This window comes from Campylobacter sp. BCW_6467 (assembly GCF_001762855.1).
In the GTDB taxonomy this organism is placed as follows: domain Bacteria; phylum Campylobacterota; class Campylobacteria; order Campylobacterales; family Campylobacteraceae; genus Campylobacter_D; species Campylobacter_D jejuni.
In genome coordinates, this window is the sequence record NZ_MJXP01000049.1 from 684 (window position 1) to 53,266 (window position 52,583).

At 29.7% G+C, this 52,583-nt stretch carries 56 protein-coding genes, 2 tRNA genes and 2 pseudogenes; 25 read left to right on the forward strand and 35 right to left on the reverse strand.

Annotated elements, in window-relative coordinates; translation table 11 throughout:
* Window positions 1–155 precede the first annotated feature (155 nt).
* The 4 genes from AJ888_RS07290 (at window position 156) to AJ888_RS07305 (ending at window position 3,206) form a co-directional block, all read left to right on the forward strand.
* Window positions 156–971, forward strand: coding sequence for a hypothetical protein (locus AJ888_RS07290; protein WP_002861583.1), 816 nt, complete (start codon window positions 156–158; stop codon window positions 969–971).
* Window positions 972–1,134: 163 nt separating this feature from the next.
* Window positions 1,135–2,397: a hypothetical protein gene (locus AJ888_RS07295; protein ID WP_002861584.1), complete on the forward strand. Its 1,263-nt coding sequence runs from the start codon at window positions 1,135–1,137 to the stop codon at window positions 2,395–2,397.
* Window positions 2,398–2,409: 12 nt separating this feature from the next.
* Window positions 2,410–2,622, forward strand: a complete 213-nt coding sequence (locus tag AJ888_RS07300; protein ID WP_002861585.1) for a hypothetical protein — start codon at window positions 2,410–2,412, stop codon at window positions 2,620–2,622.
* A 509-nt stretch (window positions 2,623–3,131) separates the two neighbouring features.
* Window positions 3,132–3,206 (forward strand) — tRNA-Gly (locus AJ888_RS07305).
* Between the two features lie 30 nt (window positions 3,207–3,236).
* Here AJ888_RS07305 and abc-f read toward each other — a convergent pair.
* From abc-f to pheS, 10 genes are all read right to left on the reverse strand, one after another.
* Entirely contained in the window at window positions 3,237–5,168 is a 1,932-nt protein-coding gene (gene abc-f, locus AJ888_RS07310; RefSeq protein ID WP_002861586.1) for a ribosomal protection-like ABC-F family protein, read from the reverse strand.
* 3 nt (window positions 5,169–5,171) lie between these two features.
* Window positions 5,172–6,461 carry a sensor histidine kinase gene (locus AJ888_RS07315; RefSeq protein WP_070296223.1) on the reverse strand — a complete coding sequence of 430 codons (1,290 nt, stop codon included), beginning with the start codon at window positions 6,459–6,461 and terminating at the stop codon, window positions 5,172–5,174.
* Window positions 6,455–7,117, reverse strand: a complete 663-nt coding sequence (locus tag AJ888_RS07320; RefSeq protein ID WP_044794298.1) for a response regulator transcription factor — start codon at window positions 7,115–7,117, stop codon at window positions 6,455–6,457. The genes AJ888_RS07315 and AJ888_RS07320 overlap by 7 nt, the downstream gene beginning before the upstream one ends.
* Window positions 7,104–8,687, reverse strand: a complete 1,584-nt coding sequence (serA, locus tag AJ888_RS07325; protein WP_044780500.1) for a phosphoglycerate dehydrogenase — start codon at window positions 8,685–8,687, stop codon at window positions 7,104–7,106. The genes AJ888_RS07320 and serA overlap by 14 nt, the downstream gene beginning before the upstream one ends.
* A complete protein-coding gene (locus tag AJ888_RS07330) occupies window positions 8,684–9,172 on the reverse strand; it encodes a hypothetical protein (RefSeq protein ID WP_002861590.1) in 489 nt (162 codons plus the stop codon). Before AJ888_RS07330 ends, serA begins: the two co-directional genes overlap by 4 nt.
* Complete coding sequence (locus AJ888_RS07335; RefSeq protein WP_002861591.1) at window positions 9,172–10,842, reverse strand: 30S ribosomal protein S1; 1,671 nt, start codon at window positions 10,840–10,842, stop codon at window positions 9,172–9,174. Before AJ888_RS07335 ends, AJ888_RS07330 begins: the two co-directional genes overlap by 1 nt.
* Window positions 10,843–10,974: 132 nt before the next feature.
* Entirely contained in the window at window positions 10,975–11,808 is an 834-nt protein-coding gene (locus AJ888_RS07340) for a 4-hydroxy-3-methylbut-2-enyl diphosphate reductase (RefSeq protein WP_002861592.1), read from the reverse strand.
* Entirely contained in the window at window positions 11,798–13,084 is a 1,287-nt protein-coding gene (aroA, locus tag AJ888_RS07345; RefSeq protein ID WP_002861593.1) for a 3-phosphoshikimate 1-carboxyvinyltransferase, read from the reverse strand. Before aroA ends, AJ888_RS07340 begins: the two co-directional genes overlap by 11 nt.
* Window positions 13,081–15,402 (reverse strand): phenylalanine--tRNA ligase subunit beta, encoded by a 2,322-nt coding sequence (gene pheT, locus AJ888_RS07350; RefSeq protein WP_002861594.1) that lies wholly within the window; start codon window positions 15,400–15,402, stop codon window positions 13,081–13,083. Before pheT ends, aroA begins: the two co-directional genes overlap by 4 nt.
* The gene (gene pheS / locus AJ888_RS07355; RefSeq protein ID WP_002861595.1) at window positions 15,399–16,391 is read right to left on the reverse strand and encodes a phenylalanine--tRNA ligase subunit alpha; all 993 of its coding nucleotides are present in this window, start codon (window positions 16,389–16,391) and stop codon (window positions 15,399–15,401) included. Before pheS ends, pheT begins: the two co-directional genes overlap by 4 nt.
* Window positions 16,392–16,514: 123 nt before the next feature.
* Between pheS and AJ888_RS07360 the strand changes: the two genes are divergently transcribed.
* The gene (locus tag AJ888_RS07360; RefSeq protein WP_002861596.1) at window positions 16,515–16,880 is read left to right on the forward strand and encodes a histidine triad nucleotide-binding protein; all 366 of its coding nucleotides are present in this window, start codon (window positions 16,515–16,517) and stop codon (window positions 16,878–16,880) included.
* Between the two features lie 29 nt (window positions 16,881–16,909).
* Here the strand turns inward: AJ888_RS07360 and AJ888_RS07365 are convergent, their stop codons facing one another.
* Both AJ888_RS07365 and AJ888_RS07370 read right to left on the reverse strand, forming a co-directional pair.
* A complete protein-coding gene (locus tag AJ888_RS07365) occupies window positions 16,910–17,479 on the reverse strand; it encodes a DJ-1 family glyoxalase III (RefSeq protein ID WP_002861597.1) in 570 nt (189 codons plus the stop codon).
* Window positions 17,472–17,651 (reverse strand): hypothetical protein, encoded by a 180-nt coding sequence (locus AJ888_RS07370; RefSeq protein WP_010891894.1) that lies wholly within the window; start codon window positions 17,649–17,651, stop codon window positions 17,472–17,474. Before AJ888_RS07370 ends, AJ888_RS07365 begins: the two co-directional genes overlap by 8 nt.
* Before the next feature lie 81 nt (window positions 17,652–17,732).
* On the opposite strand from AJ888_RS07370, the gene AJ888_RS07375 reads away from it, so the two are divergent.
* Window positions 17,733–18,476, forward strand: a complete 744-nt coding sequence (locus tag AJ888_RS07375; RefSeq protein WP_002861598.1) for an amino acid ABC transporter permease — start codon at window positions 17,733–17,735, stop codon at window positions 18,474–18,476.
* Window positions 18,469–19,200 carry an amino acid ABC transporter ATP-binding protein gene (locus AJ888_RS07380; RefSeq protein ID WP_002861599.1) on the forward strand — a complete coding sequence of 244 codons (732 nt, stop codon included), beginning with the start codon at window positions 18,469–18,471 and terminating at the stop codon, window positions 19,198–19,200. The genes AJ888_RS07375 and AJ888_RS07380 overlap by 8 nt, the downstream gene beginning before the upstream one ends.
* A 20-nt stretch (window positions 19,201–19,220) precedes the next feature.
* On the opposite strand, the gene AJ888_RS07385 is transcribed toward AJ888_RS07380, so the two are convergent.
* From AJ888_RS07385 to AJ888_RS07400, 4 genes are all read right to left on the reverse strand, one after another.
* A complete protein-coding gene (locus AJ888_RS07385; protein ID WP_002861600.1) occupies window positions 19,221–20,687 on the reverse strand; it encodes an alanine/glycine:cation symporter family protein in 1,467 nt (488 codons plus the stop codon).
* 103 nt (window positions 20,688–20,790) lie between these two features.
* The gene (locus tag AJ888_RS07390; protein ID WP_002861601.1) at window positions 20,791–21,258 is read right to left on the reverse strand and encodes a tRNA (cytidine(34)-2'-O)-methyltransferase; all 468 of its coding nucleotides are present in this window, start codon (window positions 21,256–21,258) and stop codon (window positions 20,791–20,793) included.
* Between the two features lie 2 nt (window positions 21,259–21,260).
* Window positions 21,261–22,247, reverse strand: a complete 987-nt coding sequence (locus AJ888_RS07395) for an alanine racemase (protein ID WP_002861602.1) — start codon at window positions 22,245–22,247, stop codon at window positions 21,261–21,263.
* Window positions 22,248–23,225, reverse strand: coding sequence for a murein L,D-transpeptidase family protein (locus AJ888_RS07400; protein WP_002861603.1), 978 nt, complete (start codon window positions 23,223–23,225; stop codon window positions 22,248–22,250).
* Window positions 23,226–23,381: 156 nt separating this feature from the next.
* On the opposite strand from AJ888_RS07400, the pseudogene AJ888_RS08970 reads away from it, so the two are divergent.
* The 4 genes and pseudogenes from AJ888_RS08970 to AJ888_RS07420 all read left to right on the forward strand — a co-directional run bounded on the left by AJ888_RS08970 (window position 23,382) and on the right by AJ888_RS07420 (window position 25,366).
* Window positions 23,382–23,848 (forward strand): annotated as a pseudogene (locus tag AJ888_RS08970) (hypothetical protein).
* 85 nt (window positions 23,849–23,933) lie between these two features.
* A complete protein-coding gene (locus tag AJ888_RS07410) occupies window positions 23,934–24,353 on the forward strand; it encodes a copper chaperone PCu(A)C (RefSeq protein WP_002861604.1) in 420 nt (139 codons plus the stop codon).
* Window positions 24,354–24,356: 3 nt separating this feature from the next.
* Window positions 24,357–24,809 carry a hypothetical protein gene (locus AJ888_RS07415; protein ID WP_002861605.1) on the forward strand — a complete coding sequence of 151 codons (453 nt, stop codon included), beginning with the start codon at window positions 24,357–24,359 and terminating at the stop codon, window positions 24,807–24,809.
* Complete coding sequence (locus AJ888_RS07420) at window positions 24,806–25,366, forward strand: SCO family protein (RefSeq protein ID WP_002861606.1); 561 nt, start codon at window positions 24,806–24,808, stop codon at window positions 25,364–25,366. The genes AJ888_RS07415 and AJ888_RS07420 overlap by 4 nt, the downstream gene beginning before the upstream one ends.
* 6 nt (window positions 25,367–25,372) lie before the next feature.
* On the opposite strand, the gene cysM is transcribed toward AJ888_RS07420, so the two are convergent.
* The 3 genes from cysM to ciaB form a co-directional block, all read right to left on the reverse strand.
* A complete protein-coding gene (gene cysM, locus AJ888_RS07425; RefSeq protein WP_002861607.1) occupies window positions 25,373–26,272 on the reverse strand; it encodes a cysteine synthase B in 900 nt (299 codons plus the stop codon).
* A 126-nt stretch (window positions 26,273–26,398) separates the two neighbouring features.
* On the reverse strand, window positions 26,399–26,695 hold the full coding sequence (locus AJ888_RS07430) for an HU family DNA-binding protein (protein WP_002861608.1): 297 nt from the start codon (window positions 26,693–26,695) through the stop codon (window positions 26,399–26,401).
* A 101-nt stretch (window positions 26,696–26,796) separates the two neighbouring features.
* On the reverse strand, window positions 26,797–28,629 hold the full coding sequence (gene ciaB, locus AJ888_RS07435) for an invasion protein CiaB (RefSeq protein ID WP_002861609.1): 1,833 nt from the start codon (window positions 28,627–28,629) through the stop codon (window positions 26,797–26,799).
* Window positions 28,630–28,690: 61 nt separating this feature from the next.
* Between ciaB and AJ888_RS07440 the strand changes: the two genes are divergently transcribed.
* Complete coding sequence (locus AJ888_RS07440; protein ID WP_002853544.1) at window positions 28,691–29,104, forward strand: acyl-CoA thioesterase; 414 nt, start codon at window positions 28,691–28,693, stop codon at window positions 29,102–29,104.
* Window positions 29,105–29,143: 39 nt separating this feature from the next.
* On the opposite strand, the gene kcuS is transcribed toward AJ888_RS07440, so the two are convergent.
* The 9 genes from kcuS to AJ888_RS07485 all read right to left on the reverse strand — a co-directional run bounded on the left by kcuS (window position 29,144) and on the right by AJ888_RS07485 (window position 37,083).
* On the reverse strand, window positions 29,144–29,341 hold the full coding sequence (kcuS, locus tag AJ888_RS07445) for a KCU-star family selenoprotein (protein ID WP_002867452.1): 198 nt from the start codon (window positions 29,339–29,341) through the stop codon (window positions 29,144–29,146).
* Window positions 29,322–31,433, reverse strand: a complete 2,112-nt coding sequence (locus AJ888_RS07450; protein WP_070296224.1) for a carbon starvation CstA family protein — start codon at window positions 31,431–31,433, stop codon at window positions 29,322–29,324. Before AJ888_RS07450 ends, kcuS begins: the two co-directional genes overlap by 20 nt.
* Window positions 31,434–31,598: 165 nt before the next feature.
* Entirely contained in the window at window positions 31,599–32,528 is a 930-nt protein-coding gene (locus AJ888_RS07455) for a ribose-phosphate pyrophosphokinase (protein ID WP_002861611.1), read from the reverse strand.
* A 107-nt stretch (window positions 32,529–32,635) separates the two neighbouring features.
* On the reverse strand, window positions 32,636–33,295 hold the full coding sequence (locus tag AJ888_RS07460) for an amino acid ABC transporter permease (RefSeq protein ID WP_002861613.1): 660 nt from the start codon (window positions 33,293–33,295) through the stop codon (window positions 32,636–32,638).
* A 10-nt stretch (window positions 33,296–33,305) separates the two neighbouring features.
* Window positions 33,306–34,058 (reverse strand): amino acid ABC transporter permease, encoded by a 753-nt coding sequence (locus AJ888_RS07465; protein WP_002853332.1) that lies wholly within the window; start codon window positions 34,056–34,058, stop codon window positions 33,306–33,308.
* Window position 34,059: 1 nt separating this feature from the next.
* On the reverse strand, window positions 34,060–34,839 hold the full coding sequence (peb1A, locus tag AJ888_RS07470) for a bifunctional adhesin/ABC transporter aspartate/glutamate-binding protein PEB1a (protein WP_002861614.1): 780 nt from the start codon (window positions 34,837–34,839) through the stop codon (window positions 34,060–34,062).
* Between the two features lie 21 nt (window positions 34,840–34,860).
* Entirely contained in the window at window positions 34,861–35,589 is a 729-nt protein-coding gene (locus AJ888_RS07475) for an amino acid ABC transporter ATP-binding protein (RefSeq protein WP_002853259.1), read from the reverse strand.
* Window positions 35,590–35,724: 135 nt separating this feature from the next.
* Complete coding sequence (locus tag AJ888_RS07480) at window positions 35,725–36,513, reverse strand: CheR family methyltransferase (RefSeq protein WP_002861615.1); 789 nt, start codon at window positions 36,511–36,513, stop codon at window positions 35,725–35,727.
* A gap of 15 nt (window positions 36,514–36,528) precedes the next feature.
* Window positions 36,529–37,083: a CheB methylesterase domain-containing protein gene (locus tag AJ888_RS07485; RefSeq protein ID WP_002861616.1), complete on the reverse strand. Its 555-nt coding sequence runs from the start codon at window positions 37,081–37,083 to the stop codon at window positions 36,529–36,531.
* A 163-nt stretch (window positions 37,084–37,246) separates the two neighbouring features.
* Here AJ888_RS07485 and rpiB point away from each other — a divergent pair, with 163 nt between their 5' ends.
* The 6 genes from rpiB to ychF are packed head-to-tail and all read left to right on the forward strand — an operon-like array spanning window position 37,247 to window position 41,724.
* Entirely contained in the window at window positions 37,247–37,684 is a 438-nt protein-coding gene (gene rpiB / locus AJ888_RS07490; protein ID WP_002861617.1) for a ribose 5-phosphate isomerase B, read from the forward strand.
* Complete coding sequence (locus tag AJ888_RS07495) at window positions 37,684–38,016, forward strand: membrane protein (protein ID WP_002853247.1); 333 nt, start codon at window positions 37,684–37,686, stop codon at window positions 38,014–38,016. The genes rpiB and AJ888_RS07495 overlap by 1 nt, the downstream gene beginning before the upstream one ends.
* The gene (gene apt / locus AJ888_RS07500; RefSeq protein ID WP_002861618.1) at window positions 38,013–38,561 is read left to right on the forward strand and encodes an adenine phosphoribosyltransferase; all 549 of its coding nucleotides are present in this window, start codon (window positions 38,013–38,015) and stop codon (window positions 38,559–38,561) included. Before AJ888_RS07495 ends, apt begins: the two co-directional genes overlap by 4 nt.
* 18 nt (window positions 38,562–38,579) lie before the next feature.
* Window positions 38,580–39,176 carry a DedA family protein gene (locus AJ888_RS07505; RefSeq protein WP_002861619.1) on the forward strand — a complete coding sequence of 199 codons (597 nt, stop codon included), beginning with the start codon at window positions 38,580–38,582 and terminating at the stop codon, window positions 39,174–39,176.
* Window positions 39,173–40,624 (forward strand): leucyl aminopeptidase, encoded by a 1,452-nt coding sequence (locus AJ888_RS07510; protein ID WP_002861620.1) that lies wholly within the window; start codon window positions 39,173–39,175, stop codon window positions 40,622–40,624. The genes AJ888_RS07505 and AJ888_RS07510 overlap by 4 nt, the downstream gene beginning before the upstream one ends.
* Window positions 40,621–41,724 carry a redox-regulated ATPase YchF gene (gene ychF / locus AJ888_RS07515; protein WP_002861621.1) on the forward strand — a complete coding sequence of 368 codons (1,104 nt, stop codon included), beginning with the start codon at window positions 40,621–40,623 and terminating at the stop codon, window positions 41,722–41,724. Before AJ888_RS07510 ends, ychF begins: the two co-directional genes overlap by 4 nt.
* Window positions 41,725–41,745: 21 nt before the next feature.
* Here ychF and argH read toward each other — a convergent pair whose 3' ends face one another.
* The 5 genes from argH to AJ888_RS07540 are packed head-to-tail and all read right to left on the reverse strand — an operon-like array spanning window position 41,746 to window position 49,244.
* A complete protein-coding gene (gene argH / locus AJ888_RS07520; RefSeq protein ID WP_002861622.1) occupies window positions 41,746–43,128 on the reverse strand; it encodes an argininosuccinate lyase in 1,383 nt (460 codons plus the stop codon).
* Window positions 43,129–43,137: 9 nt separating this feature from the next.
* A complete protein-coding gene (gene pckA / locus AJ888_RS07525) occupies window positions 43,138–44,712 on the reverse strand; it encodes a phosphoenolpyruvate carboxykinase (ATP) (RefSeq protein WP_002861623.1) in 1,575 nt (524 codons plus the stop codon).
* Between the two features lie 12 nt (window positions 44,713–44,724).
* Window positions 44,725–46,524, reverse strand: coding sequence for a biotin/lipoyl-containing protein (locus tag AJ888_RS07530; protein ID WP_002861624.1), 1,800 nt, complete (start codon window positions 46,522–46,524; stop codon window positions 44,725–44,727).
* A 32-nt stretch (window positions 46,525–46,556) separates the two neighbouring features.
* A complete protein-coding gene (locus AJ888_RS07535; RefSeq protein WP_002861625.1) occupies window positions 46,557–47,897 on the reverse strand; it encodes a sodium-dependent transporter in 1,341 nt (446 codons plus the stop codon).
* Window positions 47,898–47,909: 12 nt separating this feature from the next.
* Entirely contained in the window at window positions 47,910–49,244 is a 1,335-nt protein-coding gene (locus AJ888_RS07540; RefSeq protein ID WP_070296225.1) for a sodium-dependent transporter, read from the reverse strand.
* A 231-nt stretch (window positions 49,245–49,475) separates the two neighbouring features.
* Here AJ888_RS07540 and AJ888_RS07545 point away from each other — a divergent pair, with 231 nt between their 5' ends.
* From AJ888_RS07545 to AJ888_RS09525, 7 genes are all read left to right on the forward strand, one after another.
* Entirely contained in the window at window positions 49,476–49,814 is a 339-nt protein-coding gene (locus AJ888_RS07545; RefSeq protein WP_002861627.1) for a F0F1 ATP synthase subunit C, read from the forward strand.
* A 33-nt stretch (window positions 49,815–49,847) separates the two neighbouring features.
* Window positions 49,848–49,933, forward strand: a tRNA-Leu gene (locus AJ888_RS07550).
* Window positions 49,934–50,115: 182 nt separating this feature from the next.
* Window positions 50,116–50,331 (forward strand): Arm DNA-binding domain-containing protein, encoded by a 216-nt coding sequence (locus AJ888_RS08975; RefSeq protein ID WP_002881691.1) that lies wholly within the window; start codon window positions 50,116–50,118, stop codon window positions 50,329–50,331.
* Window positions 50,332–50,396: 65 nt separating this feature from the next.
* A complete protein-coding gene (locus tag AJ888_RS09655; RefSeq protein ID WP_374700110.1) occupies window positions 50,397–50,600 on the forward strand; it encodes a phage integrase central domain-containing protein in 204 nt (67 codons plus the stop codon).
* Window positions 50,601–50,717: 117 nt separating this feature from the next.
* Window positions 50,718–51,014, forward strand: a complete 297-nt coding sequence (locus tag AJ888_RS08980) for a tyrosine-type recombinase/integrase (protein ID WP_257841622.1) — start codon at window positions 50,718–50,720, stop codon at window positions 51,012–51,014.
* Between the two features lie 8 nt (window positions 51,015–51,022).
* Window positions 51,023–51,322 carry a tyrosine-type recombinase/integrase gene (locus tag AJ888_RS08985; RefSeq protein ID WP_002881695.1) on the forward strand — a complete coding sequence of 100 codons (300 nt, stop codon included), beginning with the start codon at window positions 51,023–51,025 and terminating at the stop codon, window positions 51,320–51,322.
* Window positions 51,323–51,479: 157 nt separating this feature from the next.
* Window positions 51,480–51,704, forward strand: coding sequence for a hypothetical protein (locus AJ888_RS09525; RefSeq protein ID WP_002861514.1), 225 nt, complete (start codon window positions 51,480–51,482; stop codon window positions 51,702–51,704).
* A 42-nt stretch (window positions 51,705–51,746) separates the two neighbouring features.
* On the opposite strand, the gene AJ888_RS07565 is transcribed toward AJ888_RS09525, so the two are convergent.
* Both AJ888_RS07565 and AJ888_RS09660 read right to left on the reverse strand, forming a co-directional pair.
* A complete protein-coding gene (locus AJ888_RS07565; protein WP_079744356.1) occupies window positions 51,747–52,346 on the reverse strand; it encodes a tyrosine-type recombinase/integrase in 600 nt (199 codons plus the stop codon).
* A gap of 55 nt (window positions 52,347–52,401) precedes the next feature.
* Window positions 52,402–52,583: pseudogene (locus AJ888_RS09660) on the reverse strand (hypothetical protein); the annotation flags it as partial.

Below are 52,583 nucleotides of genomic sequence, written 5' to 3' on the forward strand. Positions count from 1 at the left end.
AGGTAATCAAATCCTCCATCAAGTAGGCGATACTCAAATTGTTACTAAGGGAGATTGTGTTATAATTAAAGCAGGTGGAGTTGAAGTAGTGATAGATTCTAATGGACTTGTGGTTAGAGGTGGAGAGATTAAGGCAGAGTAATAAAGAATAAACAATGAAAAAACCTTTTTACAAACTTAAAAGATTTTATATACCTTGTATAATAATTATTATAATATTTGCCGTGCTTGCAAAATTACTTTATTCTCCTTTATATACGATTTATTGGGGAATGTATCATTATCCTAAAGTTCAACTAGAATTTAAAAACTTTGAAAAAATGACTTTAAATCCAAGCCCTAAGGATATGATTAAAATTGTAAATGATTACCAACCTAAGCTAGAAGATTTTAAAGATTTAAATGTAAAAATGCAAAAGGCTATTTTTGATTTTAAGGTGGCTAAATTATTTGGATTTGAGGATAGGTATTTTGAAGCTTTTATTAAAAGCTGTGCTGGTAACTTCTTTGTTTTACATGGTAAAGAACAAATTTATTTTAATTATCTTAATTTCATAAGCGGTATAAATTCAACTTCCAATGAAAAGCAAAAATATCTAAACTTAAGAGCATCAACTAGAGATTTAGAAAGACAAATTTTTGAAGAAAAACTTAAATTTATAAAACATTATGAAGAATTTTATGATTACTTAGAGGGTGTAGGTTATTTGGATAAGGGAACAGAATATATAGGTACGGCAATTTCTTTTAAAACATTGATTCAAAATGTATTTTTGTCTAATAATGCTCAATTATGCTCTTTTGAAGATAGAAACTTAATGTTTAAAAACATGAAAGAAAATTATGAAATATTTAAAAATTTAGATGTAAAAAATATAGATGATTTAAAGAGAAATATTTATAAAAAAATATTAATTGATATGGAAAATCTCCTAAATGAAACCCAAAAGGCTTTAGATGAATGCAAATAGAAAATGAAATGAAGAAATGTTTAAAAAATTGCACATATTATGGAAGTTGGAAATTTTTAAATCCCAAATTAGATCTCTTGCCAAGTCCTTTATACTATGTTCAGCCAAGTGAGTTAGATTCTAGGATTGTGGCATATTATTTCAGAAAGGAAATTAAATTATAATGACTCCACCACCTTTACCAGATGTAGAAAAACATAAAGATTTCTTACAAACCAGAAAAGAACCTTATGCTATTTATTTAGCCATAAATACAAACATAAAAAGTTATAATAATATTTGTCCTAGCGAGCAATATTTTTGGAAATTTAATGATATGAATGAGCTTGAATGCTATAATCCAAAATTTGGCATATATCTTGGTAAAATTGTTTTTGATAAAAAAGGCAACAAACTCATCCCAAAATACATAGCCACTAAATTTGAAAATTTAGAAGAAGAAGTTAAAAAGATAAAAAATCCCTTATGGCTTGCTAATAAAAATCCTAATTATATTAAACCTAAATTTTATGATGGTATGGATGGGGGTTATTATTTTGAAAGTCCAAATAATTTAGAGTATCAATGTAAAATAGAAAAAGACACTCAAATTTTAAGCCAAGAACAAATCATTTCCTATGTGAAAGAACTTTATAGTAAAAACACAATGATAATAAAAAATTATATTGATGCAATCAATAAAAACCATGGCATAAAACCTTTCGTATTTAGTGATGAAATTTATGATCAATTAGGAGAAGTTGGCATTCTTACAAAAGAACAAGCTAATAATTTTAAAGATAAAAGTTATATTAAAAAAAATCCAATATTGCTTGCTATGCTTGATTATTTAGCAAAACAAAATAAAAAAGATGAAGATTATTTAATCACTTTTGATGATGAGTATTTTTATGCTGATTTGGTTTGGAGTTTAAAAGATTTCTTATTAGAGCTTTCTTATGGTTTGTTTCAAGATGAAACCAAGCTTCTTTTTAATCCTGCAGCTTATATGGATGACACAAAAATAGATTATAAAAATTTAAACGAAGAAATAAATAAGCGTTATGAAAAAATATTGCTTGATATGGGATTTGAAGGAGAAAATGGTTATTTTAATGATTATTATGATTATGGCTTTGGCAATAATGGTATTTTTAAATTTAGCATATATGATTATTTTGCTTATGATGAAATAGGAGTGCGCCCAATTCAACAAAGCCCATATGTTCCTCCTAGAAGCCCTTTTTATAGCCCTAATTTTGTCTATTCTGATGGAAATTATCACGGAGATGCAAAGCTTATCCCTTCTGCTTTAGGAAAGTATTATTTTGAGCTTTCCTATCAGAAAGGAGTTTATATAGAACTTTTACGCCCTTATTATCCAAGCATAAAAGATTTACCAGAAGGTTGGGACAATAAAATGCTAGAAAAAGCTAATTTAAAATAAATATGAGCATCCATGAAAAAACCTTTTTACAAACTTAAAAGATTTTATATACCTTGTGGTGTGCTTATAGCTTTGATTATTTTTATAAGCTTAACTTATCATTTTTTACAACGCCCTTTAGAGCTTATTTTTTGGGATAGATATGATATATCGAAATTATCTATTAATAACAAAGAGAAAAATTTTAAAACAATGAAAACTGTAAATTACTCCTACTTTCGCTAACGCTTAGAAGTAGGAGATTCCTAACTAAAGCCAAGTATTCTTAGCTAGCTCGAAAGGCTTCTTGTTTATAGCTTACACCTAAATTTTCATATAAAATATTAAAACTTATACAAAAATCTTTCATAAATTGTTTCAGAAGTTAAAGAGTTTGTTTGGTATAATTGCATTAAGGGTTTTGCCACAAGGCTGCAACCCTGTGGCATAATCACACCCTAGAAAGGGGGTGAACTATATGACACGACTCATACTTATAATTATACTAATTTGTATAATTACTGTCAAGGCTTATTAGCCTTGCCCCTTTGGGGGTGAGTTTCCCCTTGTGGCTTACCAAACAAACTTTTAACTAAACTTCTCTTCTTCTATTGAATTTCTATATTTGAAAAATTTTATTTTTTAAAAAGTATATGTTAAAGTATATGTTATTTGTATTATTAATTTTTAAAGTATGTTATTTTAGGTATTTTAACTATAAATCACACTACGACCTCGGGCGCCACTTATTTTTTGCGGGAATAGCTCAGGGGTAGAGCACAACCTTGCCAAGGTTGGGGTCGCGAGTTCGAATCTCGTTTCCCGCTCCATAGAGTAAAAAAATATAAAATCTTTATTAATTATAAATTCTCACTTTTCTCTAATACTAAAAAATACTCATTTTCTAGAATTTCAAGTTCTTTTTGCATTACTTCAAGCTCTTGATAAAGCTTGTTAATACCTATTTCTTGATATACATTTGGATCGGATAAATCTTGATTTAATTTAGCTATCTTTTGCTCTAAAAAATCTATTTTTTCAGGATGGTTTTTTAATATCTCATTTTCTTTGTAGCTTAATTTTTTAGAGCTTTTTTCTTTTTGGTTATTATTTTGCTCTTGGGTTTGAAGCTCTAAAGCAAAATTATCCAATTCTTCAATTTCTTTTTCATTTTCAAGATATTCAGTATAAAGAGTGTGTAAAATATTTATATATCCATTTCCCTCAAAAGCATAAAGTTTTGTTGCGATTTTATCAACAAAATATCTATCGTGTGATACTAGCAAAATAGCTCCTTCAAAACTAAGTAAGTATTCTTCTAGTATATTAATCGTAGCTATATCAAGATCATTAGTTGGCTCATCTAAAATCAAAACATCATATTCTTTAGTAAAAAGCAAGGCTAAAGCAACGCGATTTTTCTCTCCGCCACTTAAAAGAGCTACGCTTTTATCTAAAAATTCCTTAGGAAATAAAAAATTTTTCAAATATCCATAAACATGCATATTTTTACCACGAACTTCAACCCTATCTCCTCCATTGGGACAAAAAATTTCAAGCAAGCTTTTATCAGAATTTACCAAGCTTCTAGCCTGATCAAAATATCCTATCTTAAGCTCTCCGCGTTTTATTTCACCGCTATCTTGTTTTATTTGCCCTATAAGAATTTTTAACAATGTCGATTTTCCACAACCATTTCTTCCTACGATAGCTATGCGTTCACCTTGTAAAACACGCGTTGAAAAATCTTTAAAAAGATTTTTATTGTTTATATTTTTGCTTATATTTTTAAGCTCAAAAAGCATTTTTTTACGATTGATCGTTTTTTCTCCATTAAAATTTAAAGCCGCTCTTGAAATTTCAAGTTTTAAGCGTTTGATTGCTCCGGGATTTTTTTTCGCTTCTTCACGCATTTTGAAAATACGTTCTTTTCGTCCTTCATTTCTTTTAAGTCTTGCTTTAACCCCTCTTCTAAGCCATTCTTCTTCACTTTTTAATTGCTTTAAAAGAGCTTCATGGCTCTTAGCAAGGCTTTGTAAAATTTGTGTTTTTTTCTCTAAATAGTTTGCATATCCGCCTTTAAAAATACTAAGTTTACCCTGCTCTATTTCTACACACTTGTGTGCTATAGCGTCAATAAAATATCTATCATGGGAAATAAAAATCACACACATCTTTGAATTTTTTAGCAATTCTTCCAAAAAGCTTGTCATATATACATCTAAATGATTAGTTGGTTCATCAAGCAATAAAATATCAGGATTTTTTAGTAAAAGTATGCAAAGTCCAACGCGGCGTATCTCTCCACCACTTAAAGTAGATATAATGCGACTTTCATACTCAAGCAAACTAAATTCTTTTAAAACGCGTATTATTTTAGATTCTATATTCCAAGCATCTTTACTATCAATCAAAGTCATAAGCGTATCTATTTTTTTAAGATGATCTTTATTACTAGGATCTTCTTCTAATTTTTTATGCAGTATTTCATATTCTTCTAAGGCATTGTAAATTTCTGCAAGCTCTTGCTTGATAGCTTCTTTTACACTTAAATTTGCATTAAAATCAACGGTTTGTGAAAGCATGGCTATGCTTTTTCCATTTTGTCTTATTACTCTACCGCTATCTAAAGGAAGTGTGCCTAAAAGCGTTTTTAAAAAAGTAGTTTTCCCTTCTCCATTTTTGCCTATAATGGCAATCTTTTCTCCCTCGTTTGCACTAAAATTTGCTTCATTTAAAACTATTTTGTCTCCAAATTTTTTTGAAGCTTCGATTAAATCTATAAGAGCCATTTTTTATCCTTGACTGAGTTTAAAGCTAAAACTAGAACCATAGCCTAAAGTGCTAGAAATTTCAAGATAACTTTTATGTATATTTAAAATTTTCTTTACTAAAAAAAGTCCCAAACCAAAAGAATTATCACTTTTTACATCAATTTTATAAAATTTTTTTGTAATCAGTTTTATTTTATCTTCTTCTATGCCTTTTCCAAAATCTTGGACTATTATCTTTTGATCTCTTGCTGTTAAAATGACTTCTTTTTGACTATATTTTAAAGCATTGGAAAGCAAATTTATAATCACTTGCTCGATTAAAAATTCATCAGCCTTAACTTTCGTGCTTTTACCTTGCAATACAACTCTTTCAAAGCCTGGGTTTTTAGTGATTTTTTCACATAGAGAAAAAAGATCAAATTCTTGCATTTGCAAGGCTTCACTATTAAGATTAAAAACAAAATTAAGCTTATGGGTCAAAGCATTAAGTTTAATGCTTTGGCGCGAAATTTTTTCTAGCAATTCCTTTTTTAATTTTTTATCTTCCAATTCCTCGTCTTTTAGCATCTCTAAGCTAAGATCAATCACGCTTAATGGATTTTTAAGCTCATGAGAAATAGCAGAAATCACGCTAGCAAGCTGAGTATTTTTTAAAGTAATTTTATCGCTTTGTTTTTTATTTTTTTGGGTATTCTTTAGAATTTTATCCTTAGTTTTTAAAAGCTTCTCATTTAGCAAATTAAATTCTTTAAACATTCCTTTTTCTAATATAACAACTTTATGATCCCCTATAGAATCCAAAAAATCCAAAATTTTATTAAAATTTTTCTCTATTTTTCTACCTAACAACAACATTAAAATAAAAACAAACAGCAAGCATACTCCAAAACCGATTGCTATTTTTGTCCAAAAAAGTTCTAAATCTAAAAAACGAGGATAAACAATAATAATATATTTATATCCTTTGTAAATAAAGCTTTTAGTGAGAATTTTTTTTGAATTGAAATTTAAAATTTCTCCTTCTTTAAGATTAGAAAAAAAATCAGGATTTTTTACAGAACTTATTTTCATATCATTGTTTAGGATAATAAAATCAGCCCTAGTATCTTTAGCAAAATCCTTGATATTAGCATCATTTAAATGCTCTAAGAGAGAAAACTTTAAAACATCATCAAGGCTTTTGATTTTTTGTTCATATTGTTTTATAAGCAAGAAATTAAGATAAGAATTAGTAAAAGTATAAAAAATAAACCCAAAAATCAAAGCCAATACAACAAAAAAAACTATAAAAATATTTTTAGTTTTTAGCATAATTTATAGCCAATACCCCTAACACTTATAATATGATCTTTTAGTTTTGGAAATTTATTTCTAAGTCTTGTTAGAGCTATATTGATTGTTTTATCACTTGTAGTATCATCTTTCCAAACACTTTCGCTTAAAAATTGTCTAGTAAGCAAGGTATTTGGATTTTCAAAAAAATATTTTAAAAGCTCATAGTCAAGATTTGAGATTTCTAATTTTTGATTTTTGTAAAAGAATTCATAATTAGCCAAATCTAAAATAAAATCACCAAAAGATAGTTTTTCTTCTTCTTTTTTATGGCGTTTTAAAATTGCTTTAATGCGAAGTAAAAGCTCATTAAAATCAAAAGGTTTACAAACATAATCATCACAACCACTTTCAAAGCCTTCGAGCAAATCTTGATGCAAAGCTTTGGCTGTAAGAAAAATAACTGCTTCTTTATATCCTTGCTCTCTTAAATCTTGAATTTTTTCTAAAGAATCTCCACTGGGCAAATTTCTATCGACTATTAAAAGATCGATTTGCTCATTATCGAGCAAATCTTCAACTCCAAAAAAATCCACTAAAGATATAACTTCATAACCACTAGATTTTAACTTTAAAACAAGCAGTTCGTTTAAATCTATATCATCTTCTATAATTAAAATTTTAAATTTCAACATATTGGACAAATACACACGCCTCTAATTGTTTTAGTTCATCTAATACTTCTTTTTGAACTTTTTCATCAATCAAAACAACAGCCAAAGCATACCCAAAACCATCTCTACCAAGCCTAAAATCAGCTATATTGATATTTTTAGCTGCCAAAACGGAGCTGATTTTAGCTATAACTCCTGGTATGTCTTTGTTTTTAAAAATAATCATTTTTCCTTTTGGCTTAAAATCAGTTTTAAAGCCATTTAATCCAACTATGCGTTGTTCATTTTCATTAAACACTGTTCCTGAAACACTGATATTTGAATTTTCGGTGATAATTTTAACGCTAAGTTTATTATTATAACCACTATTTGGAAGAGTTTCGCAAGATAATTCAACTCCTTTTTCTTTGGCAACAAATTCTGCATTAACATAATTAATTTTCTCTCCTAAAATTCCACCCAAAGCACCAACAGCTGCAAAGGTTAGCATAGAATTTGCATACTCGCCAATAATTCCTTCAGCCTCTAATTTAATACTTTTTATAGGATTTTTATCAATTTGAACAGCTAAAAAAGCCATTTTAGAAACAAGTTCTATATAAGGAGCTACAAAAGGTGGTAAATCTTCGGTTTTAATTGGCAAATTTAAGGCATTAGGATAAGCCACGCCTCGTGCTGCACTTAGTGCTTGCTCACAAGCTTCTCTTGCGATATTGTCTTGACTTTCTAAAGTATTTGCTCCTAGGTGAGAAGTAACTGAAATATTTTCAAAGTCTAAAAGAGGATGATTAGTCGCAGGTTCTTTATTGAATACATCTATACCAAGCCATGCTATTTTACCACTTTTTAAACCTTCATATAAAGCCTCTTCTGTGTACAATCCTCCGCGAGCACAATTTATTAATCTTATTCCATCTTTCATTTTTGCAATTTCTTGCTTTCCTATCATACCATTGGTTTCTTTGGTTTTTGGTGTGTGAATGGTAATAAAATCACTTTTTTCTAAAATTTCATCCAAATTTTTTGCTTGCTCCATATCTAAATCTGTAATCTTAGAAGCAGAAATATACGGATCGTAGGCTAAAATTTTCATACCAAATGCTTTAGCACGGATAGCTACTCTTGAACCTATATTTCCAAAACCTATAACCCCTAGCGTTTTGTTCATCAGTTCAATGCCATACCATTTTTCTCTTTCCCATTTTCTTTCAATTTTTAAAAAATTATGAGCATTGACAAAGCTTCTAGCTGATGTTAAAAGATGTACCATTGTTAGTTCAACTGCGGCAATAGTATTTGCAGTTGGGACATTCATCACAATCACTCCTCTTTTAGAACACTCTGGAATATCAACATTATCTACGCCCACCCCAGCACGCACAAGCGCTTTTAATTTTTTGGCATGATTTAAGAAATTTATATCTACATCTGTAGAACTTCTAGTAATAGCAACTTCAACATCGCTTAGCATTTGCATAAGTTCATCTTTTGGAACTTTTGCAGCTTCTATAAGCTCAATATCTTCAGCTTTTCTTAGAATATCGATACCTTTATCCAAAATAGCATCACATACTATAATCTTTTTTTTCATAACCAAATTTCCTTTACTTCTGTATTTATTTTATATTTTTTTAATTCTTTGATAATATCATCTATAAGTTTTTCATTACCTGTATCCAAAAAGATTTCTGGACTATCACCTGATTTAAGAAGAAAATACTTCACATTAAAAGAATTTAAAGTCTGTCTTAAGCAAAACATAGAATAAATATCATATTTTCCAACTATAAGTTGATAATATTTATTTTTCTCCTTAAGCTCGCTAGTATCCGCATCAAAATATAAGGTAAATTTTTCTGCTGCTGGGGTAAAATCTCGTGTAGGCCATTTTGCTAATTCTTCTTGCCATGAAAGATCTTGATTTTGGGTTTGAATGCTTGGCTGCGTATTTGTATCTTTAGCAAATTGTGGAATGAAATTTACATTAGCTTTAAATTGCCAAAGCAATGTAACAACAACAGCAAGCAAAATGAGTAATAAAATACTCAAAATGCTTATTGTAATGTATTTTTTCATTAAGTTAGCTGATCTTTAATGATATCACCTAAAGTCACTTTATCATCATTATTGATTTCATTAAGAACTTCTCTTTCTTTCATTCTAACAAGATTTTTAACACTTAGGCGAATTCTATTTTTCTTTTCATCAATAAAAACTATAGCAGCTTCAATATCGTCGCCAATTTTCAAATTTTCAAGCATAGAAGTGCTTATATCTTCTTTATGAATTAAAGCATCAACATTTTTACTTAGCTCTACAAAAACACCAAAATCTTTAATATCACGGATAGCGCCTTTTACAATATCGCCGACTTTATGAATTTTGGCATATTCTTGAACTGGAGAGCTACTTAATTCTTTTGCGCTTAATGATATTTTTTGGTTTTCTTCATCTATTTTGATAATTTTTACTTTGATTTTATCCCCTTGAGAGAATTTGTCTTTGCATTTATCATTTCTATCCCAAGAAGCATCTTCATTATGCAACAAACCTTCAATACCGCCAAGTCTAACAAACGCACCAAAAGAAGTTACTGAGGTAATTTCTCCCTCAACCACATCTGCAATTTTGTAAGATTTCATAAATTCATCAAAAGGTCTAGAAAGTAAATTTCTTAAAGAAACTCTTAAGCGTCTTTCATTTGGATTGATTTCAATTACTTCAACATCAATTTCTTGGCCTTTATTGATATAATCTTTTGGATTTTTAATATTTTTATCCCAAGAAATTTCACTGATATGTAAAAATCCTTCTATATCATTTCCTAAATCCACAAAAGCACCGTAAGGCTCTATATTTGATACTATTACTTTAATGGTATCACCTACATCAAGAGTATCTTTTATCTCACTCCATGGATCAGGTAAAGCCGCTTTTATAGATAAGGATAAATGTTTGCGTTCTTTATCATACTTTATAACTTTAACTGGAACTTTATCGCCCTCTTTATAAAGTGTTCCAGGATTTACAGGTCCTTTGTAAGAAATTTCGCTGTAATGAACAAGGCCATCAACACCTCCTACATCTACAAACATACCATAGGTGGTAATTTTTTTCACAATACCTTCAATTAAATCTTCTTGTTGTGCTACATTATTGATCAATTCTTTGCGTTTTCTTCTCTCCTCATCTAAAGTTTTTTTACGAGAAACAATGATACTTTGCTCATCTTTGTCGATTTTAATAATTTTAACTTTAAACGTTTTGCCTATAATGTTATTTGTTTCTTTGAAGCCATATTGAGATTTTGGCAAGAAAAATTCAACATCATTTTCATCAACAACTATCAATCCGCCTTTATTTTTTCCAACTACTTTTACGGTAAAAATATCATCTTGATTTTCTTGATAGTTTTTAATAAATTCAATAACTTTTTCTTTTCTCAAAGCTTTTTTATGAGAAAGTAAAGATCTGCCACCACGAGAACCCATAACAGCAACTTTAATACTATCGCCTACATTAAATAATAGCTTAGAATTATCATCTTGTATTTCACTAAGAGCTAAAATACCTTCAGATTTTTTGCCTATATCTACATAAACTTCATCATTTTTAATCTCTACAATCACACCCTCTGTTGTAGTCTCTTCTCTTGATTTATCGAAAGCCTCTAAAAGCAGTCCAAAATCTTCTTCCTCAAGATAATCATCTACGCCGCCTTGAACTTTTTTGTTCACCTCGCTCATTATGGTCCTTTAAAATAATTTTTAGAAATTGATTGATTTTACCTTATTTTTCTTTAATTAGTGTTAAGTTTTTTTATTTTTATTAATTTTTTTTAAATTTTTGACTTTTTTATTCTATATTGAAAACATTTTTTAATTAATTTTAAAATTTTCTATTTTGGCGATAACTTTTTGTATGATCCAATCAGGAGTACTAGCGCCTGCGCTAATACCACAATGTTTTTTATCTAAAAACCATTCTTTTTTTAACTCTTCTTCGGTTTCAATTAGATAACTATCTTCACAATTAGTTTTTGCAATCAAAAAAAGTTGTTTTGTATTGGCTGAGTTTTTACCCCCTACAACAACCATAACATCACTTTTAAGCGAGAGTTCTTTAATAGCATCTTGATTTTTAAAAGTTGCATCACATATAGTATTAAAAACTCTTACTTCTTTGGTTTTAAGTATTAAAAAATTTACTATCTCCATAAAATGTTCAGGCTTCTTAGTTGTTTGGCTTACTACAGCTATTTTATTAGGAAGTTTTATATGTTGAAGCTCTTTTTTATCCAAAACTACATAAGCTTTTGTGCTTACATAACTTTTTACTCCTTTAACTTCGGGATGATTTTCATCTCCAAAAATAACAACTTCATAACCCTCCTTGCTCATTTGCTCGCAAATTTGTTGTGGCTTTGTAACAAAAGGACAAGTGGCATCAAAAATTTCTATATCTTTTTTTCTCAATTCTTCTAAATCTTGCTTTGTAATACCATGAGTTCTTATAATAGCCTTTTTTTCATTGCTTAAAGCTTTTATATTTTCCAAAGTTTTGACATTAAAATTTTTTTGTAAACGAGAAATTTCTTCGTTATTATGAATAAGAGGACCTATAGTTGCGGCATCTTTTATTTGTTCTGCTTTTTTAATAGCTCTTTTAACACCAAAACAAAAACCATAGTTTTTTGCTAATTCAATAATCAATCCTAGCTCCTAAATTTGATAAAATCTCTATAAAATTTGGAAAAGAAGTTTTTATACAATCACTATCATCAATTTCAACTCCACAAAGCAAACCTAAAATAGCAAAACTCATAGCAATACGGTGATCTCCATAGCTTTTAATTTTTGAAGATTTTAGTTCGCATCTACCTTCTATTTCAAAACCATCATCAAGTTCTCTAGCTTCAACACCACAAAGCTTTAGATTTTCAACCATCGCAGTAATTCTATCGCTTTCTTTAACGCGTAATTCTTTAGCATTTATTAAACTAGATTTACCCTTAGCCAAAGCAAAAGCTATAGCCAAAGCAGGCGCTTCATCTATCAACCAAGCGATATTATCTTTAACTTCTATGCCATTAAGCTTGCTAGACTCCACCCTGATCTCACCAATAGTTTCAAAATCATTTTGAGTTATTGTCATTTCAAGTTTGGCACCCATTTTTTGCAAAATTTTATACGCCTCTATACGAGTAGGATTAAGTAAAATATTTTTTAAAATAATTTGAGATTTAGGCAAAATAATAGCTGCTAAAACAAAATAAAAAGCCGAAGAAGGATCATTAGGAATGATTATATTTTGAGCTTTTAAAGGTTTTTTTAAAGGACTTATTTCAAGACTTAAGCCATCATTACTAACCCTTATTGGAGCTTTCATAGCCTTTAGCATGTTTTCACTATGATTTCGACTAAGAGAAATTTCACTAAAAGTGCATATATTATCAGCTCTAAAAGCAGATAAAATCATAGCTGTTTTAACTTGAGCCGAAGAAATTTCGCTTTTATAGTTAAAAGCTTTTAATTTTTGACCTTCTATACAAAGTGGAGCTAAATTTGCCTCATTTCTTCCATAAATTCTAGCGCCTATTTGAGTAAGTGGTTTGCTTATCCTTCTCATAGGACGATTATTCAAATACTTATCTCCACTTAAAACAAAAAAACCAGAAATTCCTGCTAAAAATCCTATCATCAAACGCATAGCGGTTCCTGAATTTCCACAGTCTAAAATACAATTTGGAGATAAAATTTCTTTAGGGGGTATAATTTTGACGCAAGAATCTTTTTCTTCAATTTTAGCTCCAAGATTTTTTATAATTTCAAGAGTGTTTAAAGTATCTTGAGCTAAGAGATAATTTTGAGCCTTATTTTCTTCTTGTGTTAAAAGCGAAAATATAGCAAAACGATGAGATATGCTTTTATCTGCTGCTATATTTTCAAGTGTAGCATTTACAGGGGTTTGCAATTTGTAAATTTTCATCTTAAATCAAGACCTAAATTTTTAAGAGTATTTAAAATTTTACCCATGCATTCATTTACTTGATTATCTTCTAGAGTTTTATTTATATCTCTAAAAGAAAAACTCATAGTAATGCTATAAAATTCTTTAAGGTTTTCATCACTATAAATATCAACTAAACGAAAATTTTCAAGTATTTCTAAATTTAATTCTTCGATACAATTTTTAATCTGATTGTATTCAAAACCTTTAGGTATTAACACGCTAAGATCTCTAGTGATAGCTGGGAATTTGGAGTAAGGCTTAGCTATTTTAAAATCTTGCTTAATTAAATCTAAATCAAGTTCGCAAATATATGTTTTTGGCAAATCCCTCTCATTTTCTATTTTTAAATGCAAACGGCCTATAAAACCTACTTTAATATTCGATAGATAAATATCTGCTTGTTCATAAGGGCTTAAAATATTATATTTTGATGATTTTAGTTTAAAATCGCCTATAATATTTTTAATGTCTAAAAGAAAATCATAAAATTGCACCGATTCAGGTTTTGCCTTATTAGAAATTTTAGCTTCTTCTTTTAAGCCAGAATGGATAAATGCGATACGATTTAATTCTTGATTATTGACATTGAAAACAACCCCTAGTTCAAAAAGTTTAATAATTTTTTTAGAATTTTTTGCATTTAAACTTGCTGCATTCAATAAATGATTTAAAAGGGTTGTTCTTAAAGTATTAAGTTCTGCTGTAATTGGATTGATTAGTTTTAATTTAACAGAGTCAAAACCCAATCTTTTAAGTTCTTCTTCATTGTCTAAAACATAATGTAAGCTTTCAAAATAACCACTAGCTACTGCTCTTTTCCTTAAATTTAAAAACTCAATATAATTTTTATATGCAGAATTTAAACGATTTTTTTCTACAAATTCTAAACCCTTGGAAGCAATATTATCAATACCTATAATTCTTACAACTTCTTCGCAAATATCTGATAAATTTTTAATATCAGGACGATGTAAAGGTGCTTTAACATTTATAAGCCCTTCGCCTGAAAGTATAAGTTCAAAACCTAATTTTTTCAATATTTTTAATACTTCATCTTTATCAACATTTTGCCCTATTATATCGCCAATACTTTCAATACTTATTGGTATGATTGGTAATTCTTTGTCGGTTAAAATTTGTTGAGAAGAACTATAAATAACAAGATTTGGAATCTGCTCAAAAATACTAAGTAAAAAATCCATTCCTAAATTTAATTTAGGCTCACTTCCCCTAAAACTTCTATAAAGTATTTTTTCATCTTGATCTTTATGATATATTTTAGCATCTGCAATCACCAATGGATCGGTATAATTAGCCTCAATAATAATTATTTTAGAATCATCTTTGCATCTACTTTCATTATTTTGGAAAATTCCGCTAAAGCTTAAAAGTTTATCTTTGTAAGATACTTTTGTTTCTCCATGCATTTGCTTGCTTAAATTGATGGTAAATTCTTCATCTTTTTCAGAAAAACTACTTAAATCATAAGCATTAAAAAGAACACCAGTTGAATGCGTTGCATAATTTAATAAATTTTCTATGGAATTTTTTCCCAAACTTTCAATTTGAGCAAGTCTTAAACTAAGCAATAAATTTGTTTGAATTTCTTCTTTTAGCTCTATGGCTCGATAATTATAAAGTCCATTAAGTTCTTTCTCAGCTGCTAAGCGCAAAATTCTACCAATACCTAAAACATTTTCACTTTCTTTGAATGGTTTTGGTTCTTTTAAATTTAAATTTAAAGCTGTAGCTAAATCACGAGCAATGCCATAAATACTTAAACAATCACCCCTATTAGGAGTAAGTTCTACTTCTATTAGTTCATCATTAAAAATTTCATAAGTATTTAAAGGTCTCCCAAGTTCTAATTTCCCTATACTCTCATCTAAAAGCATAATTCCTTCATTGATTTTTTCAAAACCCAGTTCTAAACTAGAACAAAGCATACCACAAGAATCCACTCCTCGTAATTTTGCTTCTTTTATTTCCATACCGTTTGGCATGATAGCACCTTTAGTTGCAACAGCTACAAATTGTCCTGCATCAACATTCGCAGCACCGCAGACAATTTGCAAGGTTTCACTTCCGATATCAACTTGACAAATGCTTAATTTATCTGAATTTTCATGTTTAATTTTTTCCTTAACATAGCCTACAACAACTTTATCTGGAGCCTTTAAAGCGCCAACTCTATCAACTTCTATACCTATAGAGTTTAAAGTTTTAGCTATTTTATCTGAACTTATTTCTTCAAGTTCTAACCAATCATTCAGCCAACTTTTAGTAATTATCATCTAAACTGCTCCAATAATCTTAAATCACCTTCAAATAAAGATCTTAAATCTGGAATTTGATGCAAAAGCATTGCAAAACGTTCTACTCCTAATCCAAAAGCATAGCCACTTACATTTTCATAGCCAACAAAATTATAAACATTAGGATCAACTATTCCACATCCTAAAACTTCGAGCCAACCTGTATGTTTGCAAACTCTACAACCCTTTCCTTTGCAAAATACACAAGAAATATCAACTTCAGCAGAAGGTTCTGTAAATGGGAAAAAACTTGGACGAAAACGAACTTTCACATCTCCAAACATATAACGCAAAAAATCTTCCAATACACTTTTTAAATTTGCAAAGCTAACCTTTCGCCCTTCTTCCACCACAAGGCCTTCAACTTGATGAAACATAGGAGTATGCGTAATATCAAAATCTCTTCTAAATACAGCACCAGGGGCTATCATCCTAATAGGAGGTTTTTGTGTAAGCATTGTCCGTATTTGCACTGGCGAAGTTTGTGTTCTTAAAAGCCTTTTATCATCAAAATAAAACGTATCTTGCATATCTCTTGCAGGGTGAGATTTAGGTAAATTTAACGCTTCAAAATTATGAAAGTCATCTTCTATTAAAGGCCCTTTTTCTATGCTAAAATTCAAAGCTATAAAATACTCTATGATTTTATCCATGGTGCTCATAACAGGATGCAAGGCACCTGTTGTAATACTTTCATCAAAATAGTTAAAATTTAAAGCATCTTGTTTCATTCTTTCTTCTAAAGCAAGATTTTCCAAATCTTTAAATTTAGCTAAATAAGCCTCATTAAATATTTCTTTTTGTGCATTTAGTTTAGCAGCAAATTCTTTTTTCGCCTCATCTTCTAACTCTTTAAGCTTTGTAAAGCCTTCTGTTAAAATACCTTTTTTTCCAAGAACGGAAATCCTAATGGCTTCCAAATCATTTAAATTCTCACATTTTTGAATCTGTTCTATAAAATTTTGCAATTTTCTTACCTTAAAATAAAATATTTCAAGTTCTAATTCTATTAAAAACTATTTTAAATTCAGCATAAAAACCAAACTTTAAAGATATAATTGTATCAAACCAACAATAAAAAAGGATAAATAATGCAAGAAAAAACAATTTTTGAACTCATAGTTGAAGGTAAACTTCCATGCAATAAAGTGCTTGAAAGTGACGATTTTCTAGCATTTCATGATATTGCACCCAAAGCACCCATACATATACTTATAATCCCTAAAAAACATTTTAAAGACTTTCAAGAATTTAATCCTGAACTTATGGCCAAAATGACAAGTTTCATACAAGAACTAGCTGTTCTTTTAGGTGTGGATAAAAGTGGATATCGCTTGGTAACAAACTGTGGAAAAAATAGTGGACAAGAAGTTTTTCATTTACATTTTCATATGCTTGGAGGTTTTGAACTGCCTAAGGAAAAAACAAAAAAAGAAAATCCTCAAGCTTTATTTTAATTTAAATGGTAGAAAAACTACCATTTAAACTATTTTGTCAAAGGTAGCAACATTCCCTCGTATAATTTTTGATAAATTTCATCACCGCATAACTTTTTAGCTAGTTCTAAACCAAAAAGAATTGCCGTAGCTGGACCTGCTGAAGTTATAACATTTTTATTTACAACTACAGCCTTGTTAACACGATTTCCATTAAGTCCAACTTCACAACTAGGATAGCAAGCAAACTCGCCCTCTAAAACACCTGCTTCATTTAAGACTATAGGAGAAGCACAGATTGCAGCAACAATTTTATTGTTGCTATGAAGCTGTTTAATGATATTTAAAATAACATTTGAATTCTTAAGATTCATCATACCTTCAAAGCCACCCGCCAAAGCAATGGCATCTAAATTTTCTATATCAACATCCTCTATAGAACAATCTGCTTTTATACTAATACCATTAGCACCCTTTACCAATAACTCACTATTTAGCGAAGCTATAACAACTTCCAAATCTGGATTTAATTCTCTTGCTCGTTTTAAAACATCCGCAATTCCTATAAATTCAGCTTCCTCAAAACCTTGAGCCAATGGAATTAATACTTTTTTACTCATTTTGTTCTCCTTTTTTATATTTTTTAAATCTTTCTTCTCTTTCTTTGTTTTTTTGCATCATTTGATGATTGAATCCTATGACCAAAACAATCATTAAAAACACAAAAATAACTATTAGAATGAAATCTAAAATTTCCATAAATACAACCTTATTTTTGGGAAATTCTAACACATTTTTTTAAATCTTTAGAGAAAATTCAAAGATATTTCTATAAAATCTTTTTTAAATAATTTCTCTGAAAAGGTTTACAAATTGAATCAGAAAAATATAAGAATTTTTGTTTTTTTTGTTATTATTATTTTATGGGGCTATTTTTCTTTCCCGATAGAAATATTAAAAATTCAAGATCCTAGTGGAGTTGTAAGCTATGGCTATACAGAAAATGCAAAAGCTTATTTAAAAAGTTATCTTATTACGCTTTTATTAACTGCTTGTGCTGTTATTATCGGAGTGATTATTGGTTTTAGCTTAGCTATTTTACGATTCTCTAAATTTAAAACACTTAATTTTATTATAGATGAATATATAGACATTATACGAGGAACACCAGTAATTTTACAATTGATGATTTTTGCTTTTGTAATTTTTACTTTTATAGATAACCTTTATGCAGCCATTCTTGCACTAGGACTTAATAGCTCGGCTTATATAGCAGAAATTGTAAGAAGTGGCATTAATAGTGTGGATAAAGGACAAATGGAAGCTGCAAGAGCAATGGGACTTGATTACAAAACTTCAATGAAAGAAATTATTCTTCCTCAGGCTACTAAAAACATTCTACCTGCATTAGCTAATGAATTTATTTCTTTATTTAAGGAAACTTCTGTTGTAGGATTTATTAGTGTTGTTGATATTACCATGCAAAGTCAAAGCTTGCAAGCCGTACTTTACAATCCAAAACCTATTATTTTCACTGGACTTGTTTATTACGTAAGTGTAAAAATTTTTAGTTATTTTGCAAAAAAACTTGAACTTAGGATGAATAAAAATGATTGAAGTTAAAAATTTACAAAAAAAATATGGAGAATTAGAAGTTTTAAAAAATATTAACACTACAATCTCAAAAGGCGATGTAATAGCTATCATAGGTCCAAGTGGAGGAGGAAAAAGTACATTTTTACGCTGCATCAATCGCTTAGAAGTAGCTGATAGTGGGGAAATTTTAATCAATAAGCAAAACATACTTGATAAAGAAATTGATATTAATAAGATCAGGCAAAAAGTTAGCATGGTATTTCAGCATTTTAATCTTTTTGCTAATAAAAATGTTATGGAAAATTTATGTTTAACGCCCATTAAAACAGGAATTTTAAGTCAAGAAGAAGCCATAAAAAAAGCAAAAATACTTCTTGCTAAGGTGGGTTTAGCAGACAAAGAAAATATAATGCCCCATAAGCTCTCTGGTGGACAAAAACAACGCATAGCTATTGCTAGAAGCTTGATGATGAATCCTGATGTTATTTTATTTGATGAGCCTACTTCAGCTCTAGATCCTGAAATGATAGGCGAGGTTCTAAGCATTATGAAAGATGTTGCAAAAGAAGGTTTAACTATGCTTGTGGTAACCCATGAAATGGGTTTTGCTAGAAATGTTGCCAATCGTATATTTTTTATGGATAAAGGAAAAATTGCTGTTGATGCAAGCCCTAAAGAAGTATTTGAAAATCCTAGCAATGAAAGATTGAGAGAATTTTTAAACAAGGTTTTAAATCATTCATAAGCCATTAAGGCTTATGAATTTTAATCCCAACATTCAGCGTTTTTAATTCCAAGTTTACTAGCGTTAAATTTAGGATCTATACCAGATTTTTGTTGCGTATTAAAATCTTTTAAAACTTTATTTACTATACCACCTAAAAGCAATAAAGATATAATATTTGTCGTTGCCATGAAAGCCATAGTCAAATCAGCCAAATTCCAAGCAAGTTTTAAATTCATTTGCGAGCCTATAAAAATCATAGCTACAGCTGTAATTCTAAACAAATTCATTACAAATTTGGAATTTGTTAAATATTTAACATTAGCTTGAGCATAATAATAATTTCCTATTAAAGAAGTTATTGCAAAAAGAACAATAGCTATAGTAATAAAATGGATTCCAAAGCTACCATAATACTCACGCATAGCTTCTTGAACTAAAGGCATTCCACCATCGATTTTACTTTCTCCAAGTCCTAAATATGCCATAGAAAAAAGAACTAAAAATCCAGAACTTGTACAAACAACAACATCAATTAAAACTGAAAAGGCTTGTATAACACCTTGTTTAGCTGGATGACTTGTCAAGGCTGCTGCAGCTGCATTAGGTGCCGAGCCCATACCTGCTTCATTTGAAAAAAGTCCTCTTTTAATCCCTATAACTAAAGCAGAACCAGCAAAACCACCAAAAATCGCTTTAAAATCAAAAGCACTTTGTAAAATCATATGAACCACAGAAGGAATTTTATCAAAATTCATTAAAACAGCAATCACGGCAAGTAAAACATAAGCTAAAGCCATAAAAGGAACAATTAAAGAACTAATTTTACCTATTTTAGTATGGTGAGAAAAAAACATCCATGCACCAAAAATAGTTAAAACAATACCAATAATCATTGGCCAAGAACTTGATGCAAAATCTACAGCAGCATTTGGATTAAACATATCATAATAAACTTTAAAAGACGAAGTCATTGTTTGACTTTGAAGTCCGTTAAATCCATAAGCATAAGTAATAATAAGAATAAAAGCAAAAAAAGCTCCAAAAAAATGTGAGCCTAAGGCTTTTTTTATATAATAAGCTGGACCACCTTTAAACCCGCCTGTATCATCTTTTGATTTGTAAACTTGAGCTAAGGTACTTTCAGCAAATGCTGAGGCACCACCAAAAAATGCCATAACCCACATCCAAAATAAAGCACCAGCTCCACCTGTAGCCAATGCCAAAGAAATTCCAGCGATATTTCCTATACCAACTCTAGAAGCAGTTGAGATCATCAATGCTTGAAAAGGTGAAATATGTTCTTTAGTGTGTCCTTCGTTTTTTTCTGTAAGAATTTTAAATACAGAACTCAACATACGAAACTGAACAAAGCGAGTTAAAAAACTATAATAAAGCCCACAAACAATAAGTAAAACTACCATAATAATGTCTGTATTTGGGACAATCTTATTAGCTATAATATCAGACGCTTTATTGGCAAAATCTAGTATAATATCTAAATTCATCCAAACTCCTCAAAAAATAATCTAAATTTTACTTTAACATAATTTTTATAAAAAGGACTTTATGATTTTATTTGTTTTAAGTTATTGTGTAAATTTGAAACTTTTAAGAAACAAAATTGCTAAAATTTTGTCTTAAGGCTTCATAAGAGATTATACCAACGCTTGTAGCTAAATTTAAACTTCTTCCATAAGATTTCATAGGTATAGTTATAGCATTTTCCCAATTTAATTGCATTAATTCCATAGGTAAGCCATAACTCTCACTTCCAAAGAATAAGAAATCATTTTTTTGAAATTCTGCATCAAAATAAGCTTTTTGACTCTTAGTTGTTGCGAAAAAAAAGCGATTTTTATAAATAATATTTTCATTTAAAAATTCTTCAAGATTCTCCCAAATAATAGGCTCTAATTTATCCCAGTAATCAAGTCCTGCTCTTCTAACAGCCTTTTGAGAAATATCAAAAACAGTTGGTTTAACAATATGAAGTTTAAAACCAGCATTAAAACACATTCTACCTATACTACCTGTATTTTGCGGTATTCTAGGGTGAATTAAAACTATATTAAACATGTTTATACTAGAACTCTTTGAATGTTAGGGTTTAATTTTACTAAAATTTCATAGTTAATAGTATGAAAAAAATCAGCCCAAATATCAGCATCTTTAAACACGCAAATTTCCTCACCAGAATTTTCACAAGAAAAACTATCCATTGACATCTTTCCAAGTATTACTTTTCCATTTCCAAGCACTAACTCCCCTTTTCCATTGTAACGGAAAAGACCATCAGCATAACCCAAATCATAAGTTGCTACTTCCATATCCTTTGCAGCAGTAAAAATGCCTCCATATCCTATACTCTGTCCTTTTTGTAAAATCCTTTGACTTAATCTATGAGCATACAAACTTAAAACTCTTTTTAAATTTGATTCCCCATATCCAAATTGAACAAGCCCAACTCTACAATATTCATCTTCAGGAATTTTCCCTCTAAATAATGCTGCAGAATTATGCGAATGAAATAATAAATTTGAAAAATATTTTTTTACTATCTTTTTAGCTTTTTGAAAATTTTCTTTTTGAACAAAAAAACTTCCATCCATTTCATCTGCACTAGCAAAATGTGTAAACATTCCAGTAAGTTTTAAATCACTACTTCGAATAAGATTTATAGCATGCTCTAAATTTTCTACACAAATTCCGTTGCGATGCATGCCTGTATCTATTTTTAGATGTATTTTTATATCTTGCTTGTATTTTTTTACTTGAGAAATATCATTTAAAGCATAAATAAATCGAGAATTTTCATTGCCATGAGGACGATGTGATAGTATTAATATATTCTCAAAAAATTCTTCGATTTCTTGAGCTTCTTCTTCACTCTTAACAGCAACAAAAGAAACTCCTAAATTTTTGGCTAATGGAGCTAAAAGCTTAGCTCCATGTCCATATGCATTATCTTTAAAAACGCAAATTAATCTTTGAAAACTCCCTATTTTTTTAGCAATATGTCTTAAATTATATTCATAAGCTTTTTGATCAATTTTTATTAAAGACATTTATTGCTCTGCTAAAATTTTCATTTTACCTTTACTATCTATCTTAACGTATAAAATTTTATCGCCTCTAAACTGATAGTTTTTAGTGTAATAATCCTCATAAAATGAAATTCTATACATAGTTTCATTTTCTAAATTCGGATAAGGGCTGATATTAATATCTGAAAATTTAATCTTTTTATCTTCTTTACGAGAAAAAATAGATTTTTTCATGGAAGCAAACTGTTCAAATTTCATTTTATCAAAACGTTTAAATTCTTGCTCATCATAAAAACTTAAATAGGTATTAGTATCACTATTTGTCCAAGCTAGTTTCCATGTAAAAAGATCAGCCAATAAACTAGCTATTTGATCCTTTTTAGCTCTAGTTTTTTCTTTTTCTTCTGTCATAACAAAAACTTTTTTGTCTTGCACAACTTGTGCAAATTTCTCCAAATTGTTATTAAATAAAGCAATACACCCTCTTGTTTTAAATTCATCAAGTCTAGAACCATCTAAAGGATAGCCATGGATCCAAATACCACCACCTGTTTTTCCTTGTACTTTATCAAGTAAATTTGGATAAGTTGTAGCAAAAGCAAAGGGACCATAATAAGGATCACCTGGATTAAACTTACGACCTAGCTCATAAAAACCTACTGGCGTTTTCAAATCTCCTTCTATTTTTTTATCGCCCATTAATCCAGTTATTATTTCTTTTTGTTCAAAATCTTTTCTTATTTTTCCATCCTCGTAAGAATAAACACGGAGAATTTTATCTGTTTTATTTGCAAGCACGATAGCAACATTATCATCATAATATCCGAGTGAAATATTTTTATCTCCTATTTCACTTAACCAAAAATCCTTTTGAGTTAATTCTTTTTCAATCGCTACGCCAACAGCATCTAACCCTTGATTAAGATAAATTTTAACAAGATCTGAGGCATGTAACATCAATGAAGAAAGTGTAATTAATAAAGTAAGTCGTTTTAACAATGTTTTTCCTTAGGTATTTCAAAATTTTTTAAGTCAAAAATGTTTGTGATTATAATATTTTTTTTCTTAAAAAATATTAATTATATTAATAATGCGACCTTATTTATGATATAATTTTTATAAATCATAAAGGCTTGTTTTAAAAGGTTGTCTATAGTGATAAGAAATTTTTTTATAGAAATGTCTTTTTTAGGCATTTTGTTTTTGGCTTTTTATGTATTATATGATAAAAAGAAAGTATATTTAGCTTAAATACATGCCAAGATCTAGCTTGTGACTTAAATTCACAAGATTGTGTTTTTTCTTTATAATAAAAAAATATTGAAGTTTCAGCCTACCTAAAACCTATAAAAATTTTCAATAAAACTACTATAAAAATTAAAAATTCTCCTCATTATTCTAATTTAAAGATTGAAATTTATAGTTTAAATTCCTAAATATAGGCGATATCATTCCTAAATTTATATAGTTAATGGTGGTATTCTTGTAAATTTTATAGATAAAAGTATTACCGATGATTCTAGATTTAGGGTTGAATTTTTAAACAATAATGCTCCAACTGGTTTTTTCTTTGATTGTGATGTTACTATGCAAAAAATTTTCAAACAGGTAACACACATTGAAAGATTTTAAAAAATTTATATTCAAATAAAAATATTTTTTGATATAATGAACAAATGTTTAATGTTATAAAAATAAGGATGCAATATGAAAAAAATTCTTCTCTTAGGCGCTCTTTTTGCTGTAAATCTTTGGGCTGTTAATGATATAGAGGTAAAAAATGCCTTTGTAAAACAAACTCCACCTCATGCGCAAAATAGTGCTATTTTTCTTACCATTTTTAATAATACTGATAAAGATATTGCTTTAATAGGTGTCAAAAGCGATATCAGTGAAGCAAGTGAACTGCATACACATATACATAAAGATGGAAAAATGATGATGCAAAAAATTCCTGAAATTATTATAAAAGCTCATTCAAGCACAGAACTTAAATCAGGAAGTTACCATATAATGCTTTTAAAACTAAAAAAACCTATTATTAAAGATACGAAGGTAAAGTTAGATTTAAAATTTAATAATCACAAAACCATAGAGTTAAAAAATATTGATTCTAAAGAATTTTAATTAATGAGAAAAATTATTTTTATCCTAGCTTTTGCTTTTGTTATTGCTACTTTATATATTATTTTTGATTTTTATATAATAAAAGATTCTCAAAAAATAACAAAAGCTGATTTTTCCACCCCATTGACTTGCGATCTTAATGTTAAAGACTGCACATATAGTTTTAATAATAAAGAAGTCTTAATTTCCCTAAATCCCAAACCCTTACAATCTTTAGATGTTACAAATCTAAAGATTGTAAATCTAGGAAATTATAACAACTTAGGAATTAAAATTTATGGATTAAATATGTATATGGGTGAAATTAAGCCTAAAATACATCGATTAAATTTAACAGACTATGAAAGCAAAATAGTTCTTGCTACTTGTGTTTTAGATACTATGCGTTTTAGGGTAGAATTTATGGATAATAATAAACCCATAGGGTTTTATTTTGATTTTGAGCTAAAAAAATGAAAAAAAATATTATTTTATTTATAGTTATAGTTGCCATTATTTTAGGTGTAATATTTTTTATTAAAAATCATCAAAATTCTTATGATTTTATTTTGAAATCAGATTTAAAAGAGGAAGCCACCCTAAAAGATTTTAAAGGAGATAAGCTTATTATCTATTTTGGATACACTTATTGCCCTGATGTTTGTCCGGCAACTCTTAGTTTAGTAGGCAAAGCCTTAAAGCAAATCAATAATCCTAAGGCTCACCTTCTTTTTATTTCTTTAGATCTAAATAGAGATAATAACTTAAGTAATACAAACGAATGGTTACGATACTTTTACCCAAAAGCAGATGCTTTAATTGCAAAAGATGAAAAAACTCTTCAAAAAATAACAAAACAATATAATGTTCAATATCAAAAAATAGATCTAAATGATTCTTTTATGGGTTATTCTATAGCACATAGCAATATGCTTTATCTTATTAATGAAAAAGGTCATTTTTATAAAGAAATTAGCGATTTAAATCCACAAGAAATTTTAAGAGAACTTAGAATTTTTCTAAATTCTCAATAATTATACTTAAGCAAAAAGATCAGTTGAGAGATATCTTTCAGCCGTATCGTTTAGCATAGTTAAAATTCTTTTATCTGGAAATTTCTTTGCTAGCATACTTGCGGCAAATACATTTGCTCCACTTGATATACCTACCATTAAACCACTTTTGGCAAGCTCTTTGGCTGTATTTATAGCATCTTCATTGCTTACCGTGATCACTTCATCTATAACTTCTTTATTTAGAATAGCAGGTATAAAATTCGCCCCTATTCCTTGTATTTTATGGCTTCCCGCTTCACCTTTGCTAAGCAATGGAGAATTTAGAGGCTCGACTCCAACAATATGCACTTTTTCTAATTTTTCTTTTAGTATTTCCCCAACTCCACTAATAGTACCGCCAGTTCCAAAACCAGCTACAAAAATATCAAGTTTATTATCCAAATCTCTTAAAATTTCTAAAGCCGTATTCTTACGATGCGCATTTTTATTTGAAATATTTTCAAATTGAGAAATCATAAAAGAATTTGGAGTATTTAACAATATTTCATTTGCTTTATCAACCGCTCCTTTCATTCCTAAATTCGCAGGAGTTAATTCTAACCTAGCGCCAAAGAGTGTTATCATTTTTCTTCTTTCTAAACTCATAGATTCAGGCATTACAGCAATAAATTTAAGTCCCAAATCTGCACAAATCATAGCCAAAGAAATTCCAGTATTTCCACTAGTTGCTTCAACTATTGTAGTATCTTGATTAATTTTTTTACTATCTAAAGCATCTTTAATCATTTCAAAAGCTGCTCTATCTTTTATAGAATGACTAGGATTTAAAAATTCACATTTAGCAAAAACATTGATACCAAATTTTTTTAAATGCATAATGGGAGTATTTCCTATAAGCTCACTTACTTTTTCATGTACTTTCATAATTTTAATATCCTTTTTTATTTAATAATGATAGTTTTATAAAAGTTTAAAAAAATAAAGTAAATAAAAGATGCAAAATATCCGAATCAATCAAGAAAGAAGGCTAGAATTTATCTAGCCGAAGTTTTATTTTTTCTTTTTGTTGCTTGCTTTTGCAACAGCTTCTTTAAGGTTTTTACCTACCTTAAATTTTGCAACTCTTGTAGCAGGAACTTTAATTGTTTTTCCTGTGCTTGGTACTCTAGCTTCTCTAGCAGCTCTTTCTTGAGTTGAAAAAGTACCAAAACCAATAAAACTGATGCTATCACCTTTAGCTAAAACATCAGTAATAGTAGAAATAACTGCATCAGTAGCAGTAGTAGCGTCTTTTTTTGTTAGCCCAGCTGTTTGAGCAACTAATGAAATGAAATCTGCTTTAGTCATAAAAGCTCCTTTGTTTTAATTGAAACGCCTAATTTTAGCATATTTAAAAAACAATATCAAGTAAAAAACAGCTTTTTTTAAGTTTTTTTCAAAAAACTTTATTATTTTTTCTTATATCTTTCAAATTCTCCGCTATTATCAATTTCATTACCAATTTTCTCGTATAAATCATAATAAAATTTAACAAATTCTTTACACTTAGGCATAATAGGAAGAAAAATATCATCTTCAATTTCACAAAATCTACTTAAAAACTCTTTTGCATCAAGTCTTAAAGCATAGTGTTTTGCCAATTCATGATAATTTTTTAAAGTTAGTTCTTTAAATTTTTCATAATGCCCTAAATCAAAATTTATCTTCAAATTATTATTTTCAAAAATCAATACTTCACTTTCAAAAAGCAAACTAAGATGAATAAGTCCTTCTGTATAATAAGGTCTAACTTCATCAACCCTTTGCCAAGAAATAAGTCCAATAGCCCTTTTTATAAGTTCATGAAAAACAGGCATTATCAAGTCATCTTGTTCATGATAAAAGAAATTTATAAGTCCACCTGCAGTAGCTTTATATTCTTCTATATTTTTAAAAAAACCACTCTGATTCATTGTTTTTTCAGTATCATTAGCAATAAAAAACATATGACCAAATTCATGACCTATGGTCGATACTTCATAAACCCTTTTCCAAATTTTTTCCTGATAAAATAAAATATTTCTTCCAAAATCCAAAAATTCTTTATCAAAAACCTCGCTAGAAATTTTCATAAAAGGCTTTGTTTTAGCATTTTCATATACAAAATTTATAAAGGCAAATATTTTTTTACCCGCCCTAGAACTTATAAACTCATCATTTGGAACGACTTGAGCTGAAAATAAACCTTTAAGTTCGGCACCATAAAATATCATCGGAGTGCAAATATAAAGTTGAGTTTTTTCTATATTAGATAAAACTTCTTTTTCCAAGTCACAATCTTCAAGTCCTATATTTTTATAAACATATTCAAAACTTTCCTTAATCTCACTACCAAATTTCAAAACATCAAAATCATTCTCATCTTCTATTCTTATATCCCATTCTAATGCCACCGCATGAGTATAATTATCTTCATAATATTCTAAAGGATGTCCCACTTGTAAAGGTGATTTTACTTTCATCCAAGCAAATTCAGCCTCTTGCCAAGCTTTTATAATTCTATCTTCATCTTTTTCGCAAAACGCTAATTTTAATTTTTCAAAATATTCTATATAAGCTTTTTCCTCTTCGTTACTAGCAAATGTTTTAAGCTGATCAATCATATTTTCAAAAGCAAATTCTAATTTTAAAATTTCATTCTCGAAAAATCTCGCATAAGGAACAAATTTCCATAAATTTCCTATTCTAACTAAAACACCATAACTTCGCTCACAAATTTCTCCTTCTGAAGTTTTTTGATATAAATGATTTTTACGCAAAAATTCCATTGCATCATCTAAATTTGGAAATTGAGTAGATAAAATTTTATTATTTTTTTCTATAATTTCTTTAGTCCAAGAAATTTCAAAAATATTCATAATTAAACCTATATTATGCACTCCTTGTATTAAGGACTGATAAAAATTATTTAAAAGCTTTTTCTCTTTTATTTCATTAATTAAATTTTGATGTTCTTTTTCGTAAAACTTTCTAATCTCTTCATAGAACTTATGTTTTAACTCTATAATCTTATCTTCCTTAAAGTTGTTTTTTTTCCATTCTTGAACTAAATTTTCTTCTTTTAAATCAACCAAACGCCTAAGTATGGCTAGCATAGTTGTTTTATCTTGTTTTAATTCGCTTAAAGAAATCAAAGATCTAAAATACTCGCCCACATCTTCTTTGTCTAAAAACTCATATAACGCATTATTTCTTTCTTTGTATTTTCTAACCAATTTAGCTATTTCTTTAAAATTATTCATACTTTTATTCTCCTTTTTAACTTTTTTAATTATAATTCATTTTTTAAAATAAGGAGTAAAAATGAGAGATATGGGAGAACCAAAATTAAAAATTGTAGCCATGCCAAGCGATACAAATCCAGCGGGAAATATTTTTGGCGGATGGATACTTTCACAAATCGATTTAGCAGGAGCTATCGCAGCAAGAGAACTTTCTCCTGAACGCGTTGTAACAATCTCTATGGATAAAGTAGTTTTTAAAGAACCTGTTTTTATAGGCGATATAATTTCTTGTTACTCTAAAGTTGTAAATGTGGGCAACACTTCAATCAGCGTTGAAGTAGAAGTCACAGCTCAAAGAGTGGATTCTCAAGGTTGTACTTCTTGCATTAATGTAACTTCGGCTTTAGTAACTTATGTAAGTGTTACAAGAGATGGAAAGAAAAAGCCTATTAGCGAAGAACTTAAAAGAATTCATGGCTTTTTAAATGCTTAAAGCTTATTTTGTATGATAAAACTTTATCCTTTAAGCTTATCAGCATTTATTTAAACCTCCACTATTATATTTTTTATCTAGACATTCTTTGAAAAATTCCCCTCTGGTTTTTGGAATTTTTCCTGGATGTTTTTGTTTCATGTGTTCTAAATACTTATCATAACTAGAAAGTCCCACCAAGGGATGAAAAAACCTTTCGGCTTTTTCATAATAATACTTAAATTTTTTGAAATTCATCAATCTTAATATACTTAGTTTCTTTAAGAGGAATTTTAATTTTACCTAAACAAATTCCTATACAAGAAATTATAACAAGCAAGGTGGCTATCATAAAGAACACACAAAGAATTGCATTAAGTAAATTTCCAACTTTACTTTGAGTGGCTATTAAAATTTCTTTTTTAATTGTAGAAATTTCTTTTTCATCTTTAGTATTATTTAATTTAAATTCTAAATCTTTAATTTTTTGACTTTGTATGCTAACGGCGGCTACATGACTTACCGCATTTGCTACTTTATTGCCTTCTTTATAAGGCATAATTTTTTGAATTCCTCCATACAGAGTTGCCACTAAGACAAATACCGCAGGTATTAAAGTAACCCAAGTATATCTTGCCTTGCCCATTTTTACAAGTATAGTTGTAGCAAGAAGCAAAGCCATACCCGCAAGCATTTGATTGCTCACGCCAAAAAGAGGCCAAAGCGTATAAATTCCCCCCTTAGGATCAATGGCGCCTTGATAAAGAAAATATCCCCAACCTGCAACACTTAAAGCCGTAGCCAAAAGTCCAGCTAGATAATTATGAATATCTCCTAAAGGTTTATAAACATTACCCAGTATATCTTGCACCATAAAACGACAAGCCCTTGTTCCAGCATCTACCGCTGTTAAAATAAATAAAGCTTCAAACAATATAGCAAAATGATACCAAAAAGCCATCAAATCCACGCCGCCAAAAAGTTCATGCAAGATCAAAGCTACACCTATAGCAAAAGTTGGAGCTCCACCTGTTCTTGAAAGTATAGTATGCTCTCCTATATTTGTAGTCAAAGTAGTAATTTCTTCAGGAGTAATGCTAAATCCCCAACTTGAAATGGTTTGTGCTACACTTACAACATCTGTTCCTATCAAAGCAGAGCTTGAATTTATAGCAAAATAAAGACCTGGATGTAAAATACAAGCACAAATTAAAGCCATAATCGCCACAGCACTTTCAGCAAGCATAGAGCCATATCCAACAGCTAAGGCATGAGTTTCGTTTTCAAGCATTTTAGGAGTAGTTCCACTAGAAATCAAAGCATGAAAACCACTGATCGCACCACAAGCAATGGTAATAAATAAAAATGGAAATACTCCACCTGCAAATACTGGACCTGTTCCATCAAAATACTGAGTATTTGCTTTTGGCATTTGCAAATCAGGAGTAACCAAAACAATAGCTACAGCCATTACCACAATAACACCGATTTTCAAAAAAGTTGAAAGATAATCTCTTGGAGCAAGTAAAAACCACACAGGTAAAACAGAAGCAATAAAGCCATAAGCCATCATAACAACTGCTAAAGTTGGAGCTTCTAAAGTAAATATTTTAGCCCAATAAGGATCAGCAGCTACAACGCTACCATAATGAATAGCCAAAATTAAAAGCACAAAACCTATTATAGAAGCCTCCCCTACTCTACCTGGGCGGATAAAACGCATATAAATTCCCATAAATATTGCTATAGGAATAGTCATTGCGATAGTAAATAAACCCCATGGAGATTCTGCTAAAGCTTTTACAACCACCATAGCTAAAATGGCAATAATAATAAGCATAATGCCAAAAATCGCCATCATAGCAACTCCACCTGTAAATTTACCCATCTCATCCTTAATCATCTCGCCAAGACTTCTACCTTTTCTACGAGTAGATATAAAAAGAACAACAAAATCATGCACAGCACCCGCTAAAACTCCTCCTACTAAAATCCAAAGCATAGAAGGCAAATATCCCATTTGAGCAGCCAAGATAGGTCCTACTAATGGACCTGCTCCTGCAATAGCAGCAAAATGATGTCCAAATAATACAGCCTTATTTGTAGGCACAAAATCACGCCCATCATTTTCTACAAGCGCCGGTGTTGCGCGATTTTTATCAAGTTCTAAAACCTTATAAGCTACAAAATGCCCATAAAATCTATATCCTATCATATAAATACATACAGCAACAACCACCAAATAAATCGCTGATACACTTTCGCCATTTTTTAAAGCTAAATAACCAAAACAAATAGCGCCTAAAGTTGCAACAAGCAACCATAAAATTTTAGTACTTAACTGAGTCATATTTCTCCTAAGAAAATAAAATATTTTCAAAGAATAACAGATTTATAGATTAAATTGTATAGAAAGATGTTTAGTTTTTTCACATTTTTAAAAAATATATATTTTTTGTTTCTTTAAGTAGCATAAAAATGAAAAGCTTAAAAACAATCTTTAAGCTTTTTTAATCTAAATAAAGAGAGAATTTACACTTTCGTTATGATAAACACGACGTATTACTTCAGCAAAAACAGATGTAACACTTAATACTTTAATATTTGGTAATTGCTCTTTTAAAGGTATGGTATCTGTTACTACAAGCTCATCTAAAGCTCCACTTGCTATTCTCTCATAGGCTTTTCCACTTAAAACTGCATGAGTACAGCAAGCCATAACAGATTTTGCACCTTTTTCTTTTAAAGCTTCTGCAGCTTTAACTATAGTGCCAGCAGTATCAATAATATCATCTACTAGGATAACTTCTTTATCTTTTACATCTCCAATGATGTTCATTACTTCACTTTCATTGGCTTTTTCGCGACGCTTATCAACTATAACTATATCAAGTCCTAAATGCTTTGCAACACTCCTAGCTCTTGCAACACCGCCTATATCTGGACTTCCTATAATAGCATTTTTAAAATGTTTGGCTTTAATATAATCATTAAAAACTATACTTCCATAAAGATTATCTACTGGAATATCAAAAAAACCCTGAATTTGTCCTGCATGCAAATCTATCGTAGCTACGCGATCAATCCCAGCTGCCTGAATCAAATTAGCCACAAGTTTAGCAGTAATTGGCACTCTAGGATTTGCTTTTCTATCTTGTCTCGCATAGCCAAAATATGGGATAATAGCCGTAATCGAATTTGCACTTGAGCGACGCAAAGCATCTGTAAGAATTAAAAGTTCCATTAAATTATCGTTTGTAGGAGCACAAGTACTTTGAATAATAAAAACATCCTTTCCGCGTACGCTCTCATCAATTTGAACACTAATCTCCCCATCACTAAACCGTTTTACTCCAGCATCACTTAAAGGCAGGGAAAGATATTTAGAAACTTGTCTTGCAAATTCCACATTAGCTGAGCCTGAAAAAATTTTATAACCTCGCATAAAAAACCTTAATCAATAAAATTATGAATTAATACAAAGGATTTTAATAAAAAAAATGTTAAAAACTGCTGTAAATTTAAAAAGCTTATATAAAAATATAAGCTTTTTTAAGAAATGTAAGCTGTCTTTTTAGCATAATATCTTACCAACATAGAAAGTGAAAAACATATTATAAAATAAATTCCCGCAACAACACCTATCATCGCTAAAATTTCTTCAAAACTTCTTAGTTTTGCCAATATAGTTTTTGAATTATAAGTAAGTTCAGCTATACCTAAACCCGCTAAATAAGCTGTATCCTTTACAGTGGTTACAATTTGAGATAATAAAGCAGGTATTATTTTTCTAAAAGTTTGTGGTAAAATAATATAAAAAAGAGTAAAAAATTTACCAAAACCTTGAGAATAAGCTGCTTCAAACTGACCTTTTGGTATAGAATTTAATCCACCTCTAATAATTTCAGCCATAACCGAACTCGTATAAAGTGAAAATCCTATAGTACCCCAAAAAGCTTGAGGAAATTGTCCAAAAAATACAGGTAGAACAAAACAAGCTGCAAGCATCCATAATAATAAAGGAGTATTTCTAAAAATATCTATATAGCAAGCTGCTAAAAATTTACTTAATCTATCCCCATAATTTTTAGTTATAGCTAAAAAAGTTCCAAAAACAATCGAAATAATACAAGTTGCTAAGGCTATTTTTAATGTCAGAAATAAACCTTGCATTAAAAATTCAATATTTTGTGCATTAAAAACATTTTCCATTAACAACCCTTTATCTCGTTAAATGTGCTTTTTTTAATTTATTTTCATAAGCCTTTGCAAAATAAGCCAAAGGATAACAAATTATAAAATATAAAACCGCTGCAAATATATAAGCTGGCGCATAATTTCCATAATCAGCTGCATAACTATCAGCAGAATGCATTAACTCAGCTCCACCTACAATAAGCAATACAGAGGTATTTTTGATTAAATTTACCATTTGATTTGTCATCGGTGGTAAAATAATTCTAATGGTTTGAGGTACTATGATATAACGCATTTGCTGAATATAAGTAAACCCTTGAGAAGCAGAAGCTTCAAACTGACCTCTTGGCACAGCCAAAATTCCACTTCTAACCACCTCGCTTACATAAGCTCCGTGATAAGCCCCAACACCCAATACACCAATAGTAAATATATCAAGTCTTATACCTAAAACAGGCAAGGCATAAAACAAAAAGAAAATTTGTATTACCAAAGGAACATTTTGAAAAAGCTCTACGTAAATTCTAGTGTAGGCTCTGATAATTTTAAATCTACTTGTAGCCATAACTCCGCCTATAGTTCCAAAAATTGTAGCTATAAGCAAAGCAAGAATGCTTACTTCTAAAGTATAAATAAAACCATTAATAAAAGCATCTTTATTATCCAAAGCATCTAAAAATTTCCATACCGCAAAAGGGCTTATACTATTTTCATCATATAAACCCCAAGAAGTAAGAATTTGTCTCAAATGTTCAACAAAACCTACACTTTCATTCATATTATAAACCCCATTTTTTCGCTAAAGCATCAATTTCACTTTTATGTTCTTTTACAAAATCATCAACATATTTTGCAAAAGCTGGATCATCTTTTTTGGTTACAATACCATAACTTTGTGGTTCAAAACTATCTGGCAAAATTTCACTTTTATCATCCACATAGCCTAACAATATTGATTTGTCTACAGAAAACGCATCAACTCTTTTAGCATCTAAAGCAGCTTTTATACTTGGATAATCAGGAAATTCACTAAATTTAACATCAATGCCAATTTTTTTAGCAGCTTCACCTATAGCTTTTTTTGTAGTTGCAGCTTGAGCCACTCCAATATTTGCACCTTTCATATCAGCTAAAGATTTATAATTTTTTTCTTTTAAGACTAAAAGCCCTATAGCATCTTGATAATAAGGCTCTGAGAAATTATAAATTCTTTTTCTCTCTGGAGTAATAGTAAAAGTTGCTATCACTGCATCTACACTACCATTATCAAGCAAAGGGCCTCTTGTTTTAGCATTAACTGCAACTAGTTTTATTTTTTTATCATCACCTAGTATACTTTTAGCTAGCAATTTGGCAACATCTACTTCGAAACCTTTAATTTCACCTGTTGCTTGATCAAGTAAAGCATAATGCGGAACATCATTTTTAACACCAACTATTAATTGTCCTTTAGATTTAATAGACTCAAGTTTACCTTCTGCTGCATTAGCATTACTAAATGCAACACAAGCACCTAGAGCAAAAACTGCCAACTTTAACAAAGATTTTCTAAAAACCATTTTTTCTCCTTTCAATTTTGGTTAATTTTTAAGAATTTTCCCTAAAAAGAGTCGCGCTCTTTCGGTTTTTGGATTTGAAAAAAATTCACTAGGAATATTTTCTTCCACAATAGCACCATCTTCCATAAAAATAATCCTATCTGCTACTTCTTTTGCAAAACCCATTTCGTGTGTAACAACCACCATGGTAGTATTGCTTTGATGTGAAATTTCTTTCATTACATCTAAAACCTCTTGTATGGTTTCTGGATCAAGGGCTGAAGTAGGTTCATCAAATAAAATATAGGGTTTTTTAGTACAAAGTGATCTTGCTATAGCAACGCGTTGTTGTTGTCCGCCTGAAAGGGTTGCTGGATAAACATTTGCTTTATCCAGCAAACCTACAACTTTTAAATACTTAAAAGCTGTTTCTTCAGCTTCTTTTTTAGATTTTTTTTGAAGTTTCATTGGAGCTAAGGTCAAATTTTGCAAAACCGTCATATGTGGATATAAATTAAAATGCTGAAAAACCATTGCACAATATTTTCGGCAAATTTCAATTTTATTTTTATGATTTAAAACAAGATTGTTAACTACGACCTCTCCTGAACTAACTTCTTCAAGCCCATTCATGCAACGGATAGTTGTACTTTTTCCACTTCCACTTGGACCTATAATAACAAGCTTCTCACCTTCTTTAACAGAAAGATTAATATTCTTTAGAACATGATGAGTTCCGTAGTATTTATTTACATTTTTTAATTCAATCAAGTTTTTTCCTTTATTTTTAGCTAAATATAAAATTAATTGAAATTATTTTATCATTAAATAAAGAAAACTACTTCAAAATGTAACTTATTTTTACTAATAAATTTCCAAAGTGTAACTTTTAGTAATTTTTAGAATTTATACTTTTTCATAGTAAACACCTCTTGGAGAGAAAATCTTTTTAAAATAAATAGTCTCTGGAATTAAATCAGCATTGCCAACATAAAGCCTTCCTTTATCATTTAAAATTCTATGAAATCTCTCCATAAGTTTTAGTTTTGATTCATGATCAAAATAAATAATCATATTTCTAGAAGCTATAATATCAAATTTTCCCAATCTTGAAAATTTTTCTTCAAAAACATTGCAAAGTTCAAATTTACAAGTACAAAGCTCATTTTTATTAATAGTATAAAATTTATCTTCGCTTTCTAAAAAAAACCTTCTTTTTTCACTCTCGCTCAATCGCTGTAAAGTTCTTCCTTGATATTTTCCAAGTTTTGCTTTTTCGATTACGCTTGAATTGATATCAATGCCTAAAATATACATATCTTTAATAAAATTCTGTGTAGCCAATAATGCCAAAGAATATACCTCTTCTCCACTTGAACAAGGGGCGCTTAGGATATTTACTCTCTTTTCTAAGCTTTTGGCATAATAAATTATTTCTTTCAATTGAGCCAATTCTCTTAAAAAATAAGTTTCACCTATGGTTACAAAATCTAAAGTTTCTTGTTTAAGTTGTCTATTGCTTTTTAATTTTCCCAAAAATTCGGAAAAATTTTTAGTATTAGTTCCTTCAAGAAATTTATTCAACTTTAAAGCTAGTATATTTTTTTTATCGGTTAAATCAATACCGCTCATTTCGTTGATAATTTTTATAAATTCATTAAGTTCTAATTCGCTAGGAGTTATTTTTTTTTCCATGTAATTTTCCTTTTATTAATCCTGATCAATAAAATTTATAATTTCTTTTTTAATTTCTTTTAAGCTCATAGGTTTTAAATGTGGATTCATATCTTTTGCTCTTTTTGGCATACCATAAACGACGCTATCTGCCTCATTCTCACATAAACATCTAACCCCTGTTTTATAAAGCTCAAATAAACCTTTTGCGCCATCATCTCCCATACCCGTTAAAATAATAGCAAGTATTTTATTTGTTTTTGCCAAAGAAACAGCGGAATGAAAAAGCAAATCTACACTTGGCTTAAAACTTGATACCACATCTTGCCAAGAGGCTACAATATTTAAATTTCCAGATAAAATAGTATTTTTAGGGCAAATATAAATTTTATTGCTTAATATCTCTTTATCGTTCAATAAGCACACTTCACTAAAAGCCTCCTTATTAAATTGCCCCACAAAAGATGGAATAAAACTAACACTCATGTGTTGAGCTATAACTACACAAGTATTTTTTATATCAATATCCTTTAAAAGAAATTTAAGCTGATTAGGACCACCTGTTGAAGATCCTATGAGTATGAGCTTCATTTTCTTCTCCCCTTAATTTATTGAAATTTTATTTTTCTTGTCGCAAATTCTAACATATATAAAGAAAAATAAAGCTTATTTTTAAAAAAAGAAAAGCTGTTTTTATGATTTAATATGATAAGATTAGATTTTTATCTTATTTTATATAGTAATTAGGAAACCAATGCTTAGGGAAAAAATTTATATTGCTAGTGATCATGCTGGTTTTGAATTAAAAGAAAAAATTTGCGTATTTTTAAAAGAAAAAAATATAATTTTTAACGATTTAGGAACAAACACTTGCGCAAGCTGTGATTATCCTGATTATGCACATTTACTTGCCGAAAAAATAGACAAACGAAGCTTTGGCATTCTTATTTGTGGAAGTGGAATTGGAATTTCTATTGCAGCAAATCGTCATAAAAACATTCGCTGCGCATTATGCCATGAAAGCTTAAGTGCGGAACTTGCAAGAAGACATAATGATGCCAATGTTTTGGCATTAGGTGGAAGATTAATCGGGATTGAATTAGCTACAGATATTATAGAAAAATTCATTCAAACTCCTTTTGAAGAAGGGAGACATATGCAAAGAATTCAAAAAATTGAGGTAAAAATATAATGTTTACAAACTGGCTTGTTTTAACTATATTAATTTGTGCAACTATCTATCTGATTGTAATGTTGTTTTACTATAAAACTCTACTTAATAAAGAAAAAACATCAAAAGATTTTATCAAAAACAATCTTGATGATACTGAGATTGTTATTAGAAAACTACAAATCCAACTTCAAAGAAGTCTTGGAAATATAGATATACTCACAGAAGAGCTTAATAAAATCAAAGCAGACCTTACATCTTTAAGAACTAGAAATTCTCAATATCGTTTAGAAAATGACAAACTAAGACAAAGAATTAAAGAATTAGAAGCAAAAATCGAGGCATTATTATGATAAAACTAACACAAGAAGAACAAAAATACCTGCTTGATAGCATTAGAATTATTCCTGATTTTCCAAAAAAAGGAATTATTTTTAGAGATATTACCACTCTACTAAATAACAAAGAGGCTTTAAATTTTCTACTTAAACATTTAAAAGAACGCTACAAAGATTACAATCTAGACTTCATAGCAGGAACAGAAAGCAGAGGATTTATCTTTGCATCTATGATTTGTGCAAAACTTAATCTTCCTTTTGTACCTATTAGAAAACCTGGAAAACTCCCTTTTGAAACCTTTAGCTGTGAATATGATCTTGAATATGGTAGCGATAAAGTAGAACTTCATAAAGATGCATTTAAAAATATTCAAAATGCAAAAGTTTTACTTGTAGATGATTTAATAGCAACCGGCGGAACAGCTATAGCTTCGTATGAACTCATTCAAAAAGCTGGAGCAAAATGCGTTGAAGCTTGTTTTTTAATGAATCTTAAAGATTTAAATGGAGCAAATAAACTTGAAAAGCTTACTTCAGTTTATAGTGTTTTAGAAATTTAAAACTATAGAAAGGCACAAATGGAAGAATTTTTAAAAAATTTACTTTACCAATACAAAGATCTAGCATATATTATTATTTTTTTATGGTGTATTTTAGAAGGGGAGTTGGCTTTAATTTTGGCAGGTATTTTTGCCCATCAAGGACATGTAAATTTAGGCTTTGTTATATTTATAGCAGGACTTGGTGGTTTTGTAGGCGACCAAATTTATTTCTATATAGGAAGATATAATAAACGCTACATACAAAAAAAATTAAAAACCCAAAGGCGTAAATTTGCAGTAGCGCACTTACTTTTACAACGTTTTGGTTGGCCTATTATTTTTATACAACGTTATATGTATGGCTTTAGAACCATTATACCTATGAGTATAGGAGTCACGCGTTATAGTGCAAAAAAATTTGCTATTATCAATCTTTTTAGTGCTTGGGTTTGGGCATCAATCACTATACTTTTAGCTTGGTATTTTGGAGAACAAATTTGGAAGATGGTGACTTGGGCTGAAGAACATTGGTATTATGCAGCCATTATTATTATAGCTTTTTTATCCCTTTTATTATTTGGTTTTAAACAAATGGAAAAAGCTATACTTAAAGATAAAAGGAAAAAATCATGAAATTTGAATTAAACGATAAAAAACTAGATGCTATAAAAGCAGACTTTGAACTTATTTTTATACAGGATAAAAATTTAAAAAATTTTAACAAAGAAAAAGATTTTTTTAAACTTAATAATTACAAAGGCGAAGGTGTATTACTAGACTTAAACAATAAAAAGCTTTATTTAGAGCTTAAAAGCCTTGCTTATGAGGATATAAGATTAAGTCTTTGCACAGCATATAAAACTCTTGAAAAGCTTAATATAAAAAGCGTAAAACTTCCTAGCATAATAGGAGATTGTGTAGTTAGAAGTTTTACATCTTTAGTTGAAGGCGTACTTTTTGGAGCTTATAAATTTGACAAATATAAAAGCGAGAAAAAAACAAGCACTTTGGAAAAATTTATTATTTCAAGCGAAGAATTAAATGGTAAGAAATTTAATAAAGATGAAGCTAAGATAGGCTTGGAGCGTGGAGAAATTTTAGCTAATGCCACAAATTTTACTAAAAATATAGTCAATGAAATTCCTGAAATTTACACCCCTTTAAAAATGGCAGAAGATGCGCAAAATTTAGCTAAAGAAAATAAAAACATTATTTGTAAAATTTATGATGAAAAATTTTTGGCCAAAGAAAAAATGAATGCTTTTTTGGCAGTCAATCGTGCCTCGGTACATCCACCACGCCTCATTCATCTAAGCTATAAAGCCAAAAATGCAAAAAAACGTGTTGTATTTGTTGGAAAAGGCTTAACTTACGATAGCGGTGGATTAAGCTTAAAACCAGCTGATTTTATGCTTACAATGAAAGCTGATAAAAGCGGTGCAGCAGCAGCAATGGGGATCATAAAAGCCGTAGCCGAGCTTGCTTTAGATTTAGAAGTACATTGTATTTTAGGTGCAACTGAAAATATGATAGGTGGCAATGCTTATAAGCCTGATGATGTGTTAATCAGTCGCGAAGGCGTAAGTATAGAAGTAAGAAATACAGATGCAGAAGGACGCTTGGTTTTAGCTGATTGTCTTTCTTTTGCACAAGATTTAAAACCTGATTTACTTATCGATATGGCAACACTTACTGGAGCTTGTGTTGTAGGACTTGGAGAATTTACAAGTGCTATTATGGGAAACAATGAAGAATTGCAAAATGATTTTTATCTAAGCTCTAAAAAAAGTGGAGAATATACTACAATCTTACACTTTAACCCCCACTTAAGAGAACTTATAAAATCAAATATTGCCGATATTAGCAACACTGCCTCTAGTCGCTATGGAGGCGCAATTACCGCGGGGTTATTTTTAGATAAATTTATTCGTAAAGAATATAAAGACAAATGGTTACATCTTGACATAGCAGGACCTGCTTATACGGAAAAATCTTGGGGATATTCTAGTTTTGGTGCAGGTGGAGCTGGAGTTAGAATGTGTGTTAATTATCTAATTCAAATTTTAAGGAAAGCTAAATGAGTTTAAGCGTAGGTATAGTAGGACTTCCAAATGTTGGCAAATCAACGACTTTTAATGCTTTAACTAAAGCACAAAATGCCCAAAGTGCAAACTATCCTTTTTGTACCATAGAGCCTAACAAAGCCATGGTTGAAGTTCCTGACTTAAGACTTAATGAACTTGCTAAAATCGTAAAACCTGAAAGAATTATACATTCTTTAATAGAATTTGTAGATATCGCTGGACTTGTTAAAGGTGCAAGTAAGGGTGAAGGCTTAGGAAATAAATTTCTTTCAAATATACGCGAAACTGAGGTTATTTTACACATAGTGCGTTGTTTTGATGAAGAAAATATCACCCATGTTGAAGGTGGAGTTAATCCTTTGCGTGATGTAGAAATTATCAATACAGAGCTTATTTTAGCAGATATTGAACAACTGAGTAAAAAAATAGAAAAACTCACCAAAGAAACCAAAGCCAACCAAAAGGGTGCTAAAGAAAGCCTCGAACTTGCAAATTCTTTACTTGATCATTTAAACAAAGGCTTAGCTGCAAGTTCTTATCCTGAAAAAGAAAGCGAAATTTATCAAGCCTTAATCAAAGAATTAAGACTGCTTTCTGCTAAAGAAGTGATTTATGGTGCAAATGTTGATGAAAATGGTATTAGTGAAGATAATGATTATGTAAAAGCTTTAAAAGAATATGCTAAAAAAAATGATCATGAAGTTATCAAGCTTTGTGCAAAAATCGAAGAAGAATTAGTAGGATTAAGTGATGAAGAAAGTCGTGAATTTTTAAGTTCTCTAGGAGTTAACGAAAGCGGTCTTGATCAAATCATACGCACTGCTTTTACTAAGCTTGGACTGATCAGTTATTTTACCGCTGGTGTAGTTGAAGTGCGTTCTTGGACAATCAAAAAAGGCTGGAAAGCACCAAAAGCAGCGAGCGTGATTCATAATGACTTTGAAAAAGGCTTTATAAAAGCTGAAGTTATTTCCTATGAAGACTATATCCAATACAAAGGCGAAAATGGCGCCAAAGAAGCAGGAAAGCTACGCCTTGAAGGAAAAGACTATATCGTTTTAGATGGCGATGTAATGCATTTTAGATTCAATGTTTAGGCAAAATAGCCTAAACAATATTTATATTTTTTTAATAAATTCTTGTAAAATTTGAATTTGCTTTTCTACGCTTGTAGTAGAACTTGAGCCTTCACTTTGTTTAGAATTTAAAGAAATTTCAAAATTTAAAAGCTCTATAGCTTTTTCATCAAATATAGGATCTATTTTTGAAAGATCTTTAATTTCGCTTATATCAATGCCTTGTATTTCAGCTTGTGCAACAACATTTCCTACTATAAAATGTGCCTTTCTAAAAGGAATATTTTTTTCACGCACTAAATAATCCGCCAAATCAGTAGCCAATAAATGACCTTTTTTGCAAGCATTAAGCATATTTTCTTTATTAATTCGTATTTCTTTTAACATTGCATTTAAGATGATTAAACTATCTTTAGCGGTTTTTACACTATCAAAAAGCCCTTCTTTATCTTCTTGCATATCTTTATTGTAAGCTAAAGGTAGAGCTTTCATTATAGTTAAAAGAGAAATCAGATTTCCATAGACACGCCCTGTTTTTCCGCGTATAAGTTCACAAACATCGGGATTTTTTTTCTGAGGCATGATAGAACTTCCTGTTGAAAAACTATCACTTATGGATATAAAAGAAAATTCCGAACTTGAAAATAAAATCATTTCCTCGCAAAGTCTTGAAGTGTGTGTAAAAATAACTGCTATATCATAAAGTAAATCAAGAGCAAAATCTCTATCACTCACTCCATCCATAGCATTTGGCATAATATCTTTAAATCCTAAAATTTTAGCGTTCAACTCACGATTGGTGGCATAGCTTGTTCCTGCACACGCACAAGACCCAAGTGGCGAAAAATCAGCGAGTTCTAGACTATTTTGCAAACGCTTAATATCTCGCATTAGCATAAAAGCATAAGCTAAAATATAAAAAGAAAAACTCACAGGCTGAGCGTGTTGTAAATGTGTAAAACTTGGCATAATAGTTTTTTTATGCACTTTGGCATGTTCGAGCATGGTTTGAATCAATTCTTTTAAAAGCTTTATAAGTTCAATATGAGATTTTTTGACAAAAAGTTTAAAATCAGTAGCCACTTGATCATTTCTACTTCTTGCAGTATGAAGTCTTCCACCAATTTCACTACCTATAAGCTCACTTAAACGCTTTTCTATAGCCATATGAATATCTTCATCTTTAATATCAAAAATAAATTTGCCTTGCTCTATTTCACTTCTAACCTGCTCTAAACCTTTTATAATAGCATCTAATTCTTCTTTTTTTAAAATACCACAACTTTCAAGCATTGTAGCGTGTGCTATAGAACCTTGTATATCTTCATTGAACAAAGTTTTATCTACATTTAAACTTGCATTAAATTCTTTTAAAAGCTCATCACTTGCACTACTAAAGCGTCCTGACCACATTTCATTTTTCATTTAAATGCCTTAAATTTTTGGTCCAAATTTGCTAAATTCAATGCCTTCTTTGACATCTTCGTAACGTTTAAAATTTTGTATAAACATATGTGCTAATTTATCTCTTGTTGCAATATAATTATTTTTATCTGACCAAGTATTTATAGGATTTAAAAGCGTGCTTTCTACACCTTCTAAAGCTTTTGGAATAGCTAAATCAAACACTTCAAAATTTTCAAATTTGCATTTTGCAATACTTCCATCTAGAATAGCATTAATGCAAGCCCTAGTAGCCTTAATACTCATTCTTTTACCCACACCGTAGCTTCCACCGCTCCAGCCTGTATTAACAAGATAAACATTAGCTTCATGCTTTTCAATCTTTTCACCAAGTAATCTCGCATAAACCGTTGGATGCAAAGGCATAAAAGGTTCTCCAAAACAAGCTGAAAAAGTTGCTTGAGGTTCTAAAATACCACGCTCAGTTCCAGCTACTTTTGCTGTATAACCACTTAAAAAATAATACATAGCCTGCTCTTTGCTTAGTTTACTTACTGGAGGTAAAATTCCAAAAGCATCTGCACTTAAAAATATAATATTTTTTGGATGCCCTGCTTTTAGACTAGGCTCATGATTTTCAATATGCTCTATAGGATAAGAAACTCTTGTATTTTCTGTTTTTGAAGCATCAGCATAATCAACACTCTTATCGGCTCTTAAAACTACATTTTCTAAAAGTGCATTTCTTTTAATGGCACCATAAATTTCAGGCTCATGTTCAGGATCGAGATTGATTGTTTTTGCGTAACAACCACCCTCAAAATTAAATACACCTTCATCATCCCAACCATGTTCGTCATCACCTATAAGCTTTCTTTTTGGATCGGTTGAGAGTGTAGTTTTTCCAGTGCCACTAAGTCCAAAGAAAAGTGCTACATCACCTTTTTCTCCGACATTTGCACTACAATGCATAGAAAGTTTATTTTCTAGTGGCAACCAATAATTCATCATAGAAAAAATACCTTTTTTCATTTCTCCGCCATACCAAGTTCCACCAATAACTGCTATATTTTCTTCAACATTAAAGATTACAAAAACCTCTGAATTTAAACCATCTTGTTTGTAATCTTCATTGATACATTTGCAAGCATTATAAACAATAAAATCTGCTTTAAAATTCTCAAGTTCTTCTTGACTTGGGCGAATAAACATATTTTTAACAAAATGCGCTTGCCATGCAATTTCAGTAACAAATCTTACTGCTTTGCGACTTTGCAAAGAAGCGCCACAAAAAGCATCTTGAACATAAATTTTCTTTCCACTTAATTCTTGTTTTGCTTTAGTCAAAAGCTTATCAAATAATTCTTTTGTAATGGGCTGATTTACCTTTCCCCAAGCAATATACTTACTAGATGGATCTTGTTTTACAAAATATTTATCTTTAGGACTTCTACCTGTAAAAATCCCTGTATCTACACAAAAAGTATCATTATCCGTACTTAAACCTTCATTATTTGCTTTTTCATGAGCATTTAATTCATCATAACTTAAATTATGAAAAATTTCTTTTATATTATCCAAACCTAAATTATCAAATTTTTTCATCTTTCCCTCACTTTAATTCTTATAGATAGCTAATACTTCGCCTTCGTTAACAGTATCGCCTATTTTAATACAAAGCTCTGAAATAATTCCATCTTTTGGAGCATTAACCTCAATCTCCATTTTCATTGCTTCTAAAACCATGATGGCTTGACCTGATTTTACTTCTTCACCTTCGTTAACATAAATTTTAAAGACATTACCTGAAATACCTGCTAAAACTTCATTTTCAGCATCTACAGAACTTGTTGAATTTGAAGAAACAATATTTTTATTTTCTTCTACTTTTTTTACACTTTTAACATTAACATCTTTATCAAAACCATAGCTTACCTCTACATGATATTTATTACCATTTACAGCTACGGTAAATTTGTTTTCATCTACACTCATAGGCTTTGGCATACTAGCTAATTTGCGTACATTTACCTTTGCCTCTCCTTTTAAAAATGCTATACCTTTTTCTTTACAAGCTGCTGCAATAAATATATTTTCTTCACTCGTTTCTATACTCTCTTTTTCAAGCAAGGTTTTAGTATAAACTATACTTTTACTCTCATCTTTATCAGCTATATTAATAGCAAGCTCTGTAGTAGGTTCTAAATTAAGTTGTTTTGAAGCAAGTTCAACAATATTTGCATCGGGTGTAACAGGAGTTTTTCCAAAATAACCAAGCACCATTTTTCCATAACCTTCTGCTATTTTTTTCCAAGGTCCAAACATCACATTATTAAAAGCTTGTTGAAAATAAAATTGAGAAACTGGAGTAACCGAAGTACCAAATCCACCTTTTTCTACAACTTCTCTCATAGCATGAATGACTTGTGGAAATTTATCTAAGATATTATTATCTCTCATCATTTGTGTATTTGCTGTTAAAGCTCCTCCTGGCATAGGAGAAAAAGGAATAAGTGGATTTACCATAGTAGCTTCAGGTGGTAAAAAATATTCTTTTAAACAATCTTTTAAAACTTCTTCGTATTTTAGAATTTTTTCTTCCTCAAGTCCGCCTAAATCATAATCTTTGCCTTTTAAAGCATGCATCATGGTTAAAATATCAGGCTGAGAGGTTCCGCCACTTACTGGAGCCGCAGCCAAATCGATACCATCAACCCCTGCTTCAAGTGCTGCAAGATAGCAGGCTATACTCACTCCTGCAGTTTCATGCGTATGAAGTCTAATGTGTGTATCTTGAGGTAAAATTTTTCTAGCCATTTTAATGGTTTCATAAATTTTATTTGGATTAGAAGTCCCACTTGCATCTTTGAAACAAATACTATGAAAAGGAATTTCTGCTGCTAAAATTTCTTTTAAAATTTTTTCATAAAAAGGCACATCATGGGCACCTTTACAATTTGGCGGTAAATCCATTAAAGTGATAGTAATTTCATGCTTTAACCCATGTTTTACTATACATTCACCACTAAATTTTAAATTATTTACATCATTAAGGGCATCAAAATTTCTTATCGTTGTAGTACCGTGTTTTGCAAAAAGTTTTGCATGCAAATCAATAAGTTCACTACTTCCAGTATCTAAAGTAACGGTATTGACCCCTCTTGCTAAAGTTTGAAGATTGGTATCTTTTCCTACAATAGCCCTAAATTTATCCATCATGGTAAAAGCATCTTCATTAAGATAAAAATACAAGCTTTGAAATCTAGCACCACCGCCAAATTCAAAATGTGTAATGCCTGCTTCTTTTGCTGCTTCTACTGCAGGAAAAAAATCATCCATTAAAACCCTAGCTCCATAAACAGACTGAAAACCATCTCTAAAGCTTGTATCCATTACATCGATGAATTTTTTAGCCATTATTTTTCCTTAAAAAAATATTTTTTTCATTATTATACAAAAATTTGATAACACATTACCAAAATTATTGCTATAGGCGATATAAAACGAATAAAAAACAACCAAATTAAGAAAATTTTTCGACTTATAAATTTAGAAAAAATTTTATAAATTTGTTTTTTATTCATAAAAAAACCTACAAATATAGAGCATGCTATAGCACCAAGTGGAAGTAAAAAATTTGAAGTTAATTTATCCAATAAAGTAAAAAAATCTTTGCCAAAAAAACTAAACATAGAAAAAAAATTTAAATTTAATGACAAGATACAACAAATTCCAAAAACAAAAACAAATAAACCTATTAGAAATAGAGCTTTAACACGAGAAATTTGATAGTTATTAATCATATAAAAAGTTAAAGGCTCTATCATTGAAACAGCTGAAGTAATACCAGCAAAAAAAAGTGCTAAGAAAAAACAAAATGCAAAAATATAGCCTAAAGCTCCAAGTTGATTAAACAAACTCATCAAGGATACAAAAACAATTCCTGCTCCTTGAGTATGCGGATCGGCTCCAAATTCAAAGATAAAAGTAAAAACAATAAGTCCCATGATAAAAGAAATCAATAAGTTAATCAAAACAATATACACTGAACTTTTTATAAAATTTGTTTTTTTATCCAAGGCTGATGAATATGTAACTATACAACCTATTCCCAAGCATAAGGTAAAAAATGCAAGCCCTAAAGCTTCGGCAATAGAGCTAAATTTAAAATGTGAAAAATCAGGATAAAATAAATAAGAAAAAGCATTTGCAAAACCTTGCTTAAATCCCATACAATAAAACAACATAAAAACAAGCATTAAAAATAAGCTAGGCATTATAGCAACGTTTAATTTTTCAATCCCTTTGATTAAACCTTTAGATACTATTAATAAAGTAAGAAAAAAAGATAAAATGAAGAAAAAAACAGAACTTGTCAAATTTGCAGTAATTAAATTCTGAAAATTACTTGCTGCTTCATCTAAGGTTTTAGGAAGATAATAAAGACTAACTACAGTATATTTTAAAACCCATCCCATAATAACTAGATAAAAAGAGAGAACAAAAATACCACCTAACATAAAAACGCCTCCATATCGCCATCTATTACCATATTTTATGGCAAGATTTGAATAAGCATTTGCAAGATCACTTTTACTTAAACGTCCCATAGCCACTTCAGCCAAAAAAATACTAAATCCTATGGTTAAAGTAAAAAACAAATATAAAAGCACAAAAACAAAACCACCATTTTCTGCACTTAAGGTTGGAAATTTCCAAGCATTACCTAAACCAACGGCTCCACCAGCAACAGCCAATACAAAACCGATTTTTGAAAAATATGTTCTCATTATTTTTCAAACTCACTTTAAAAAAGCGGCTATCATAACTATAACAACAGCCAAAGGGGAAATAAATCTCAAAAACACATACCAAAGTTCAAAAAATATACCCCTCATATAAGGTTCAAATAAAATTTTTAAAGCTTCTTTTTTCATCACAAATCCCACAAAAATAGCTGCCAAAATTCCACCTAAAGGCATAATAACCTTACTTGAAATACTATCAAGCAAATCAAAAAAACTCATTCCAAAAAATCCAAACTGAGTACTTTTTAAAGAAGATAAAATACACAACATTCCTAAAATATAAACAACAATTCCTATTAAAATCAAAGCTTTTTTACGGCTCATGCCAAAAGTATTAATAAGATAAAAAGCAAAAGGCTCTATCATTGAAACAGCTGAAGTAATACCAGCAAAGATTAAAGAAATAAAAAATGCTGCTCCAAAAATACAACCAATCACCCCAATTTTTTCAAATAAAGTAGCTAAGGAAATAAAAACAAGTCCTGGTCCTTGCTGATTAGGATTGTAGCTAAATTCAAAGATAAAAGTAAAAACAACCAAACCCATTAATAAACCAACTAAAAGATTGATAAAAATAATATTTAAAGTGCTGGTAATAAAATTAGTTTTATCAGGCAGACTAGCAGAATAAGTAATAATCGTTCCAACGCCCAAAGAAAGACTAAAAAAAGCAAGTCCTAAGGCTTCAAGAACATTTGAAGTGTTGATTTTGGAAAAATCAGGTACAAAAAGAAATTTAACCGCCATCATAAAACCATCTTTACTAATAGCATAAACAAGCATCAAAATAAGTAAAATAAACAATGAAGGCATCATCCAAACATTTAACTTTTCAATCCCATTCTTAACACCTTTAGAAACAACATAAAAAACACATAAAAAAACCAAAGTAAAACAAATAAACTGACTTAAAAAATCCTCACTTGTAAAAAATCCAAACTGTGCTTTACTTACTTCTAGATCCATAGGCAAATTTCCAGTGATACTTAAAAACACATATTTAACTATCCAGCCAATCACTAAGGTATAAAAAGAAACTATTAAAATCGCTCCCACCATAGTAAAACCAACATAAGACCAAGCTTTTTTATTTGAAGGTGCTAACTTTTCATAGGCATTAACCGGATCTTTTTCACTAATTTTTCCTATGCTAAGCTCAGCTAAAAATATCACAAAACCTACACCTAAAGTAAGAATTATATAAAGCAAGATAAAAGCAGATCCACCACTTTGACCTACTAGTGTTGGAAATTTCCAAGCATTACCCAAGCCCACTGCTGAACCTGCTACCGCTAAAATGAAACCTATTTTTGAAAATTTAGAACTCAATGTTACAACCTTAATTTAAAAATTATTTTAAAATATTATTAAAGCAAAAAAACTTTTAAGCTTTATTGAAAACAATCAAATTTAAATCAAAAATGTGAATTTTTGTAAATTTCAATAAAAATAAAGATACTTTTGGTTATAATTCGGCTTTATTTTTAAGTCTTAAGTAGGGATACGCAAGCCGAACTGATTTAAAAATTGAAAAAATTTTTTTATAGAAAGGTTAAGATAATGAAAAAAGTTCTTTTTTTATTATTAGCATGTTCAGCAGTAGCTTTTGCAGCTGAAACTAATGCTCCAGTAGAGCAAGAAGCTATTAATGTATGGATTAAAGCATTTTCAGTTCTTGCAGCAGGTTTAGGTCTTGGTGTTGCAGCACTTGGTGGTGCTATCGGTATGGGTAATACTGCAGCGGCAACAATTGCAGGAACAGCTAGAAACCCTGGCCTTGGGCCAAAATTAATGACAACTATGTTTATCGCTTTAGCGATGATTGAAGCACAAGTTATCTATGCTCTTGTTATCGCGCTAATAGCACTTTATGCAAATCCTTTTATAGTTTTACAATAAAACTTATCAAAGCCCTTTTTGGGCTTTTTTTATGCGGTTATGGTGGAATTGGTAGACACGCCATCTTGAGGGGGTGGTACGCTCTGCGTGTGCGAGTTCAAATCTCGCTAACCGCACCATCGATACTATAAACTACTATAAATATCATACTTATAAAATATCGATAAAATAGGCATTTATAGCTATATAAAGCCTAAATTAAAGTTTTTTCCGTTAAAATTCATTTCGAAACTTTTTTCCTAACTTTTTATTTTTTATTCTAAAAAGTTAGGAGAAATTACCACAAGGAGTCTATTTTTAAATGCTTACACAGAAAGATATAGTAAATATTAGTCCAAAAGATAAAAAATTTTTAATTAGCGATAGTGATAATTTATTTGTATTAGTTTATCCTAGCGGCAAAAAGTCTTTTGTATTTGATTGTAAAGATCCAAAAACAAGAAAATTAAAAAGAATAACTTTGGGGCAATTTCCGCAAATATCAATTAAAGAAGCTCGAGATAAAAAAATGAGATAAAAACTTTACTAAAAACTAATGAAAGTATAAGAAAAAAAGAAGGATGTGATACAAGTTTTAGAAAAATTGCTGAACAGTATTTTCTTCAAAAAAACGACATAACAAAACGCACTCTCAATGAGTCTATTAAGCGAATGGAAAATCATTGCTATCCTATTATAGGAGATATTCCCATTAGTAATCTTAAAAGAAGCGACATTTTAAATGTTCTTGAAAAAATAAAACTACAAAAAAATCCGAAGTCGGTAAAAAAATATTTACAACATTAACTTATGCAGTTAACAAAGAGATGATTGAAAATAATATTATGCTTGGTATAAAAAGAAAGGATTTGGTCTATAACAAAAAAAACAAGACATTTTGCGACTATTACGGAAGTTTCAAAAATTAAAGAATTAATTGAAAATATTATTTATATACAATGTGATACAAATACAAAAATGGCAATCTTATTGTCGCTTCTTACTGCGCAAAGAAGTTTTAGCATAAGAAGTGCTGCTTGGGAAGATATTGATTTAGAAAATGGCTTGTGGAGCATACCTGCTTCAAAAATGAAAATGAAAAAAGCGCATTGTATACATCTAAGTGATATTGCAGTGCAATTATTAAAAGAATACAAACAAATAAGTCATCATGATCTTTTATTTAAATCCATTAAACAAAAAAGAAAGGCGATGGACTAAATGAGATCTTGAGTGATAATACAGTAAGAATGGTATTTAGAAGAATGGGATATTCAAATGAAGATTTTACTCCACATGGTTTTAGATCTATGTTTAGTACTCTAGCTCACGAAAATATTCAAAAACATCAGTTTAGTAGCAATATTATAGAAATGTGTTTGGCACATACGGAAAAAAATAAGGTTAAAGCTTCATATAATTTTGCACAAAATTTAAAAGAGAGAAGGGAGTTGATGCAATGGTATAGTGATTATTTGTGCGAAATATGCCCAAAATTAAAAGATTTTATTTTACTTGATTTTATATAAAAAGGAATAATATGAAAAACAAATATTTAAAAGAAGCATTCACTCGGGTGGGGGGGGGGTTGAAAATAAAGAAAATAGAGAAAAACTCATAAAAACCCTAATAATACACTTAAATTCTTATCTAAAAACTAAAAATAATCCAGAAAGAATTAATATTTTGGTTGAAATATATCAAGAATTACAAAAAGGTAGCCAAACTCCTGATCTTATTGATATAGAAGAACTTGAATTTAACAAAGAAGACATTTTCAAAGAATTATTTTATGCTTTAGGCGGTTTAGGAAGTATGTATTCCGTAGAAATGATACAATCAAGAATTGCAAATTTCATCAAAATACTTGGCGGAGAACCTAAACTTTTATTAGAAAGATTTACAGCATAGACTTCAAAAAGAAGTCTATGTAAATACTCAATTTTAGAAAAATTAATTATTCAATAACGCAGCTTTTATTGTATCATTTGTTGCTTTGGCATATATAGTAGTAGTATTTAGATTTGCATGTCTTAGAATTTTTTGTATGACCACAAGGTTTGTTCCTTTGGCTGTTAATCTCATGGCTAAAGTGTGTCTAAGCAAATGAAGTCCTTTTTTACTGATCAAAGCTTTAGCATAAATATTATTTACAATCAAAAAAGCATTGCTTCTATTTAAATGTTTTCCTGTGCTAGTTTGCATTATGTAATCACTATCTTGGATATTTTCTTTAAAATATTCAAGCTCATCATCTACTTCTTCTTTTTTAATAAATGCAAATTGTTCTTTACCGCCCTTGCCTATTATGGATATTTTTAATATTTCATCATCAACCTCTTCAAAATCACAAAGTTTTACATTTAAAGCTTCAGAAATTCTAAGTCCTCCATAAAGCATAAGTTTTATCAGTAAAGAATTTCTAAAACTATTGTAAACTTCTTTTTTTGCTTTTTCTTTCTCTAAAACATTATTTAGCCTTATAATTTCATTTTCATTAAGATAATTTAATTTTTCTTCTGATTTTTCTGTTCTAAATCTAATTTTCTTCATATCAAAGGAAAAAACAAACAAATCATCATTATTATCGCTTATAAAAGAAAAAAAGCTAGTTAATACTCTCAAATAAGTTATTTTTGTTTTTTTTTGATAGTTTATTGCCATTTTTTGAATTATTTTCTAAATAATTAAGAAAATTGACTAAAAAAGTCGTTTTTATATCGTTTATTTGCATTTTATCTTGATAATCTAAAGAATATTCTACAAGATCTAGTAAAATACGCCTATAAA

Bases quoted from the DNA above. Each gene is read 5' to 3' on its own strand.
- AJ888_RS07290 (WP_002861583.1), top strand. From the start codon at position 156: ATGAAAAAACCTTTTTACAAACTTAAAAGATTTTATATACCTTGTATA.
- AJ888_RS07295 (WP_002861584.1), top strand. From the start codon at position 1,135: ATGACTCCACCACCTTTACCAGATGTAGAAAAACATAAAGATTTCTTA.
- AJ888_RS07300 (WP_002861585.1), top strand. From the start codon at position 2,410: ATGAAAAAACCTTTTTACAAACTTAAAAGATTTTATATACCTTGTGGT.
- abc-f (WP_002861586.1), bottom strand. From the start codon at position 5,168: ATGGCTCTTATAGATTTAATCGAAGCTTCAAAAAAATTTGGAGACAAA.
- AJ888_RS07315 (WP_070296223.1), bottom strand. From the start codon at position 6,461: ATGCTAAAAACTAAAAATATTTTTATAGTTTTTTTTGTTGTATTGGCT.
- AJ888_RS07320 (WP_044794298.1), bottom strand. From the start codon at position 7,117: ATGTTGAAATTTAAAATTTTAATTATAGAAGATGATATAGATTTAAAC.
- serA (WP_044780500.1), bottom strand. From the start codon at position 8,687: ATGAAAAAAAAGATTATAGTATGTGATGCTATTTTGGATAAAGGTATC.
- AJ888_RS07330 (WP_002861590.1), bottom strand. From the start codon at position 9,172: ATGAAAAAATACATTACAATAAGCATTTTGAGTATTTTATTACTCATT.
- AJ888_RS07335 (WP_002861591.1), bottom strand. From the start codon at position 10,842: ATGAGCGAGGTGAACAAAAAAGTTCAAGGCGGCGTAGATGATTATCTT.
- aroA (WP_002861593.1), bottom strand. From the start codon at position 13,084: ATGAAAATTTACAAATTGCAAACCCCTGTAAATGCTACACTTGAAAAT.
- pheT (WP_002861594.1), bottom strand. From the start codon at position 15,402: ATGATAATTACTAAAAGTTGGCTGAATGATTGGTTAGAACTTGAAGAA.
- AJ888_RS07360 (WP_002861596.1), top strand. From the start codon at position 16,515: ATGCAAGAAAAAACAATTTTTGAACTCATAGTTGAAGGTAAACTTCCA.
- AJ888_RS07365 (WP_002861597.1), bottom strand. From the start codon at position 17,479: ATGAGTAAAAAAGTATTAATTCCATTGGCTCAAGGTTTTGAGGAAGCT.
- AJ888_RS07380 (WP_002861599.1), top strand. From the start codon at position 18,469: ATGATTGAAGTTAAAAATTTACAAAAAAAATATGGAGAATTAGAAGTT.
- AJ888_RS07385 (WP_002861600.1), bottom strand. From the start codon at position 20,687: ATGAATTTAGATATTATACTAGATTTTGCCAATAAAGCGTCTGATATT.
- AJ888_RS07390 (WP_002861601.1), bottom strand. From the start codon at position 21,258: ATGTTTAATATAGTTTTAATTCACCCTAGAATACCGCAAAATACAGGT.
- AJ888_RS07395 (WP_002861602.1), bottom strand. From the start codon at position 22,247: ATGTCTTTAATAAAAATTGATCAAAAAGCTTATGAATATAATTTAAGA.
- AJ888_RS07410 (WP_002861604.1), top strand. From the start codon at position 23,934: ATGAAAAAAATTCTTCTCTTAGGCGCTCTTTTTGCTGTAAATCTTTGG.
- AJ888_RS07415 (WP_002861605.1), top strand. From the start codon at position 24,357: ATGAGAAAAATTATTTTTATCCTAGCTTTTGCTTTTGTTATTGCTACT.
- AJ888_RS07420 (WP_002861606.1), top strand. From the start codon at position 24,806: ATGAAAAAAAATATTATTTTATTTATAGTTATAGTTGCCATTATTTTA.
- cysM (WP_002861607.1), bottom strand. From the start codon at position 26,272: ATGAAAGTACATGAAAAAGTAAGTGAGCTTATAGGAAATACTCCCATT.
- AJ888_RS07430 (WP_002861608.1), bottom strand. From the start codon at position 26,695: ATGACTAAAGCAGATTTCATTTCATTAGTTGCTCAAACAGCTGGGCTA.
- ciaB (WP_002861609.1), bottom strand. From the start codon at position 28,629: ATGAATAATTTTAAAGAAATAGCTAAATTGGTTAGAAAATACAAAGAA.
- AJ888_RS07440 (WP_002853544.1), top strand. From the start codon at position 28,691: ATGAGAGATATGGGAGAACCAAAATTAAAAATTGTAGCCATGCCAAGC.
- kcuS (WP_002867452.1), bottom strand. From the start codon at position 29,341: ATGAATTTCAAAAAATTTAAGTATTATTATGAAAAAGCCGAAAGGTTT.
- AJ888_RS07450 (WP_070296224.1), bottom strand. From the start codon at position 31,433: ATGACTCAGTTAAGTACTAAAATTTTATGGTTGCTTGTTGCAACTTTA.
- AJ888_RS07455 (WP_002861611.1), bottom strand. From the start codon at position 32,528: ATGCGAGGTTATAAAATTTTTTCAGGCTCAGCTAATGTGGAATTTGCA.
- AJ888_RS07460 (WP_002861613.1), bottom strand. From the start codon at position 33,295: ATGGAAAATGTTTTTAATGCACAAAATATTGAATTTTTAATGCAAGGT.
- AJ888_RS07465 (WP_002853332.1), bottom strand. From the start codon at position 34,058: ATGAATGAAAGTGTAGGTTTTGTTGAACATTTGAGACAAATTCTTACT.
- peb1A (WP_002861614.1), bottom strand. From the start codon at position 34,839: ATGGTTTTTAGAAAATCTTTGTTAAAGTTGGCAGTTTTTGCTCTAGGT.
- AJ888_RS07480 (WP_002861615.1), bottom strand. From the start codon at position 36,513: ATGGAAAAAAAAATAACTCCTAGCGAATTAGAACTTAATGAATTTATA.
- AJ888_RS07485 (WP_002861616.1), bottom strand. From the start codon at position 37,083: ATGAAGCTCATACTCATAGGATCTTCAACAGGTGGTCCTAATCAGCTT.
- rpiB (WP_002861617.1), top strand. From the start codon at position 37,247: ATGCTTAGGGAAAAAATTTATATTGCTAGTGATCATGCTGGTTTTGAA.
- AJ888_RS07495 (WP_002853247.1), top strand. From the start codon at position 37,684: ATGTTTACAAACTGGCTTGTTTTAACTATATTAATTTGTGCAACTATC.
- apt (WP_002861618.1), top strand. From the start codon at position 38,013: ATGATAAAACTAACACAAGAAGAACAAAAATACCTGCTTGATAGCATT.
- AJ888_RS07505 (WP_002861619.1), top strand. From the start codon at position 38,580: ATGGAAGAATTTTTAAAAAATTTACTTTACCAATACAAAGATCTAGCA.
- AJ888_RS07510 (WP_002861620.1), top strand. From the start codon at position 39,173: ATGAAATTTGAATTAAACGATAAAAAACTAGATGCTATAAAAGCAGAC.
- ychF (WP_002861621.1), top strand. From the start codon at position 40,621: ATGAGTTTAAGCGTAGGTATAGTAGGACTTCCAAATGTTGGCAAATCA.
- argH (WP_002861622.1), bottom strand. From the start codon at position 43,128: ATGAAAAATGAAATGTGGTCAGGACGCTTTAGTAGTGCAAGTGATGAG.
- pckA (WP_002861623.1), bottom strand. From the start codon at position 44,712: ATGAAAAAATTTGATAATTTAGGTTTGGATAATATAAAAGAAATTTTT.
- AJ888_RS07530 (WP_002861624.1), bottom strand. From the start codon at position 46,524: ATGGCTAAAAAATTCATCGATGTAATGGATACAAGCTTTAGAGATGGT.
- AJ888_RS07535 (WP_002861625.1), bottom strand. From the start codon at position 47,897: ATGAGAACATATTTTTCAAAAATCGGTTTTGTATTGGCTGTTGCTGGT.
- AJ888_RS07545 (WP_002861627.1), top strand. From the start codon at position 49,476: ATGAAAAAAGTTCTTTTTTTATTATTAGCATGTTCAGCAGTAGCTTTT.
- AJ888_RS08975 (WP_002881691.1), top strand. From the start codon at position 50,116: ATGCTTACACAGAAAGATATAGTAAATATTAGTCCAAAAGATAAAAAA.
- AJ888_RS07565 (WP_079744356.1), bottom strand. From the start codon at position 52,346: ATGAAGAAAATTAGATTTAGAACAGAAAAATCAGAAGAAAAATTAAAT.